At 63.5% G+C, this 55,288-nt stretch carries 57 protein-coding genes (2 of these 57 only partly in view); 35 read left to right on the top strand and 22 right to left on the bottom strand.

Annotation, left to right across the window (positions count from 1 at the left end; genetic code table 11):
• The 4 genes from QQL76_RS08880 to QQL76_RS08895 all read left to right on the top strand — a co-directional run.
• Positions 1-90, top strand: partial view of an adenylosuccinate synthetase gene (locus QQL76_RS08880; protein WP_499207318.1) — the final stretch only. 1,209 nt of this gene lie to the left of the window's left edge; the window shows 90 of its 1,299 coding nt (coding positions 1,210-1,299); the start codon falls outside the window, past its left edge; it ends in the stop codon at positions 88-90.
• 69 nt (positions 91-159) lie between these two features.
• Complete coding sequence (locus QQL76_RS08885; RefSeq protein WP_499207319.1) at positions 160-2,538, top strand: hypothetical protein; 2,379 nt, start codon at positions 160-162, stop codon at positions 2,536-2,538.
• A 67-nt stretch (positions 2,539-2,605) separates the two neighbouring features.
• Positions 2,606-3,184, top strand: coding sequence for a cytochrome b (locus QQL76_RS08890; protein WP_499207320.1), 579 nt, complete (start codon positions 2,606-2,608; stop codon positions 3,182-3,184).
• Between the two features lie 32 nt (positions 3,185-3,216).
• Positions 3,217-3,804, top strand: coding sequence for a YceI family protein (locus QQL76_RS08895; RefSeq protein WP_499207321.1), 588 nt, complete (start codon positions 3,217-3,219; stop codon positions 3,802-3,804).
• A gap of 24 nt (positions 3,805-3,828) precedes the next feature.
• Here QQL76_RS08895 and rpoH read toward each other — a convergent pair whose 3' ends face one another.
• Both rpoH and QQL76_RS08905 read right to left on the bottom strand, forming a co-directional pair.
• Positions 3,829-4,734, bottom strand: a complete 906-nt coding sequence (gene rpoH / locus QQL76_RS08900; RefSeq protein WP_499207322.1) for an RNA polymerase sigma factor RpoH — start codon at positions 4,732-4,734, stop codon at positions 3,829-3,831.
• A gap of 200 nt (positions 4,735-4,934) precedes the next feature.
• Positions 4,935-5,972: an RluA family pseudouridine synthase gene (locus QQL76_RS08905; RefSeq protein WP_499207323.1), complete on the bottom strand. Its 1,038-nt coding sequence runs from the start codon at positions 5,970-5,972 to the stop codon at positions 4,935-4,937.
• A gap of 42 nt (positions 5,973-6,014) precedes the next feature.
• Between QQL76_RS08905 and QQL76_RS08910 the strand changes: the two genes are divergently transcribed.
• A complete protein-coding gene (locus tag QQL76_RS08910) occupies positions 6,015-6,407 on the top strand; it encodes a hypothetical protein (RefSeq protein ID WP_499207324.1) in 393 nt (130 codons plus the stop codon).
• Positions 6,408-6,415: 8 nt separating this feature from the next.
• Positions 6,416-7,246 (top strand): TrmH family RNA methyltransferase, encoded by an 831-nt coding sequence (locus QQL76_RS08915; protein ID WP_499208340.1) that lies wholly within the window; start codon positions 6,416-6,418, stop codon positions 7,244-7,246.
• A 24-nt stretch (positions 7,247-7,270) separates the two neighbouring features.
• Here the strand turns inward: QQL76_RS08915 and QQL76_RS08920 are convergent, their stop codons facing one another.
• Positions 7,271-8,467: a coiled-coil domain-containing protein gene (locus tag QQL76_RS08920; protein WP_499207325.1), complete on the bottom strand. Its 1,197-nt coding sequence runs from the start codon at positions 8,465-8,467 to the stop codon at positions 7,271-7,273.
• 251 nt (positions 8,468-8,718) lie between these two features.
• The gene (locus QQL76_RS08925; protein WP_245451581.1) at positions 8,719-9,261 is read right to left on the bottom strand and encodes a DUF1134 domain-containing protein; all 543 of its coding nucleotides are present in this window, start codon (positions 9,259-9,261) and stop codon (positions 8,719-8,721) included.
• A gap of 241 nt (positions 9,262-9,502) precedes the next feature.
• Here QQL76_RS08925 and chpT point away from each other — a divergent pair, with 241 nt between their 5' ends.
• Both chpT and QQL76_RS08935 read left to right on the top strand, forming a co-directional pair.
• Entirely contained in the window at positions 9,503-10,144 is a 642-nt protein-coding gene (gene chpT / locus QQL76_RS08930; protein WP_126011700.1) for a histidine phosphotransferase ChpT, read from the top strand.
• Between the two features lie 142 nt (positions 10,145-10,286).
• Positions 10,287-10,652 (top strand): response regulator, encoded by a 366-nt coding sequence (locus QQL76_RS08935; protein WP_499207326.1) that lies wholly within the window; start codon positions 10,287-10,289, stop codon positions 10,650-10,652.
• 66 nt (positions 10,653-10,718) lie between these two features.
• On the opposite strand, the gene ctrA is transcribed toward QQL76_RS08935, so the two are convergent.
• Positions 10,719-11,420, bottom strand: coding sequence for a response regulator transcription factor CtrA (ctrA, locus tag QQL76_RS08940; protein WP_404862753.1), 702 nt, complete (start codon positions 11,418-11,420; stop codon positions 10,719-10,721).
• 474 nt (positions 11,421-11,894) lie between these two features.
• On the opposite strand from ctrA, the gene QQL76_RS08945 reads away from it, so the two are divergent.
• Entirely contained in the window at positions 11,895-12,251 is a 357-nt protein-coding gene (locus QQL76_RS08945) for a flagellar export protein FliJ (protein ID WP_126011694.1), read from the top strand.
• A gap of 97 nt (positions 12,252-12,348) precedes the next feature.
• Here the strand turns inward: QQL76_RS08945 and QQL76_RS08950 are convergent, their stop codons facing one another.
• Both QQL76_RS08950 and sciP read right to left on the bottom strand, forming a co-directional pair.
• On the bottom strand, positions 12,349-12,945 hold the full coding sequence (locus tag QQL76_RS08950) for an acyl-CoA synthetase family protein (protein ID WP_499207327.1): 597 nt from the start codon (positions 12,943-12,945) through the stop codon (positions 12,349-12,351).
• 208 nt (positions 12,946-13,153) lie between these two features.
• Positions 13,154-13,429 (bottom strand): CtrA inhibitor SciP, encoded by a 276-nt coding sequence (gene sciP, locus QQL76_RS08955; RefSeq protein WP_126011690.1) that lies wholly within the window; start codon positions 13,427-13,429, stop codon positions 13,154-13,156.
• 254 nt (positions 13,430-13,683) lie between these two features.
• Here sciP and mnmA point away from each other — a divergent pair, with 254 nt between their 5' ends.
• Positions 13,684-14,868 carry an MnmA/TRMU family protein gene (gene mnmA, locus QQL76_RS08960; protein WP_499207328.1) on the top strand — a complete coding sequence of 395 codons (1,185 nt, stop codon included), beginning with the start codon at positions 13,684-13,686 and terminating at the stop codon, positions 14,866-14,868.
• Between the two features lie 152 nt (positions 14,869-15,020).
• Here mnmA and QQL76_RS08965 read toward each other — a convergent pair whose 3' ends face one another.
• Together QQL76_RS08965 and QQL76_RS08970 are read right to left on the bottom strand one after the other, a co-directional pair.
• The gene (locus QQL76_RS08965; protein ID WP_499207329.1) at positions 15,021-15,719 is read right to left on the bottom strand and encodes a L,D-transpeptidase; all 699 of its coding nucleotides are present in this window, start codon (positions 15,717-15,719) and stop codon (positions 15,021-15,023) included.
• A gap of 102 nt (positions 15,720-15,821) precedes the next feature.
• Entirely contained in the window at positions 15,822-16,592 is a 771-nt protein-coding gene (locus tag QQL76_RS08970) for a L,D-transpeptidase (RefSeq protein ID WP_499207330.1), read from the bottom strand.
• 182 nt (positions 16,593-16,774) lie between these two features.
• On the opposite strand from QQL76_RS08970, the gene QQL76_RS08975 reads away from it, so the two are divergent.
• The gene (locus tag QQL76_RS08975) at positions 16,775-17,407 is read left to right on the top strand and encodes a DNA-3-methyladenine glycosylase I (protein ID WP_499208341.1); all 633 of its coding nucleotides are present in this window, start codon (positions 16,775-16,777) and stop codon (positions 17,405-17,407) included.
• Positions 17,408-17,414: 7 nt separating this feature from the next.
• Here the strand turns inward: QQL76_RS08975 and QQL76_RS08980 are convergent, their stop codons facing one another.
• Entirely contained in the window at positions 17,415-17,909 is a 495-nt protein-coding gene (locus tag QQL76_RS08980; RefSeq protein WP_499207331.1) for a hypothetical protein, read from the bottom strand.
• Entirely contained in the window at positions 17,906-18,061 is a 156-nt protein-coding gene (locus tag QQL76_RS08985) for a hypothetical protein (protein WP_499207332.1), read from the bottom strand. Before QQL76_RS08985 ends, QQL76_RS08980 begins: the two co-directional genes overlap by 4 nt.
• A 72-nt stretch (positions 18,062-18,133) precedes the next feature.
• Here QQL76_RS08985 and hisS point away from each other — a divergent pair, with 72 nt between their 5' ends.
• Genes hisS through hisG form a run of 3 tightly spaced genes read left to right on the top strand, consistent with a single transcriptional unit; the run spans position 18,134 to position 21,565 of the window.
• The gene (hisS, locus tag QQL76_RS08990; RefSeq protein WP_499207333.1) at positions 18,134-19,735 is read left to right on the top strand and encodes a histidine--tRNA ligase; all 1,602 of its coding nucleotides are present in this window, start codon (positions 18,134-18,136) and stop codon (positions 19,733-19,735) included.
• A 7-nt stretch (positions 19,736-19,742) separates the two neighbouring features.
• Positions 19,743-20,879 (top strand): ATP phosphoribosyltransferase regulatory subunit, encoded by a 1,137-nt coding sequence (locus tag QQL76_RS08995; RefSeq protein ID WP_499207334.1) that lies wholly within the window; start codon positions 19,743-19,745, stop codon positions 20,877-20,879.
• On the top strand, positions 20,876-21,565 hold the full coding sequence (gene hisG / locus QQL76_RS09000) for an ATP phosphoribosyltransferase (RefSeq protein WP_499207335.1): 690 nt from the start codon (positions 20,876-20,878) through the stop codon (positions 21,563-21,565). The genes QQL76_RS08995 and hisG overlap by 4 nt, the downstream gene beginning before the upstream one ends.
• Positions 21,566-21,755: 190 nt before the next feature.
• Here hisG and QQL76_RS09005 read toward each other — a convergent pair whose 3' ends face one another.
• From QQL76_RS09005 to QQL76_RS09015, 3 genes are all read right to left on the bottom strand, one after another.
• Entirely contained in the window at positions 21,756-22,142 is a 387-nt protein-coding gene (locus QQL76_RS09005; protein ID WP_126011669.1) for a DoxX family protein, read from the bottom strand.
• A 107-nt stretch (positions 22,143-22,249) separates the two neighbouring features.
• Entirely contained in the window at positions 22,250-23,641 is a 1,392-nt protein-coding gene (gene fumC / locus QQL76_RS09010) for a class II fumarate hydratase (protein ID WP_499207336.1), read from the bottom strand.
• Positions 23,642-23,730: 89 nt separating this feature from the next.
• Positions 23,731-24,507: a sulfite exporter TauE/SafE family protein gene (locus tag QQL76_RS09015; protein ID WP_499207337.1), complete on the bottom strand. Its 777-nt coding sequence runs from the start codon at positions 24,505-24,507 to the stop codon at positions 23,731-23,733.
• Positions 24,508-24,750: 243 nt separating this feature from the next.
• On the opposite strand from QQL76_RS09015, the gene QQL76_RS09020 reads away from it, so the two are divergent.
• Both QQL76_RS09020 and QQL76_RS09025 read left to right on the top strand, forming a co-directional pair.
• Entirely contained in the window at positions 24,751-25,455 is a 705-nt protein-coding gene (locus QQL76_RS09020; protein WP_499207338.1) for a glutathione S-transferase family protein, read from the top strand.
• Between the two features lie 127 nt (positions 25,456-25,582).
• Complete coding sequence (locus tag QQL76_RS09025; RefSeq protein ID WP_499207339.1) at positions 25,583-26,728, top strand: GGDEF domain-containing protein; 1,146 nt, start codon at positions 25,583-25,585, stop codon at positions 26,726-26,728.
• A 7-nt stretch (positions 26,729-26,735) separates the two neighbouring features.
• On the opposite strand, the gene QQL76_RS09030 is transcribed toward QQL76_RS09025, so the two are convergent.
• Both QQL76_RS09030 and QQL76_RS09035 read right to left on the bottom strand, forming a co-directional pair.
• A complete protein-coding gene (locus tag QQL76_RS09030) occupies positions 26,736-27,965 on the bottom strand; it encodes an NAD(P)/FAD-dependent oxidoreductase (RefSeq protein WP_499207340.1) in 1,230 nt (409 codons plus the stop codon).
• A 162-nt stretch (positions 27,966-28,127) separates the two neighbouring features.
• Positions 28,128-28,718, bottom strand: a complete 591-nt coding sequence (locus tag QQL76_RS09035) for an NADPH-dependent FMN reductase (protein WP_499207341.1) — start codon at positions 28,716-28,718, stop codon at positions 28,128-28,130.
• 86 nt (positions 28,719-28,804) lie between these two features.
• Between QQL76_RS09035 and QQL76_RS09040 the strand changes: the two genes are divergently transcribed.
• Entirely contained in the window at positions 28,805-29,230 is a 426-nt protein-coding gene (locus QQL76_RS09040; protein WP_499207342.1) for a winged helix-turn-helix transcriptional regulator, read from the top strand.
• A gap of 82 nt (positions 29,231-29,312) precedes the next feature.
• Here the strand turns inward: QQL76_RS09040 and groL are convergent, their stop codons facing one another.
• Together groL and groES are read right to left on the bottom strand one after the other, a co-directional pair.
• On the bottom strand, positions 29,313-30,959 hold the full coding sequence (gene groL / locus QQL76_RS09045; protein WP_499207343.1) for a chaperonin GroEL: 1,647 nt from the start codon (positions 30,957-30,959) through the stop codon (positions 29,313-29,315).
• A gap of 61 nt (positions 30,960-31,020) precedes the next feature.
• A complete protein-coding gene (groES, locus tag QQL76_RS09050; protein WP_499207344.1) occupies positions 31,021-31,317 on the bottom strand; it encodes a co-chaperone GroES in 297 nt (98 codons plus the stop codon).
• Positions 31,318-31,572: 255 nt separating this feature from the next.
• On the opposite strand from groES, the gene QQL76_RS09055 reads away from it, so the two are divergent.
• The 4 genes from QQL76_RS09055 to QQL76_RS09070 all read left to right on the top strand — a co-directional run bounded on the left by QQL76_RS09055 (position 31,573) and on the right by QQL76_RS09070 (position 37,526).
• The gene (locus QQL76_RS09055; RefSeq protein ID WP_499207345.1) at positions 31,573-32,421 is read left to right on the top strand and encodes an HAD family hydrolase; all 849 of its coding nucleotides are present in this window, start codon (positions 31,573-31,575) and stop codon (positions 32,419-32,421) included.
• 10 nt (positions 32,422-32,431) lie between these two features.
• On the top strand, positions 32,432-33,436 hold the full coding sequence (locus QQL76_RS09060; protein WP_499207346.1) for a bifunctional riboflavin kinase/FMN adenylyltransferase: 1,005 nt from the start codon (positions 32,432-32,434) through the stop codon (positions 33,434-33,436).
• 282 nt (positions 33,437-33,718) lie between these two features.
• A complete protein-coding gene (gene ileS, locus QQL76_RS09065) occupies positions 33,719-36,736 on the top strand; it encodes an isoleucine--tRNA ligase (protein ID WP_499208342.1) in 3,018 nt (1,005 codons plus the stop codon).
• Positions 36,737-36,896: 160 nt separating this feature from the next.
• Entirely contained in the window at positions 36,897-37,526 is a 630-nt protein-coding gene (locus QQL76_RS09070; protein ID WP_499207347.1) for a hypothetical protein, read from the top strand.
• Between the two features lie 13 nt (positions 37,527-37,539).
• Here QQL76_RS09070 and QQL76_RS09075 read toward each other — a convergent pair whose 3' ends face one another.
• Complete coding sequence (locus tag QQL76_RS09075; protein ID WP_499207348.1) at positions 37,540-37,995, bottom strand: nucleoside deaminase; 456 nt, start codon at positions 37,993-37,995, stop codon at positions 37,540-37,542.
• 63 nt (positions 37,996-38,058) lie between these two features.
• On the opposite strand from QQL76_RS09075, the gene QQL76_RS09080 reads away from it, so the two are divergent.
• Genes QQL76_RS09080 through QQL76_RS09090 form a run of 3 tightly spaced genes read left to right on the top strand, consistent with a single transcriptional unit; the run spans position 38,059 to position 41,385 of the window.
• Positions 38,059-39,930: a pseudouridine synthase gene (locus tag QQL76_RS09080; protein WP_499207349.1), complete on the top strand. Its 1,872-nt coding sequence runs from the start codon at positions 38,059-38,061 to the stop codon at positions 39,928-39,930.
• Positions 39,911-40,483 (top strand): RsmD family RNA methyltransferase, encoded by a 573-nt coding sequence (gene rsmD / locus QQL76_RS09085; RefSeq protein WP_499207350.1) that lies wholly within the window; start codon positions 39,911-39,913, stop codon positions 40,481-40,483. Before QQL76_RS09080 ends, rsmD begins: the two co-directional genes overlap by 20 nt.
• Positions 40,480-41,385: a patatin-like phospholipase family protein gene (locus QQL76_RS09090; protein WP_499207351.1), complete on the top strand. Its 906-nt coding sequence runs from the start codon at positions 40,480-40,482 to the stop codon at positions 41,383-41,385. The genes rsmD and QQL76_RS09090 overlap by 4 nt, the downstream gene beginning before the upstream one ends.
• 21 nt (positions 41,386-41,406) lie before the next feature.
• Here the strand turns inward: QQL76_RS09090 and QQL76_RS09095 are convergent, their stop codons facing one another.
• Positions 41,407-41,832: a VOC family protein gene (locus QQL76_RS09095; RefSeq protein ID WP_126011637.1), complete on the bottom strand. Its 426-nt coding sequence runs from the start codon at positions 41,830-41,832 to the stop codon at positions 41,407-41,409.
• Between the two features lie 193 nt (positions 41,833-42,025).
• On the opposite strand from QQL76_RS09095, the gene QQL76_RS09100 reads away from it, so the two are divergent.
• The 6 genes from QQL76_RS09100 to lpxK are packed head-to-tail and all read left to right on the top strand — an operon-like array spanning position 42,026 to position 47,657.
• Positions 42,026-43,363 carry a TldD/PmbA family protein gene (locus QQL76_RS09100; protein WP_499207352.1) on the top strand — a complete coding sequence of 446 codons (1,338 nt, stop codon included), beginning with the start codon at positions 42,026-42,028 and terminating at the stop codon, positions 43,361-43,363.
• Positions 43,350-44,180 (top strand): 3'(2'),5'-bisphosphate nucleotidase CysQ, encoded by an 831-nt coding sequence (locus QQL76_RS09105; RefSeq protein ID WP_499207353.1) that lies wholly within the window; start codon positions 43,350-43,352, stop codon positions 44,178-44,180. The genes QQL76_RS09100 and QQL76_RS09105 overlap by 14 nt, the downstream gene beginning before the upstream one ends.
• Positions 44,181-44,240: 60 nt before the next feature.
• Positions 44,241-44,501 carry a DUF4170 domain-containing protein gene (locus QQL76_RS09110; protein WP_126011633.1) on the top strand — a complete coding sequence of 87 codons (261 nt, stop codon included), beginning with the start codon at positions 44,241-44,243 and terminating at the stop codon, positions 44,499-44,501.
• 10 nt (positions 44,502-44,511) lie between these two features.
• Complete coding sequence (locus QQL76_RS09115) at positions 44,512-45,291, top strand: lysophospholipid acyltransferase family protein (RefSeq protein WP_499207354.1); 780 nt, start codon at positions 44,512-44,514, stop codon at positions 45,289-45,291.
• Positions 45,288-46,613, top strand: a complete 1,326-nt coding sequence (waaA, locus tag QQL76_RS09120) for a lipid IV(A) 3-deoxy-D-manno-octulosonic acid transferase (RefSeq protein WP_404862730.1) — start codon at positions 45,288-45,290, stop codon at positions 46,611-46,613. Before QQL76_RS09115 ends, waaA begins: the two co-directional genes overlap by 4 nt.
• 6 nt (positions 46,614-46,619) lie before the next feature.
• The gene (lpxK, locus tag QQL76_RS09125; RefSeq protein ID WP_126011629.1) at positions 46,620-47,657 is read left to right on the top strand and encodes a tetraacyldisaccharide 4'-kinase; all 1,038 of its coding nucleotides are present in this window, start codon (positions 46,620-46,622) and stop codon (positions 47,655-47,657) included.
• Between the two features lie 16 nt (positions 47,658-47,673).
• On the opposite strand, the gene QQL76_RS09130 is transcribed toward lpxK, so the two are convergent.
• Together QQL76_RS09130 and mutL are read right to left on the bottom strand one after the other, a co-directional pair.
• On the bottom strand, positions 47,674-47,895 hold the full coding sequence (locus QQL76_RS09130; protein ID WP_126011627.1) for a DUF2093 domain-containing protein: 222 nt from the start codon (positions 47,893-47,895) through the stop codon (positions 47,674-47,676).
• Positions 47,896-48,090: 195 nt separating this feature from the next.
• The gene (gene mutL, locus QQL76_RS09135) at positions 48,091-49,923 is read right to left on the bottom strand and encodes a DNA mismatch repair endonuclease MutL (protein WP_499207355.1); all 1,833 of its coding nucleotides are present in this window, start codon (positions 49,921-49,923) and stop codon (positions 48,091-48,093) included.
• Between the two features lie 149 nt (positions 49,924-50,072).
• On the opposite strand from mutL, the gene QQL76_RS09140 reads away from it, so the two are divergent.
• From QQL76_RS09140 to QQL76_RS09160, 5 genes are all read left to right on the top strand, one after another.
• On the top strand, positions 50,073-51,071 hold the full coding sequence (locus tag QQL76_RS09140; RefSeq protein WP_499207356.1) for a TroA family protein: 999 nt from the start codon (positions 50,073-50,075) through the stop codon (positions 51,069-51,071).
• 21 nt (positions 51,072-51,092) lie between these two features.
• Positions 51,093-51,872 carry a metal ABC transporter ATP-binding protein gene (locus tag QQL76_RS09145; RefSeq protein WP_499207357.1) on the top strand — a complete coding sequence of 260 codons (780 nt, stop codon included), beginning with the start codon at positions 51,093-51,095 and terminating at the stop codon, positions 51,870-51,872.
• Between the two features lie 5 nt (positions 51,873-51,877).
• Positions 51,878-53,107, top strand: coding sequence for a metal ABC transporter permease (locus QQL76_RS09150; protein ID WP_499207358.1), 1,230 nt, complete (start codon positions 51,878-51,880; stop codon positions 53,105-53,107).
• Complete coding sequence (locus QQL76_RS09155; RefSeq protein ID WP_499207359.1) at positions 53,107-54,018, top strand: metal ABC transporter permease; 912 nt, start codon at positions 53,107-53,109, stop codon at positions 54,016-54,018. The genes QQL76_RS09150 and QQL76_RS09155 overlap by 1 nt, the downstream gene beginning before the upstream one ends.
• An 85-nt stretch (positions 54,019-54,103) precedes the next feature.
• Positions 54,104-55,288 carry the 5' portion of a glycerate kinase type-2 family protein gene (locus QQL76_RS09160; RefSeq protein WP_499208343.1) on the top strand. 90 nt of this gene lie beyond the right edge of the window, so the window shows 1,185 of its 1,275 coding nt (coding positions 1-1,185); the start codon lies at positions 54,104-54,106; its stop codon lies beyond the right edge, outside the window.

Consider the following 55,288-nt stretch of genomic DNA (forward strand, 5'->3'; position numbering starts at 1 on the left):
GAAGAACTTATCGGTGCACCTGTCGCTCTTCTTTCCACCAGCCCGGAACGCGATGACACGATACTTGTGACCGATCCGTTTGAAGACTAGTTTGCGGACCAGGGACGCAGTGCGTCGCACGGATTTACCGGCGGCCGACAAGAAAGACAGAGCTTCCGAATGGCGGACTTCGTAGCAGTCATCAAACGTGCCGTTGACGGTCTGGCGGAAAAGTCGCCGGACATGCGCGCGCGTGTCTATGACAAGGCAAGAACCGCTGTTCGGCGGCAGCTCGAAAACATGTCGCCGCGGCCTTCCGATCAGGCGATCGAGAGCCAGCTTGCCAAGCTCGAAGATGCCGTCGCAAAGGTGGAAGCCGACTACGCCGAGCCGGTCCTGAACGAGGAAGATCTGGTCTTCACCGACGAGGACTGGAACGCGCCGCAGGAACCGCTTGCGGCGGGGCCAGCAGTGGAAGAGGTTCCCGAGCCCGAGCCCGAGCCCGAGCCCGAGCCCGAGCCCGAGCCCGAGCCCGAGCCCGAGCCCGAGCCCGTGGCTGCCGTCGAACCCGAACCAGTCGTCGTCGAACCGGAACCAGTCATCGTCGAGCAGGAGCATCAGCCGGTTTCGGTGCAAGAGCCGGCCGTGGTGGCTGAGGATGAATGGCATGCACCGGTTTCCGAGGCGCAAGACGAGCCCGTCGACGCCGTTCAGGAAGAGCCCGCGCAGCCCGCCCCGCAGGGTCCAGTCGAGGGCGAAAAGACGGCGAAAGCCGTGCAGCCCACGCCGGTTCCGTTTGGCAGCTACGCGATAGGGCGTGCGCCGACATTCCCGATGCCGCCGCGCGGTTCCGAGCCTGTCGCCGAAAAGCAAGCCAACGAAGGTGGTTTCCGTCCAAGCCGTTACCAGTCCGGCTTCCCGACGGCGCGCAAGGACGAGGAACAACCGGTCGAGGCACCGAGTGTCGCCGAAGCTGCACCTGAACCGATCGAAGAAACACCGCCAACACCGGAACATGTCGAGCCCGTCGCCATCGAGCCTGTGGACGAGGTGACAGCCGCGTCGACGGACGAAATCGCTGCGCCGCCGCCTGCCGAGCCAGTTTTCGAGACGGAGCTTGACGAACCCACCGAAGATGACAGATCGGACGCCCCGGCTCCGGCCATTCCGGTGGTGGCCGCAGCGGCAGCCGCAGCCTGGACGCCCGCCCAGTCACAGGACGATGTGCTGAACCAGTGGCTTGAAGCCGAGGCAGGCCGGCCGGACAACGCAGCGCCCAACACCGATCAGCCCGCCGAAGATCTGTTTGCTGCTGAATGGGAAGCGCAGGGGCGCGCCCAAGGCGAGGAGCCCGCCGGCGACGCCGCGCGATCGGGTGCAAAGCCCGAACTGCGCCCTGCTGCCAGGCTCGATGAGGAATTGACCGTCGCGGCAGGCGAGGAGCGGCCGTCGGCGACCCCGCCCGTCCAGCCGCGCCGCACCCATCGCGCCGTTCCGAAAAGCGGCAGCAAGCGACCGCTGATCATTGCCGTGGTCGCGCTTCTGATCGTCGCGAGCCTGGCCTTTGCCGGATATACCCAGCGCGACGCTCTCGTTGCGCTCTTCGACGGCGGCGATACCCAGACGACCGAGACCCCCGCAGAGCCGGAAATCGCCACCGATCCCGAGACCGAAGTGGCGCCCGCCGAGGAAGAAGTCGCGACCGCGCCTGCTCCAGTCCAGGAAGAGCCGGCGCAGGCGGTAGGCGTCGAGAAATTCACGCAGCGGCTGATGACGGATGGCAGCGAGCGGCAGGAAGGCCCCGGCGGCGAGCCTGAGGAAACGCCCGAAGGTCGGTCTGTTGCACTCCAGACCGAAGCGAGCACGCCGGAAAATCTCGAGTCGCTTGCCGACGAGATTTCACCCGAGGAGGTTGCCCAGAGCGATGCCGCTACCGATGCCGCCACACAGCCGAGCGATGCAGAGGAAGTGGCTCAGCAAAACGACGGTCAGCCAAGCGTCGGCCAGTCCATGTTCCTTTACGAGGAGCGCATCGGCCAACGCGGACCGACGGCGCTGGAGGGCAACGTCGTCTGGAGCATCGTGACGGAGTCACCTGGCGGCGACGCACAGCCGGAAGAAGCCATCCGCGGCGAGATTTCGGTTCCCGAAAAGGACCTGACCGCGCTCATCACCATTCGCCGCAATGCCGATCCTTCGCTGCCGGCGAGCCACCTGATCGAATTGGTCTTTTCGCTGCCTGCGACGTTCGAGGGCGGTGGCATCGAGTCGGTACAGCGCGTCGCCTTCAAGGAGTCCGAGCAGGACCGCGGCAACGAGCTGATCGCTGTTCCGGCGCGCATCACCGACGACTTCTTCATGGTGGCACTGAACGACTATGCAGAGGCCGTCGCGACCAATCTGCAGCTCATGCGTGAACGCGAATGGATCGACATTCCGGTCGTCTACGGCAATGGCCGCCGTGCGTTGCTAACGCTCGACAAGGGCACGGCCGGCGCCGACGTCTTCAATCGCGCCATCCAAATCTGGCAGCGCCGGTCCGGCAGCTCCGCCGGCTAAGACCGGTACCGCCTGGACATGGCCGGTCGCTGAACGAGATCAGTTCAGTGCTTGAAGGCTGTGCGTCATGCGGTTGCGGAACGACCGAGAGGGCTATGGCAGCGTGTCGATCGGCCTTCACTGGCTGATCGCAATCGTCTTCCTGGCGGAGATCCTGCTCGGCGTCGCCATGACACGCATTCTGCCGGAAACAGCTGTCGCGACCTTCTGGGCCTATCAGTGGCACAAGAGCTTCGGCCTTCTGCTTCTCTTCTTGAGCGCGCTGCGGCTGGTTTGGGTGCTGGTTGAAACTAGGCCAGTGGACCTGACCGGTCATGGTTCAGCGCTAGCGGCAGGCGTGGTGCATCGCTACCTGCTCTTTGCCCCAATCCTCATCGCGCTTGCCGGATGGATCATCGTGTCTGTTTCGCCGCTTGCCATCCCGACCTTCGCTTTCAATCTTGTCGTCGTGCCGCATCTGCCGCTCGTTCCCGGCGACGAGGCGGAAAGGCGGGCGATCGCTGTGCATCGCTGGCTCGCCTATGGCACGGCGATCATCGTCGCCATCCACATTGCTGCCGCCCTCATGCACCAATTCCTGTGGCGGGATGGCACGATGACGCGAATGCTGCCGCGGCGCCGCCAATCTGCCGGAAACGACCGGTAGAACAAAGGGATCAAGCTCTGGAGGATGTTGCCATGCGTGCGTGGGTAATCGGAGCAATGGCTGTCGCCGGTGCGACGCTATATGGCCCTACCGCCGTCTCACCATCATTCGCGATCACGTTGGAGGAGGCGGCGGGCAGCTACCGGGTGGCCGACAATTCGCAGATCCGGTTCTCGGTCGACCAGGTTGGCGGCGGCGGCATCGCCGGCCAGTTCGCGACATTCACCGGAACGCTGCAGCTGAATGCCGCCGATCCATCCCGCTCAGTCGTCGTCTTCGATCTCTATCCGGAGAGTGTGTCGACCGGCCAGCAGCGCATCGATGACTTTCTGCGCTCGGCTGCGGTGTTCGATACCGCACATTATGACGTCGTGAGTTTCCGATCGATCGACGTCAGGCTGACCGGGCCCGATACGGCGGTCGTCCACGGCATCGTCACGGCACGCGGCAAGAGCGCCGAAGCCGATTTCGACGTGGCACTGACAGGCGAGGGACCGGGGTCGCTGCAGTTTCGGGTAACGGGCGACATCATGCGGTCGCCCTTCGGCATGGAAGTCGGCACGCCTATTTACTCGAACGTCGTCCGCTTCGACATGCAACTGGAAACGATGCGCCGTTGATCGGCGCATCGCTGGCTTGGGATTTTAGGCGTCTTCGACGACGCGGAGAGCCTTGGCGCGCTCGGCGGCGGTCTTCTTCACCGCATCCTGCACCTTCTCGAAAGCACGGACTTCGATCTGCCGCACGCGCTCGCGGCTGATGTCGAACTCGCCTGAAAGGTCTTCCAGCGTGATCGGGTTCTCCGAAAGCCGGCGGGCCTCGAAGATACGACGCTCGCGGTCGTTCAACACATTGAGCGCTCCGGCAAGCATGGAGCGACGATCGTCGAGCTCGTCCTGCTCGATCAGCATGTCTTCCTGGCTTTCGCTGTCGTCGACGAGCCAATCCTGCCACTGGCCAGACTCGCCTTCCGTTGCGCGGATCGGTGCGTTGAGCGAAGCATCGCCGGAGAGACGGCGGTTCATCGACACGACCTCGTCCTCGGAGACGTTGAGGGTCGTGGCGATGTGCGAAACCTGGTCAGGCCGCAGATCGCCTTCTTCCAGCGCCTGCATCTTGCCCTTGAGCTTGCGCAGGTTGAAGAACAGCCGCTTTTGGTTGGCAGTCGTGCCCATCTTCACGAGCGACCACGAACGCAGGATGTACTCTTGAATCGACGCCTTGATCCACCACATGGCGTATGTCGCCAGGCGGAAGCCACGTTCCGGATCGAACTTCTTGACGGCCTGCATGAGGCCGACATTGCCTTCGGAAACGACTTCGCCGATCGGCAGACCATAACCGCGATAGCCCATCGCGATCTTGGCAACGAGACGAAGGTGACTGGTCACCAACCGGTGAGCAGCTTCGCGATCGCCATGCTCCTGATAGCGCTTGCCGAGCATGTACTCTTCCTGCGGCTGCAGCATCGGGAACTTGCGGATTTCTTCGAGGTAGCGGTTGAGGCCGCCTTCACCGGACGAAATTGATGGCAATGTATTGCGGGCCATGTGAGCACCCTTTCCAAATGGTTTTGGCCCCCCACATGCGCTCGGGCGGGCCAATCATGTCATGTCGTCTGTCGACCGACATGCTTTGAGTTTAGAGATAATTACGGCCGAAACGCGGATCAAGCGGTGTTACCGCGAACGCGAATGCGTGAACGCTCCGTCAATGGTTATGACGGTGACCGCCAATCGTGCCGTTTGTTTCAGCTGACCTTAGGAATTTCCCGAAACGCTTCGATCAGGCCGGCGAGATCCGCGGGCACGGGCGCTTCGAAACGCAAATCCTCACCCGTCACAGGGTGTTCGAACGCCAGGAGGAATGCGTGGAGCGCCTGGCGGGGAAAGCTATCGACCTTGGCCTTGAGATCGACTGGGAGCCGGTTTGACTTCGTCCGCATCGCAGCGCCGTAGTCCTGATCGCCGATCAGCGGATGGCCGATATGGGTCATGTGCACGCGGATCTGGTGGGTGCGGCCCGTTTCCAGGCGGCATTCGACAAGGCTTGCCAAGGCCGTGGCGTCATTGGCGGCGCCGAAGCGATCGGTGACGCGGAAATGGGTGATTGCTTCCTGGGCGTCGCCGCTCAGATCCTTGCGCACGGCGCGGCGTACCCGGTCATTGCTGCGCCCGAGCGGCGCGTCGATCGTCCCCGCCATCCGGTCCGGCTGGCCCCAGACGAGCGCAACATAGGCGCGCTCGAGACTGCCCGTACGGCCATGGTCCGCGAACTGCGCGGCGAGACCCTTGTGGGCGGCGTCGTTCTTGGCGACCACCATTACGCCGGTCGTGTCCTTGTCCAGCCGATGCACGATGCCCGGCCGGCGCACGCCACCAATGCCGGAAAGACTGTCGCCGCAATGATGGATCAGCGCGTTCACCAGCGTGCCCGTCCAGTTGCCGGCCGCCGGGTGTACCACAAGGCCTGCCGGCTTCATGATGACGATGAGATCGTCGTCCTCATAGAGAATGTCGAGCGGGATCGCTTCGCCCTGCGGCTCGGGATCTTCCGCCGGCGGAATGTCGACCACTACGGTGTCGCCTGGTTTGATCTTCTTGTGCGGATCGGTGGCGGGCGCGCCATTCAACGTCACCGCGCCTTCCTTGATCAGGGCCTTCAGGCGGCTGCGCGACAGGTCATCGCCGAACTCGGCGGCAAGCCACACATCCAGCCGGCCACTGGCCTCTTCGCCCGCCGTCAGCACTTTCTTATCGGATGTCGCTTCGTTAAAGGGTTCGGCCATGACACTGAATGAAAGGCGGCTTCGCCGCGTGAAGGGTTGACGATGTCGAAGATGGAAACGCCGCCGGAGCTTGAAGAACAGCCGCTCGATCCGGAGGTTGAAAAGGTTCGGCGCAAGATGGTGCGCCTCCTTGCCGTGTCCATCGGCATCATGTTCATCGGCGTTATGGCCGTGCTGGTCGCCATTGTCTATCGGATTTCCGAAACGGACGAGGCGGAGGTGGCGATGCCGTCGTCCGGAGACACGATCTTCCCTGCCGAAGGTGCGGTCGCAACAGCGGAAGCGACCTTGCCGGCTGGCTTCACGGTTTCCACGGTTTCGCTCGACGGAGGCCGCATTCTCTTCTTCGGCACGAGCGGGGAGGGCGCATCGATGGCCTACGTCTTCGACATCGTCGAGGATCGCATCGTAGCAGAGATCTCGATCGGTCAATGAACGCGTCGATCGGCCGGCGTCTGATCCGCATCGAGGACGCCGACGACCCTCGTGTCGCGCCGTTCCGCAATATCCGCGAGCGGGATCTGGTCGGGCGCGAGCAGCGCTTCGTGGCGGAAGGCACCGTGGTGCTCAACGTGCTGGCCGATGTCCACGGCAAGCCCGGAAGGCCATCGGCTGAAATGCTGCTCGTTCTGGAAAACCGGCTCGCCGGTATCGCGAGCCTGCTCGAGCGATTTCCAGACGACGTGCCGCTGATGGTCGTTCCGCGCACCGTGATGGATGAAATCACGGGATTTCCCATGCATCGCGGCGTCCTGGCACTGGGACGCGTACCTGATCCGGTGACGAGCGCGTCTCTCCTGTCCGCAATGCCGGAAAGCGCTCTGGTGCTGGTCGCGGTCGGGATTTCGAACCACGACAATATGGGTGCACTGTTCCGCAATGCTGCCGCCTTCGGCGCTGATGCGCTGCTCCTGGATGGGCAAAGCTGCGATCCGCTTTACCGCAAGGCGATCCGCGTCTCGGTTGGCCATGCGCTGCGTGTGCCTTTTGCGCGCGCGCAAACGGCCGAGGGCTTGCTGGAAAAACTGGCTGCGGAGGATTTCACGATCTTCACCCTGTCTCCTCGTGGCGAAACGACGATCGAGGCCGTCGTGCCGACCAAGCGCCTGGCGATCGTCGTCGGCACCGAGGGCGAGGGGCTACCGGCTGCGCTCCTAAGCCGCACATCGAGCGTCCGCATTCGCCAAGCGCCGGGCGTCGACAGCCTTAATCTGGCGACGGCAGCAGCGCTGGCGCTTCACGATCTCGCGCTGAAGATGGGACGGCTGGGTTAGCCAGCCGGCGAACGGCTCGAAAATCTAATCGTGCAGCTGCGCCGCGGCCCGCGTGCCAAGGCTTTGCCGTGCGGCGTCGAAATTGGCGCCCTGTTCTGCTTCGACATTGCTGAGGATCGCGTAGATCGGCGAGGAGGCGCCTTCGCGGGCGGCCGTCAGGCTGATCATGCTTGCAGCGATTTCCTTGATCTCGCTTCTCAGTTCCTGGTCGCCGTCGCTGTCGTTGGCAGCGACGAGCCGGTCGACGAGAGCGGTGTGGCGTGCACGCAGGCGTTCGACGCGCTGGCTGATGGCAATCTTGGAGGCCTGAGCGCTGTCTTCGCTGGAGGCGTCGTTCGACTGTCCGTTGATCTCCATCGGCAGGCCCTTTGATTGTTCGGTGCCGTTCAGCGCCACGCGGCTTTCCTCATTGAGCTTCTGGCCGGCTTTTTCGAGTGCACGCAGATCGGCCGTCGCAGTCTTGAGCCGGTCGCGCAGGCGCGCGATCTCGGCAGTGCGCCGCTCGATCGTGCTTTCCTGATCGACGATCTTCGCAAGGTTTTCGGTGAGACGAGCCTCGAGCGCTGCACTGCGGCCCTCTTCGCGCTCAAGGCGGAACTGCAGGTCCTTGCTGCGGCTTTCGGCAGCATTCGTAGCGTCGCGCAGGCGCCGACGCTCTTCGACAGCCATATCGAGCGAGGAGCGGAGGCTCTCCAATTCGGTCTCACGGGTGGCAAGGTCGATGCGCATTGCCTCCAGATCGCTTGAAAGGCGCCGTGTGCTGCTGCTGAGCGAGCGTCGCTCTTCTTCCACGCGTGAAAGCCGCTCTTCCGTCTCCGAAAGCGCGAGCCGCAGCGCATCCGCGCGCTCGCGCTCCTGACGGTTGGAAGACCGAAGATCGGCGGCGTCGATGCTCAAGGCGTTGATCTGCTGGGTGAGCTCGGAAATCTCGCCGCGCATAGCCCCCGCTTTGCTCGCCAGCTCGTCCGCTCTTTTAGATTCGCCCACGCGGCGATCGCGCTCGTTGCGAAGAGAAATGGAGACGCGGCTGTTCTCGACCGCAAACGCGGCGCGCTCCATGTCCCGGGCGGCCTTGAGTTCACGGCTGCTGATCGGGACGGTCGCGTAAACGCGTTTTTCGGTGTAGCGCACGACTCGGCCGAATACGGCCGGCGCCAGGACGAGGCCGAGCAGCAGGGCTGACAAGAAGCCCAATGCAAAGAGCAATACAAACTCGACCATGGTTGCGTCAGACCAATAAGAGGGTGTCCCTACCCGAAACTGGTCTATCGCAAAACGGTTTCAAAAGAAATCACCGAGAAAGGTGAGGGTCGGTTTAGGTTAATCCCCAACCCGGCAAGCGGCTTACCGCTACCGCACTGTTTTCAAGGCAATAATTGCAACGCCAACTGGCGCAGCTGCGAGCCCCACGCGGGCTCGCTCCGTCCCGCCATAACGCTTCCAATGGTAAGCGTCGGGTAAACAGCCAAGCCTTAGAACGGATTCCAGGTCGGCGACGATGTCAGTTTCAGGTAGCCGATGTTCAACCCGAGGCGCGCACCGACGCCGGTGCGGATCGGAACCAGCAGAACCTGGTCGCGGCGCATCACCTGCATGCCGACGCCCGCAACCACGAAAGCCGACCCACCGACGCCGGCAAAGCGGCCATAGACGCCGTTGATGCTCGGCAGGTCGTAGACGAGCATCATCGTGCGAGCGCCCTGGCCGCCGTAATCGAGACCGAGGGAAGGGCCCTGCCAGAAGAGATTGTGGCTGCCGGCGTTCTTGGTGTGCAGCTGGCCTTCGCCATAGGTCAGGCCGCCGATGAACGCGCCGCCGGCTTCCTCGCCAAGCACGTAGCCATTGGGCAGGCCATAGGACTGGAATGCCTGCTCGATGACCTTGGCGAGACCGCCGGAGGTCGAGCCGAAGAAATCGTGACCGGCGTCGACGATCTCCTGCATGCTGTATTCACCGGAATCTTGCTGCTGCTGTGCGTTGGCAGGCAAGGAATAAGCGAACGCGCCGGCGATCATCGCGATGGCGAACAGAACCCGGCGGGCGACGAGAAGCATCCTCGACATCAAACTCTCCTTCGATGGACCCGGAAAGGGACGAAGCGGCATTTTCGTCGCGTCAGATTAAGAAACGGTTTACCTAAAATCGGATCAAAGGGGGTGACGGGGAAGAGCCTCACGCGTCACCTTGGCACCAGCTTCGCGCACTAGGTTTCGGCCCCGCCCCGATCTGATCGTCGCCACGTCGCATGGAGAAGATATGTCCAGAAATCCGAATCTCACACTTGCCGGGCCGGATCTCGCCGCGCTTCTCTGCAGCCGGGTGTGCCATGATATCATCTCGCCCGTTGGTGCGATCAACAACGGCCTGGAGCTTCTCGATGAAGGCGGTGCCGATGTCGAGGCGATGGACCTCATTCGCCAGAGCGCGCTCAATGCGTCGGTTCGTCTGAAGTTCGCCCGTCTGGCCTTCGGTGCATCCGGTTCGGTCGGTGCCTCGATCGACACCGGCGAAGCGCAGAAGGCGACCGAAGACTATGTCGGCGCCGATGCCAAGACCACGATCACCTGGAACGGCCCGCGCGCGATCATCCCCAAGAACAAGGTCAAGCTGCTCTTGAACCTGTTCCTCGTGGCTTATGGCGCGATCCCGCGCGGTGGCAACATCGACATCCACCTGGAAGATCTTGAGACGACGCCGCGCTTCCGTCTGATCTCGAAGGGCCGCATGGTCCGCGTGCCGCCGAAGTTCCTGGAAATCCATTCCGGCGAACTGGACGAGCCGGTCGACGCCCATTCGATCCAGCCCTATTACACGGTTCTGCTCGCAGACGAGGCTGGCATGCGAATCAGCGCCTCGTCCGATGGTGAAGCGGTCACTTTCGTGGCCGAACCGGTCTGATTCCGGCCGGTTGCCTGCGTCGCTTCGGCAAGCAACCGTTAAGCCTGTACGTTGAGAGAATATTCGCAAGAGCGCGTTAAGGTACGATCCATCAAGAACGGCTGGACGTTTAGGTCCAAAGCCGACAGAAAGGGATCGTGCCATGCAGCGTCTCATGATCGTCGATGATTCGTCCGTCATCCGGAAAGTCGCCAAGCGCATTCTCTCCGGCCTCGACTTTCTCGTGTCCGAAGCTGATACGGGTCACCAGGCCCTGGTGCACTGCCAGGCGCAGCTGCCCCATATCCTGATCGTCGATGCAACCATGCCCGATGCGCTGGAAATCATCGGCGCAGTGCGTCAGCTGCCCGGCGGCGCCGCCGTTCGGATCTACTATTGCCTCGTCGAAGCCGATCTCAAGTCGATGATGCAGGGCAAGCGCGCCGGTGCCGACGACTTCCTGATCAAGCCTTTCGATCGCCGCATCCTGACCTCCGTTTTCGGACATCTGAGCAAGGCCGTCGCCTAAAACACCGCCCCCTCGACGCAAAAAGCCGCCCGAAGGCGGCTTCAATGCAGTGAGACGGCGGAGAAATCAGGCGATTTCGCGGACTTCCGCGTCATCCGGCTCGCGCAGCACATAGCCGCGGCCCCAGACAGTCTCGATATAGTTCTTGCCGCCGGCGGCCGTGGCGAGCTTCTTGCGAAGCTTGCAGATGAAGACGTCGATGATCTTCAGTTCAGGCTCGTCCATCCCACCGTAGAGGTGGTTGAGGAACATTTCCTTGGTGAGCGTCGTGCCTTTGCGGAGCGAAAGCAGCTCCAGCATCTGGTATTCCTTGCCCGTGAGGTGCACGCGCTGGGTGGCGACCTCGACGGTCTTGGCATCGAGATTGACGATCAGGTCGCCGGTCGTGATGACCGACTGCGCATGACCCTTGGAGCGACGCACGATAGCGTGGATACGGGCAACCAGCTCGTCCTTGTGGAACGGCTTGGTCATGTAGTCGTCAGCGCCGAAGCCGAGACCGCGAACCTTGTCTTCGATGCCGGCCATGCCGGAAAGGATCAGGATCGGCGTCTTGATCTTGGACAGACGCAGGGTGCGCAGCACCTCGTAACCGGACATGTCGGGCAGGTTCAGGTCAAGCAGGATGATGTCGTAATCATACAGCTTGCCGAGGTCGACGCCCTCTTCGCCGAGATCGGTCGTGTAAACATTGAAGCTCTCGGACTTCAGCATCAGTTCGATACTCTGCGCTGTCGCGCTGTCGTCCTCGATGAGTAGAACCCGCATATTTATCCCCTTTTCCGCCGCCCCGCAGCCCTGGCCAAGCCGAGACGGAACGGATCCAGTCGTTGCCTGTGTCCAAGATTGCCAGCGAATGGTTAACAAATTCCGATTCAGTCTGGCAACCGGTTTCCTGCCTGTTAAAATTCAGCATCAGAGCACTGAATTCTAATAGGAAATATTCCCGCGACCGCTCACCGTTCATGTGAGCGAATCGCGCTAAGTGACTCTACCGACTCGTCAATGACGAACTGGCGCTCATTCGCCGCCGCCATTTACCGAGCCTTAAATGGTCGTCCTTATGATTAACGATGCCCGTAAACGAAACGTTACCGAGGTCAGGTTTTTGTTAAGATTTCGGAGATTTCTTTCGGCGGCGGGCGATGTGGCATCGGGGGCGGTGGGGAATACCCGCACCGGCGCACTTTCGGCCGGTGGCGCCATTGGCGCAGAGGCCTCGTGTTCGGAGAGTATTGCGTCATGAAATCACGTGAGAGTCTTGTTCGTTTGAAGGCATTTCAATTGAACGAGAAACGCCGCCAACTGGCCCAGATTGGCACCATGATGGGGGAGCTGGAGCGCATGTGCGCGGAATTGGAGCAGCAGATCGTCGCTGAAGAGAAGAAGGCGGGTATTACCGACACCAACCATTTCGCCTATCCGACCTTCGCCAAGGCTGCGCGCAAGCGGGCGGACAATCTTCTCGGATCGCTGCGGGAATTGAAGGTCCAGCGAGATGCCGCTGAACTGGCCGTCGAGGAAGCCGACGCCGATTATGCCAAGGCTGCTGCGCTGGAAGAGCGCGACGCGGGGCAGCGTCTCGGCCGCGCCGGGTAACGGATAGACCGTTCGGCGACACGTAGTCGCCGATCAAAATGGAAAAGGCGCCCCAAGCCGGGGCGCCCATTGTCGTGTCGATCAGGCTTGTGCTTGATCAGTTGCCTCGCGCAAAGCCGGCAGCAGGCCCACCCTGGCGCTCAGCGCGTTCGCGCTCTGCCGGATCTTCGGGTGCCCATCCCCGTTCGGAACCGAATTTGGCAGGCTCATACTTCACCTTCGAGATCGCCCCGCTGAAATCGACGTGCAGTTCGGCCATCTCGTCATTGGCGCCGCGTGCCATGATCTCGTAGTGGCGCTTCTTGCGATCGACCAGCGCGACGAACTTGTAGCCCGCATCCTCGATCGACTGGCGCACTTCGCTTTCGCTGGCATAATTGCCGACGAATTTGGCGCGGCGCTCGAACTTGATCTCGACCTCGTCGACATTGCCGTAGCGATCGAGTTCGATCTTGGCACGGTTGCCCCGAGCGTCCTGGGTATAAGCCTCGAACTCGTCGTCATCGGCTTCGATGTAGGCGACCGGCTGCAGGTCGTAGCGCGCCGCGGCCTCGTTCATCTGCCGGGTGATCTGATCGCGATCGCCCGTGAACCAGCCGCTCTGGGCTAGCGCCGGCGTTGCGGCAGCAATGCTCGCACCGAGGGTGAGGGCGGTGCCGATGGCGATCAGGTTGCGCGTCTTCGAAACAGTCATGTCCATCTCCTTGGTTTCATCGTGTCGATGATCGGGAGATAGCAGAGCCACGCTGAATCGACCGCGAACGGTGCGGTTCAGGCTTCGTTCAGGATGTCAGGAAGAGACGTTGCGCCATGCCGCATCGGTTCGCTTTGGCTGCGAACGGTCGTCACGGCCACGCATGATTGGGCGGCCGTGATCGAGGAGCGGACGAGGCTGACTGGACTTAGTGGCGGTATTGCTGGATGCGGGTCGTGCGCAGGCCGGCAAGGCCATGATCGTTGATAGAAGCTTGCCAAGACAGGAATTCTTCGACCGTCAAGGTATAGCGCTCGCACGCTTCTTCCAGGCTGAGCAGGCCGCCGCGAACGGCAGCGACGACTTCAGCCTTGCGCCGTATCACCCACCGCCGCGTATTGGCGGGTGGAAGATCGGCAACCGTCAGCGGCGACCCGTCGGGGCCGATGACATACTTGACGCGGGGCCGTACCATATCGGTCATTCGGACTCTCTACACACACACGTGACCTGAAATTCAAATCTAGACCGCGACGTTTAAAAATTACCTAAGCGAAACGAAACAATTCGTTAGGAATTGTAAACGATTGGCGACCGGGGTGATTCGTGGCAGCCCGCCATTGCTTGTTTTGGGCCACTTTTGTGCCTATAGGACCGCTGAAGGCTGCTTGAACGCTTCTGCGGGCAGCCCGCATTGATCGGCGCCTTGAACGCCCTTGAACGCGAAAGATTGTGGATATGAACAGCCTCGACCTTCCAAAGGCGCCCGCCGATACGCGGGTCGTCGTCGCCATGTCCGGTGGCGTGGATTCCTCCGTGGTGGCCGGCCTTCTCAAGCGCGAGGGCTACGACGTCATCGGCATTACCTTGCAGCTCTATGATCACGGCGCCGCGGTAAAGCGCGCCGGTTCCTGCTGCGCCGGCCAGGACATTGCCGATGCGCGCCGCGTCGCCGATCGGCTCGGCATTCCCTATTACGTGCTCGACTATGAAAAGCGCTTCCGCGACGCGGTGATCAACCCGTTCATGGAAAGCTACGTGGCGGGCGAAACGCCGATCCCGTGCGTGGCCTGCAACCAGACGGTCAAGTTCGCCGACCTGCTGCAAACCGCGCGCGACCTCGGTGCCGATGCTCTGGCCACCGGGCACTATATCCGCTCGCGCCAGAACGGCGCGCATCGCGCGCTGCACCGTCCGGTCGATGCGGAGCGTGACCAGAGCTATTTCCTGTTTGCGACGACGCAGGAGCAGGTCGATTACCTGCGCTTCCCGTTGGGCGGCCTGTCCAAGCAGGAAACACGGGCGCTCGCGGCCGAAATGGGGCTCGAAATCGCCGCCAAGCCCGACAGCCAGGACATCTGCTTCGTGCCGCAGGGCAAGTATACGGATGTGATCGCGAAGCTGCGCCCGAATGCAGCGCTTGCCGGCGACATCGTGCACGTGGATGGGCGCGTGCTCGGCAGCCATGACGGGATCATCAACTACACGATCGGCCAGCGCCGGGGCTTGGGCGTGGCGACGGGAGAGCCGCTCTTCGTCGTTCACCTCGATGCCCGCTCGCGCCGCGTTGTGGTGGGCCCGCGCGAAGCGCTCGAAACGCGCCGCCTCATCCTGCGGGATATGAACTGGCTCGGCGACGGCGCGCTTGCCGAGATCCCGGCGGAAGGCCTCGAGTGCTTTGCCAAGGTGCGCTCGACCCGCCCGCCTGCGCCTGCACGGCTGACGCTGGAAAATGGCGGTGCAGTAGTGGAGCTGCTCGATGGTGAAACCGGCGTCGCCCCAGGGCAGGCCTGCGTGCTCTATTCGGCGCCGGGCAATGACGCCCGCGTTTACGGCGGCGGCTTCATCGAGCGCAGCGAACGCTCCCCCGCCGCCGAAGCGATGCTGAAGGCACTGATGCCAGGCGAGCACGCGCTCGCCTGACGCAAAAAGGGCGGCGAGCCTGCGCCGCCGCCCGATCAATCGATCCACGGAAATTCACGGCGCATTCTCGGCCTGTACCGAGATCTGCGGCCGTGCGCCTCGGCAAATGGTCGAGACACGCCCGACCACCATGTCGGAACAAGCGGGCTGGCTCAGCCGCCGAAGAAGCCGAAGCCCGTATTGCTGCTGGTCTGCGGCGTGCCGAGGTCGGAATAGAGGTTTCCGGCACCGGTTGCCGTCACGATGACCTTGGTGCCGACGCCGGCTCTTGCGTAGAGGTCGGTCACGTCTTCGTTCATCATGCGGATGCAGCCGGAGGACATGTTCTGGCCGATCGTCCAGGGCTGGTTGGTGCCGTGGATGCGGTAGATCGTGTCCTGTCCGCCGCGGTAGAGATACATGGCGCGTGCACCGAGCGGATTGTTCGGGCCACCTTCCATGTAGGCTGGAAGGATGTTGCCCTTGGCGCGCTCGCGTTCGCGCATGGCGGCCGGCGGCGTCCAGCCCGGCCACTCGGCCTTGCGGCCGATGCTGACGGTGCCGGACCAGCCGAAGCCGTCCTTGCCGACGCCGACGCCATAGCGCGTCGCCATGCCGTTGCCTTCGACGAAGTAGAGATATTTGGACGACGTATCGACGATGATCGTGCCCGGTCGCTCGCTGGTCTGGAACGCGACCTGGGTGCGCTGGAACTGCGGTGCGGGCATGTTCGGCTGGCTTGCGCGCGCCTGATAGGGCTGCGGTTCCGGAACCGCATGGGGGCTGCGCACGAACGCGCCGGCCGGAGCAGCAAGCGTCACGCCGATCGCCAATGCGACAACCGATTGGGTAAGCTTCATGGTGAACGACATTGGCGGTATCCCCAGCCTTTTGAGCAGCATCTGCACTTGAACGCACGATCTGCGTTCAAGTTGCATGACGCGCGAATATACCGCGTGATGGTTTATTTTCGGCTACAGAACCACCACGCGGGTGCCGACCGACACCCGCTCGTAGAGCTCCATGACATCCTCATTGCGCATGCGGATGCAGCCGGACGAGACGGCTTGGCCGATCGTGTAGGGCTGGTTCGTGCCATGGATGCGATAGAGCGTGGAGCCGAGATAGAGTGCGCGTGCGCCAAGCGGATTTTCCGGGCCGCCGGGCATGTGTGCCGGCAGGATGCGGCCCTTGGCACGTTCGCGCGCGATCATCTGCGCCGGCGGCGTCCAGCCCGGCCATTCCGCCTTGCGCGTCACCCTCTCGCTGCCGCGCCAGGAGAAACCTTCCTTGCCGACACCGACACCGTAGCGGCGCGCCTGGCCGCCTGCTTCCACATGATAGAGAAAGCGCTGGCTCGTATCGATGACGATGGTGCCGGGCGCGTGGCCGCCGGTATAAGCGACCGTCTGCGGCAGGAATTTCGGATCGAGCGTGCCGACCGGAGCCTGGACGGCCTGGCCTGCGGCCGACGCCTGCTGGACCTGGGGCTGGGCGCGCAAGCGGCGCGGCTCGGAGCGTTCCCGCGGAACCTGGACGGCAGCCGCATCGGGCAGGCGGCGGCGCTGGAACAGGCCGCGATTGGTGTGGACAGGTCCCGCACTGTGCAACTGCATGACCCAGGGGGCCGAAAGATCGGGGCTCAAGACCACGGGCGGCCGGGTGGCATAGCGGTCCTGCGCCTGGGTGGGCAGGCAGGCGGCAGCGCTGGCCAGCAGCGCGAACAGGCAGACGGTCGTCTTCATCGGTGATATCTCCAGCCGGAGGAAAAGTGCCTAAAACTGGAACGATCCTGGCACCGGCGTGATGACCAATGGTAAATCGGGTGGCGTTCGGGCGGGCTTCGCTCGATCGATCGCGCAAGACGGTTAGCGCCGGGTTGAGCGATGCGGTTAGCGGTGCGTTAAAGGGAGGAAGGCTGATGGAAATGGCGCGAGATGGACTGCTTGAGGGCGAGGACGGCCGCCCGCGCTGCTTTTGGCACGGCAATCTGCCGGACTACACCCATTACCACGATACGGAATGGGGCAGGCCGGTCGCCAACGACCAGCGCCTGTTCGAAAAGATCTGCCTGGAGGGGTTCCAGTCGGGCCTGTCCTGGCTGACGATCCTGCGCAAGCGCGAAAACTTCCGCAACGCGTTCGCCGGTTTCGATTTCGACAAAGTTGCCCGGTTCGATGACGAGGACATTGCGCGCCTCTTGGGCGATGCCGGCATTGTGCGCCATCGCGGAAAGATCGTCTCGACCATCAACAACGCCGCGCGCGCGATCGAGATGCGCGACGAGTTCGGATCGCTCGCCACCTATTTCTGGGCGCATGAGCCCGATGCGGCCAGCCGTCCGGCGCGGCTCGACCATGCGACGCTGATCGCCAACCCGACGACAGAGACCTCCAAGCGCCTTTCGAAGGACCTGAAGAAGCGCGGCTGGACCTTTGTCGGCCCGACCACCGTCTATGCCTTCATGCAGGCCATGGGCCTCGTCAACGACCACATCGAAGGCTGCTGCATGCGCGACGAGGTGGAGCGTGAACGGGCGGCGTTCGCCCGTCCGGCATAATCCAAATCTACGCCGGCAGCATCGGGTAGCGCTGCAGCGACCGAAAGCCCGCAAAGATGAAGAACACCAGGAGCAGGCCCTGCGCCAGCGCGAAAGGTTGTTCTGTGCCCGTCGGGGCCAGCGCGTTCAAGGCCGGCACCTTCTGGAAGGCCTGGACCACCAGCACGAAGCTGTTGAGGTAGAGCGCGATAAGCGCCGAGACGATGTAGGTCTCGCGCCAGTGCCCCGCTGCATGTTTCCAGTAACGGGCAATGATCGCCACCACGAGCACCACGGTGGATGCGATACCGACGCCAACGGCGGGTGTGATCGTGGCGATCGGAAACAGAAAGCCGGTAATCACGGTTGCGGCGGTCGAGATCAGGAACACTTCCGTCCAGTGCTCGCGGCGCCGTGCGGTCAGCCAGCCATGCAACACGACGAAGCCGGCGAGAATGCCGACCAGGCTCAGAACCAAATGAAAGAGGGTGAAAGGGGTCTTTCCGAATAGCGTGGAGATCACTCCTGTTCGATGACGCCGCGATCATACGCCTTCCCGTGGTAGTTGAGAAGCTGCTTAAGCACCGCCGCCCGCTCGAGCCACCAGCCTCGATTTGAGCCGTGCCAGCCGGTCATCCAGGCTTGCATCATGCGGGCGGCCTGAACTTGCGACAACCATTCCGATCCTTTAGGAACCGCGACTGAAAAGCTGAAGTCAAACGTGACGCATTCGTCGCCAGGTTCCCCATGTCCGATAAGAAGAAAAAGCCGCAGAAGCTGAAGGCCCGCTTGCCGCGCGGGTTCGGCGACCGTTCGCCCGCAGACATCCGCGCGACCGACGAGATGGTGGCGAAGATCAAGGCCGTCTATGAGCGCTACGGCTTCGACCCGGTCGAAACGCCGATGTTCGAATACACCGACGCGCTCGGCAAGTTCCTGCCCGACAGCGACCGGCCGAACGAGGGCGTGTTCTCGCTGACCGACGACGACGAGCAGTGGATGAGCCTGCGCTACGATCTGACTGCGCCGCTCGCCCGCCACGTCGCCGAGAACTTCAACGACATCCAGTTGCCCTACCGCACCTACCGTGCCGGCTGGGTGTTCCGCAACGAAAAGCCCGGCCCCGGCCGTTTCCGCCAGTTCATGCAGTTCGACGCCGACACGGTGGGCGCCCCGGGCGTCCAGGCCGACGCCGAGATGTGCATGATGATGGCCGACGTGATGGAAGCGCTGGGGATCAAGCGCGGTGACTACGTGATCCGCGTGAACAATCGCAAGGTGCTGGATGGCGTGCTGGAGGCCATCGGCCTCGGCGGCGACGAAAATGCCGAGCGCCGGCTGACGGTGCTGCGTGCGATCGACAAGCTGGACAAGTTCGGCGTCGAGGGTGTGCGGCAATTGCTGGGCGCAGGCCGCAAGGACGAGAGCGGAGATTTTACGAAGGGTGCTGGGCTGGATGAGGACAATATAGATCATTTGCTTTCGTTGTTTCGGATCGAAATTCAAACCGAAGCTTTCGCGCAGTATGTCGGTTCTAAAAATTCAGCCGCAGAAGGCAGGGTTGCTTTAAGGGAGAGAAATCGCGCCTCGATCAACTTGGCAGCGATGGAAAACGTTCTACGCAATGGTGAATCTGCTGGAATAGATGAGCTTCGTGATATGTGGGCGTTGTTTATTAGCTGCGGATACGACGACGGCCGCATCCGCATAGACCCATCCTGCGTCCGCGGTCTCGAATACTACACTGGCCCCGTCTTCGAAGCCGAATTGCTCGCCGAAATTCCCAACGAAAAGGGCGAGATCGTGCGTTTCGGCTCGGTTGGCGGCGGTGGGCGCTATGACGGGCTCGTCTCGCGCTTCATGGGTCAGCCGGTTCCGGCAACGGGCTTCTCCATCGGCGTGTCGCGCCTGATGACGGCGCTGAAGAACCTCGGCAAGCTCGGTCAGGATCAGGTGGCAGCCCCCGTGCTCGTCACCGTCATGGACCGCGACATCGAGGCGCTCGGCCGCTACCAGCGCTTTACGCAGGAACTGCGCAATGCAGGCATCCGGGCCGAGATGTTTCAGGGCAACCCGAAGAATTTCGGCAACCAGCTGAAATATGCCGACCGCCGCGATTGCCCCATCGCGATCATCCAGGGTGGAGACGAGCGCGCGCAGGGCGTCGTCCAGATCAAGGACCTGATCGAAGGCAAGCGCGCCTCGCAAGCGATCGAGGACAACGCCGCGTGGCGGGAAGCCCGCGTCGCGCAGGTCACTGTGCCGGAAAGCGAGCTGGTGGCCAAGGTGCGCGAAATGTTGGCGGTTCAAGCTGAAGACCAAGCTAAAGACCGGACGGGCGGCGCATGAGGGTTTCATGCCGCTCCTGAACCTGCCGGATTTTACCGATGCGCTGCTCAAGGATCTGGCCGGGCGTCGCACCGAATTGGTGACGATCCCGGTGATCCAGCCGGCAGCGCCCTTTCTCGATATGGCGGGGGAGGATCTGCGGCGGCGCATCTTCACGACGGAAAGCGAGACGGGCGAAGCGCTGTGCCTGCGGCCTGAATTCACGATCCCCGTCTGCATGGGCCACATTGAGGGCAATGCCGGCACGCCGAAGCGCTATGCCTATCTCGGCGAGGTCTTCCGGCAGCGCCGCGAAGGTCCGAACGAATTCTATCAGGCGGGCATCGAGGATCTCGGCGATCACGACGTGGCCGCAGCCGATGCGCGCGCCGTGTCGGATGCGCTGGAGGTGCTGCGGGCACTTCTCGCCAAAGATTCCGGCCTTGCGGTGACGATCGGCGATCAGACGGTGTTCGAGGCCGTGCTCGCCGCGCTCGGTCTGCCTGAGGGCTGGAAGCGGCGTCTCGTCCGCGCATTCGGCGATCGTTCCGCTCTCGACGCGATGCTGTCGTCCCTGTCGCGTGGAGAGGCGGGCAATGGATCGAGCGAGGCAAGCCGTCTCGTGGAAGCCAACGACCGGGCAGGGCTCGTCGCCCATATCGCCGACCTCATGGACGCGACCGGCTATTCCTCCAATGCCAGCCGCACGCCGGAAGAAATCGCCGACCGGCTTCTGGAAAAGCACCAATTGTCGGAAGCGCGGCTCGAAGCTCACGCCTTCTCCGTTCTGACGGAATTTTTGGCGCTCGACGTTGAACTTGCGGAAGCGCCTGCAGCCCTTGCCAGCTTCGCCGATGCCGCGGGGCTGGATCTGCGCGCCGCACTGTCGCGCTTCGACCACCGGGTGGCGGCGATCCGCAACCGAAGTGGCGACGTTTCGGCCATGCGCTATCGCGCCGCCTTTGGACGGCCGCTCGATTACTATACGGGCCTCATCTTCGAAATTGGCGCTGCGGGTCAGGTGCTTGCCGGCGGTGGGCGCTATGACCGCATGCTGACGCTTCTTGGCGCGGCGAAGCCCATTCCGGCCGTGGGCTTCTCGCTTTGGCTCGATCGGATCACTGCGGTGCGCCAGGCCGACGGCAAAGCCGGGGGTACGGCATGACGATCACGCTTGCGTTGCCCTCCAAGGGCCGGATGAAAGACGATGCCCTGGCGGCCTGCGCCAAGGCTGGCCTTGCCATCGAGATGGTGGGCAACGAGCGCTCTTATCGCGGCCGGGTCGTCGGCGATGACAGCATCGATGTCGCCTTTCTTTCCGCATCCGAGATCGCGCGCGAGCTGGGCAATGGCGGTGTCGATCTCGGCATCACCGGCGAAGATCTCGTGCGCGAAACGATCCCGGACGTCGCGCGGCGCGTGGCGATCGGGCCACGTCTCGGCTTCGGCCATGCGGATGTCATCGTTGCGGTGCCGGACATTTGGCTCGATGTGCAGACGATGGCCGATCTCGGCGACGTCGCCGCCGATTTCCGCCAGCGCCACAACCGAAGGCTGGCGATCGCCACGAAATACTGGCGCCTGACGCGCGATTTCTTTTCCGCCAAGCACGGCATCCAATTGTATCGGATCGTCGAAAGCCTGGGCGCTACCGAAGGGGCGCCGGCAGCCGGATCGGCCGACATCATCGTCGACATCACGTCCACTGGCTCGACGCTGAAGGCCAACCATCTGAAGGTGCTGGAAGACGGCGTCATCCTGCGATCCGAAGCCTGCCTCGTGCGCGCCCTGACCACCGAACCTGACCGCCGCGAAGCCGCCGAGGCTCTCGCCCGGCGCTTCGAACACTGACGCCGTTCCAAGCCTTGATCCCATAGAAAAGGCCGCTCTCCCGGGAGGGGGAGGCGGCCTTTTGGTGTGCCGGTCTGTCGGGGAAACGACCGGCAGGAGGGAACGGCTGGAGATCGGGGGAGGATGGCTGCCGTTCTGATGATCAATACGCGGCCTGATCGGAGCGGATCACTGACCCGCCCCGAAAAAATCATCGGCGACGGCCGTCGACCGAAAGGGTGCCGGGGCCGGTTGCAGCGAGCAGCAGGAAGCCGCCAGCAAGACCGAGATTCTTGAGGAACTGCGTCATCTGGTTCTGATCGGCGAAGTCGAAATGCGCGACGACGGCCGAGGCGACGCAGAATGCAGCCAGGGCGTAGGCAGCAAGGCGTGTCTGAAAACCGACGAGAACGAAGATGCCGCCGATCAGTTCAACGGCGATCGTTGCCCAGGCGAACAAGAGCGGTGCCGGGAAACCGAGCGAACCAAGATATCCGGCAAATCCGGCCGGGCCACCAGCAAGCTTGCCATAGCCGCCGGCGATGAAAAGAAGCGCGAGGAAAACGCGCGCGACGAGTACGAGAGTGCTGTTGGGCATGGGAGGTCCTTGAGATGCGGTTCAGCCTCCAATGACAGAAGTTCAGATCCTAACATAGATGAACGAACAACGACAGATCGTATCCCTGAAGTGAACACTGGGTCGCGCTAGCCGGGGCGCACCATGTCAGCGGGCTGAACCAAGCGGTCGTAATCTTCTGCCGCGACCTTGCCGCTCTTGATGGCTTCTTCTTTCAGCGTCGTCCCGTTCTTGTGCGCAGCTTTGGCGATCGCGGCAGCAGCGTCATAGCCGACGGTCGGTGCGAGCGCCGTGACCAGCATGAGAGAGCGCCCGACGAGATCGGCGATGTGATCGCGGTTGGCGGTGATGCCGGCAACGCAATTGTCGGCGAAGGAACGCATCGCATCCGTCAAAAGCCGGATCGAGCGCAGAACGTTGAAGGCGATGACGGGCTTGAACACGTTAAGCTCGAAATGGCCCTGGCTCGCGGCAAAACCGACAGCCGCATTGTTGCCGTGGATCTCAACCGCCACCATGGTCAGCGCTTCGGCCTGGGTGGGGTTGACCTTGCCCGGCATGATCGACGAGCCCGGCTCGTTCTCCGGCAGGGAGAGTTCGCCAAGACCGGACCGCGGGCCGGATCCCAAAAAGCGGATATCGTTTGCGATCTTGAAGAGATCGCCGGCCAGCGCGGCCAGCGAACCGTGGAAGTGGGCGAGCGCGCCGTGGGATGCGAGCGCCTCGAACTTGTTCGGCGCAGTCCGGAACGGAAGGCCGGTCAATTTTTCGACCTCGGCGGCAAAACGGGTGTCGAACCCTTCCGGTGCATTGAGACCGGTGCCGACGGCGGTGCCGCCTTGCGCCAGAAGCATCACGTCATTGAGCGATGTCTCGATCTGGTGGCGGGCACGCACGAGTGCCGCATGGTAGCCGGAAAATTCCTGGCCCAGCGTCAGCGGCGTCGCATCCTGCGTGTGGGTGCGGCCGATCTTCACGATATCGTCGAACTCGGCGGCCTTTGCACCGATCGCCCCTGCCAGATGGTCGAGAGCTGGGATGAGCGCCTTGCGCGTTTCTACAGCGGCGGCGATGTGCATGGCTGTCGGAAACGTGTCGTTCGACGACTGGCTCATATTGACGTGGTCGTTCGGGTGAACCGGCGTCTTCGAGCCAAGCGTCCCGCCAAGCAATTCGATCGCCCGGTTCGAGATCACCTCATTGGCGTTCATGTTGGACTGCGTGCCGGAACCGGTCTGCCAGACCACCAGGGGAAACTCGTCGTCGAACTTGCCGGCGGCAACTTCGGCGGCGGCGCGCACGATCGTCTTGCCAATCGCCGGATCAAGCCGGCCAAGCGCCATATTCGTCTCCGCCGCGGCCTGCTTGACGGTGCCGAGCGCGTGTACGAGAGGCGCAGGCATCCGCTCCCCGCCGATCTTGAAGTTCATGAGCGAGCGTTCGGTCTGCGCGCCCCAGTAACGGTCATTGGCAACGTCGATGGCGCCAAACGTGTCGGTTTCCGTGCGGGTGGCGGTCATGCCGTCTCCTTATTGCTCATGGCGTGGGCTTGTCTGGAAATGGGGGCAGGCGACCGGCATGACAACCGGAGAGGCTCCGCCACGCCGCTTCAACTGCCGAACAGCTGCTGGATCGTCTGGGTTATGGCGAGTGTGCAGATGACGACACCGACCGCGCGCAGAAGGACCTTCTCCGGGATGTGGCGGACCATCCAGCCGGCAAGCGGCGCTGCCATCAGGCCACCGACGATCAGTCCGGCGATGGAGGCAAGATGGTTGGAAAGATCGCCCGCATCCTCCCAATGGCCGGTGATGAGCGCGATGAGGAAGGCCAGCGACACCGAAAGGGTGATCAGGAACTCGCTCGCATTCACGGTGCCGATCACATAGCGCGGCGCGCCGCCGGCTCCCAGAAGGCCGGTCGTCACGATCGGCCCCCAGCCGCCACCGCCCGAGGCATCGAGAAAGCCGCCCGTGAGGCCGAGCGGCGCCACCAGCTTGCCGCTGACCGGCTTGCTCGGAAGCTTGCGGAAGGAGCGAACGAAGATCCAGACGCCCAGGGCGGCCAGATAGGTGGTGATGAAGGGCTTGATCGCCGATCCGTCGATCGAGGTCAGCACATAGGCTCCGGTCACGCCGCCGAGAATGCCGAAGGGAGCGAGCCGGGCAAAAAGTTTCCAGTCGATGTTGCGGTGATAGAGGTGTGCGCTGCCAGACGCAGCGGTGGTGAAGAGTTCTGCAGCGTGGACGGATGCGGAAACCTGGGCAGGCGGCAGGCCGACGCCGAGCAGCACGGTGGAGGAGATGACACCATAAGCCATGCCAAGCGCGCCATCGACTGCCTGTGCGAGGAAGCCGACGAGAGCGAAAGTGAAAAAGTCGAGCACCTGGTATCTCCAGCCTGAGGTCGCCGGACATTAGGGCTGCCGACCGCTTCCCGAAAGCACCACAATTGCGTCGTCGCGGCATCGCGGCGAACAGCTTTGCGCCATGAACCCTTCCCGCGCAATCGCGGCTCGCGCTTCGCCATGAACGGTGCGTTATCGTTGCCGGGTCTGGCAATGCCTCAAGGAGAGACCACCTATTGCCTGACAGTTCGTCGATAAAAAACAAGCAAGGAGCTTCACCTGATGCGGCAGCTTTCAGATTTTCCGATCACCGAGCGGTGGCCGGCCACGAAACCGGATGCGATCCAACTCTATTCCTTCGCCACGCCCAACGGCGTCAAAGTGTCGATCGCATTGGAGGAACTGGGGCTTTCTTACGAGGCGCATCTGGTTCGCATCGGAAAGGATGATCAAAAGACGGACGCATTCCTGTCGCTCAACCCCAACGGCAAGATCCCCGCGATCATCGACCCGAACGGCCCTGGCGGCGAGCCGATCGGCCTCTTTGAATCGGGTGCAATCCTTCAGTATCTTGCAGAAAAAACCGGAAGGCTCCTGCCGCAGGATCCCGCAAGGCGCATCGAGACGCTGCAATGGGTCTATTTCCAGATGGGCGGCGTTGGGCCGATGTTCGGCCAGTTCGGGCATTTCTACAAATTCGCCGCCGACAAGGTGAAGGATCCTTATCCGGTCGAGCGCTACGGCAACGAAGCGCGGCGCCTGTTGTCGGTGCTGGAAACCCGGCTTAAGTCCCGCACCTTCGTGATGGGCGACGATTACACCATCGCCGACATCGCACTCTTTCCCTGGGTCCGCACGCTCGACCTCTTCTACGGGGCGAAGGACCATCTGAAGCTCGCGGAATTTCCGGCCGTGATGGCGTGGCTCGATCGCTGCATGAGCCGCCCCGCCAGCCAAACGGGCTTCAAGATCCCGGCTGCCGACTGATGCAGAGTTGTGCGTCTGCGCTCGGTTTATACTGCCGCAGTAACACAATCGTAGGTAAGCGCAGGCCAGATAGCTGAGAGAGGGCAGGTGGGGCTGCCCTCCCATGGCTTCTGGGGGCCGAAAGCTTATGATTGAGTTGATCGCCAAGGTCATCTTCGGTGTTAACGCGACGATGCTGTTGGTGCTCGCCGCCGTCTATTTCGTAGCGGGCTTCAGGCGACAGGAGCGCTACTGGACGTCCTGGTGGCTGTCGAGCCTCATTCTCGGCATCGGTCTTGCGGCCTTTATCGTTCAGGATCTTCTGCCGCGAAGCATCGGGGTTCTGCTTCCCAACCTCATGCTCATTCTCGGCTTTGGCCTGCGCTGGCGGGCGGCGCGGGAATTCTCCGGTCGCGCCGTCTCCAATCTCGTCGTGATCGGACCTGCTGCAGTTTTCTTGCTGCTTTGCCTGCTGCCGCCTTTCGTCAATGCGTACGGCATCGTCTACACGCTGGTGAACATCGCACTGACGATGCTTGCGGTCCTCACCGCCTGGGAATTCTTTCGCGATCATCAGGACCGGCTGTGGTCCCGTTATGGTCTCGCATTCGCCTATTGTCTGATCAGCCTGTCCTTCACTCTGCGAGTCGTGCAAGGCCTCGTCGAGGGCAGTTCGATGCTCAACACAGTGCCGCGGGATCTGGCACTTCTCGCCCACCTTATCGTTTCCACGGTCTACATCACCGCATCCGGCACCTTCGCGCTGTCGCTGGCCTATGAGCGCAATGCCGCCGAACTGAAGAAAGCGGCTTCCCACGATTTCCTGACCGGGCTTCTCAACCGCGGCGCCTTTGAGCAGAAATTGCGGGCCCGTTGCGCCGCTGGTGGCGCGAAGCCCTTTGCGCTTGCGCTTCTGGACATCGACCATTTCAAGGCGATCAACGACCAGCACGGCCATGCCGCCGGCGATGCGGTACTGCGCACCTGTGCCAGAATATTCCGGGACCACGCGCGCGAAGGCGATCTCGTTGCCCGCGTCGGGGGCGAGGAGTTCGCGCTGTTCTTCGAAGCGTCGAACAGAAGTGACGCCGAGCGGCGCCTCTCACGCCTGATCGAAGCGATCGCCCAATGCACGATGGGCTACGGCGGGCGCGCGATCCGGGTCACCATCTCGGCCGGCATGCTCCATTGTGACGATGCCGCCGACTTCGACACGGTCGTCGCTCAAGCCGACCGACTGCTCTACAAGGCCAAGAGCAACGGTCGCAATCGGGCCGAGACGCTCGCCGCCTGACGGCCGATCAACGGCTGAACGCGAAGAGCTTGGCGTCGGGATCCGGTTGACCGGCGATTTCTGCGGAGACGATTTCGGCGGCGATCTTCGAAAATGTGATCCCGTTGCCACCGAACCCCATAACCGCGAATGTGTGCTTCATCTCCGGCACGAGCCCGATGAGCGGCAAGCCGTCGCTCGTCGTGCCGAATGCCGCCGCCCAAGCAGCATCATGTGCCCCGATCTTCATGCCGAGCAAGGCTTCAACCTTCCTGGTGATCGTGGTGGCCTTGGCCTTCAGTTTCTTGGGATCGGCAAAGGCCTCGCCGTCGTCTTCGTCCTCTCCGCCCACGATCAGTCGCCGGTCCCGGGTCGAGCGGAAGTAGAGATAGGGGTCGGAGCCCTCCCAAACGAGATGGTCCGGCAGCCAGTCCGGCAGCGTCAGTCCGGGGGCGGAAGCGAGGGCCCAGGTCGACACGACATCGTGGTTCTGGCTGGCGAGCGTTTCGAGGAATTCATATCCCGTGCAGAAGATGGCGTGGCGGGCTTCGATCAGGCTGCCGTCGCTGGTGGCGAGCACCACGCCATCGCTCGTTTCGCGCAGATCGGTGATCTCGATGCCTTCGACGAGCCCGGCGCCTCGCTTGAAGGCCTCGCGCAAAAAGCCCGCAGCCATCTGTGCGGGATTGCCCGATGCGGATGCATCGCTGACGATGCCAGCCTCGCGATCCAGACCGAATTGTGCCGCGACCTCGTCGCGGTCGAGCAACTCCGCGCCGAGGCCGGCTTTCTTGCGTGCATCGTATTCCTTGGCGAGCGCATCGGCGTCGAACTCGTCACCCGACAGATAGAGCGTCTTCTTGCGCTTCATGCTGCAGGAGATGCCGCGTTTCTCGACCCGATCGGCCAGCGCATCCACCGATGACGCCGAGCGACGCCATACACGGTTCGCTTTCGCCGCACCGATCATGCCGGACAGCTTGTGCAGCGGAACGTCGATCTCGTGCTGGATCATGGCGGTGGAGGCCATCGTGCTGCCGTGGACGGCGCGTCTGCGATCGACCACCAAAACCGACCGCTTGCCGTCTGCGAGTGCGTCGGCCATCAGCGCGCCGCTGATGCCTGCCCCGATGATGACAACATCGAAGTGACGCACCGGCACCGCCTTGCGAGACAAGAGCTTGATGCGCGGTGACTGCGCCCACAGGGGTTCCGCCTCGCGCAGATCGCGTTGGCGCGTCAGAGTGTCGTCGGCCATGAAAAGGTTGCCAGGGAGAATGAGGAAGTATCGCCCACAATGGCCCGAGCCGCGTTTGGTTCCGCAGGATTTTTGCAGCAAGACGGGGCGAGTTTGCGCCCCGGAAATGTTCATCGCGGCGCCCACAATCCGGTGCCGCGATGAACGGGATCACAAGTGGAATCAGGAGGCTTTGGCAAGCGGGGCGCTGGCTTCCTCGTCACGGGCTGCCTTCAGGGCCTGGCCCCACCAGGCGAGTTGACCGAGCATCGTCTTGGCCGCATCGACGAGGTGCGCGAAATCCGAGATCTGCTTCTCGCCTTTGACGATGGCGAGATATTCCGGGAAGAGAATATGCGTGCCGGTCTTGACCGACGCCATTTCCATTTCGACCGCGATCTGGCGAAGCTGCTCGACCGCGCGCGCACCGCCAACGCCACCATAACCGACGAATGCGACGGGCTTGCGGACCCACGCGCCGTGGTCGATTGCGTTCTTCAGAACCGCGGTCGGAGCATGGTTGTACTCGGCAGCGGTGAAGATGTAGGCGTCGAATTCCTGAACCTTCGCCTTGAACTTGGCGGCCGTTTCGCTCTGTTCCGTGGTCGCTGCCGGATCACCGTAGAAGGCCATCGGATAATCCTTCAGGTCGATGACTTCCACCTCGAAAGCACCGTCCGCCTTGGCGAGGTCGGCGACCCAGTGCGCCGGCTTTTCGGCAAAGCGGCCTTCGCGTGTGCTGCCGATGACGACGGCGAGTTTGAGCTTGCTCATTTCCAGTATCCTTAAGTGCGCTGGTAACCAATGGTGACTGGCTCTATATCTGTCACCTGAGGTCCATTCTTCAAGGAGGCACTTTGATGAAACCTGCTCACCCCGACGTAACCTGCGGGCAAGCCGCAGCGCCCTTTGAAGTATCGGACGCCTGCCGGCCGGTGAACGCGATCCTGGCCCGCATCGGCGACAAATGGTCCGTGCTCGTCGTCAGCTATCTGGGCAACGGCACGATGCGGTTTTCCGAATTGCGGCGGGCGATCGATGGCATTTCGCAGAAGATGCTGACGACGACGCTGCGTGGCCTCGAACGCGATGGCTATGTGACCCGTGCGGTGACGCCGACCATCCCTCCCCGCGTGGATTACGCACTCACCGATCTCGGCCGCGAACTGCTCGTGCCGCTGCGCGCGCTGGGGGAATGGGCGGTTGCGAACCGGGAACGTGTCGAGGCAGCCCAGGCGCGCTTTGACGCCGAGAATGGCGAAACCTCCAAAATCCGGTTCGGCTGAAACATCTCTAACGAAAAAGGGCGACCCGAAGGCCGCCCTCGTCAATTATCGGCAGGTGATGCCGACACGCCTCTGGCGTGTCTTACATCATGCCCATGCCGCCCATGCCACCCATGTCCGGCATGCCGCCGCCACCGCCAGCAGACTCCTTCTTCGGAGCTTCGGCGATCATGGCTTCGGTCGTGACGAGCAGGCCGGCAACCGAGGCTGCGTCCTGAAGTGCGGTGCGAACGACCTTGACCGGGTCGACGATACCCATGGCGATCATGTCGCCATATTCGCCGGTCTGGGCGTTGTAGCCGAAGTTGTCGTCGTTCTTGTCGAGGATCTTGCCGACAACGATGGAAGCTTCTTCACCAGCGTTCTCGACGATCTGGCGGGCCGGAGCCTGCAGAGCGCGACGCACGATGTTGACGCCAGCTTCCTGGTCGGAGTTCTCGCCCTTGACGGAGAGGTTCGACGATGCGCGCAGGAGAGCGACGCCACCGCCAGGCACGATGCCTTCCTGGACAGCTGCACGCGTTGCGTTCAGCGCGTCGTCGATGCGGTCCTTGCGCTCCTTGACTTCGACTTCCGTCGAGCCGCCGACGCGGATGACAGCAACACCACCGGCGAGCTTGGCCAGGCGCTCCTGGAGCTTCTCGCGGTCGTAGTCCGAAGAGGTTTCTTCGATCTGCTGCTTGATCTGGGCAACACGGCCTTCGATTTCGGCCTTCTGGCCGGCACCGTCGACAACCGTCGTGTTTTCCTTGGTGATCGAGACCTTCTTGGCGCGGCCGAGCATGTCGAGGGTAACATTCTCGAGCTTGATGCCGATGTCTTCGGAGATCACCTGGCCACCAGTCAGGATCGCGATGTCTTCGAGCATGGCCTTGCGGCGGTCGCCGAAGCCAGGTGCCTTGACGGCAGCGATCTTGAGGCCGCCACGCAGCTTGTTGACGACGAGCGTTGCAAGAGCTTCGCCTTCGACGTCTTCAGCGATGATGACGAGCGGCTTGCCCGACTGAACGACGGCTTCCAGAACCGGGAGCATCGCCTGCAGGTTGGACAGCTTCTTTTCGTGGAGAAGGATGTAGGCGTCGTCGAGTTCGGCGACCATCTTTTCCGGGTTGGTCACGAAGTAGGGCGACAGGTAGCCGCGGTCGAACTGCATGCCTTCGACGACTTCGAGTTCGGTTTCGGCGGTCTTGGCTTCTTCGACGGTGATGACGCCTTCGTTGCCGACGCGCTGCATGGCTTCTGCGATGTCTTCGCCAACCTGCTTGTCGCCATTGGCGGAGATGGTGCCGACCTGTGCGACTTCAGCCGAAGTGTTGATCGGCTTGGCAGCAGCTGCCAGCTTCTCGACGACTTCCTTGACGGCGAGATCGATGCCGCGCTTCAGGTCCATCGGGTTCATGCCGGCGGCAACGGCCTTGTTGCCTTCCTTGACGATGGCGGCAGCGAGAACGGTTGCAGTCGTGGTGCCGTCGCCGGCGACGTCGTTGGTCTTCGAAGCAACTTCGCGGACCATCTGGGCGCCCATGTTCTCGAACTTGTCTTCAAGTTCGATTTCCTTGGCAACCGATACGCCGTCCTTCGTGATGCGCGGTGCGCCGAAGGACTTTTCGATGACGACGTTGCGGCCCTTGGGACCGAGCGTGACCTTGACGGCATCAGCGAGGATGTCGACGCCGCGCAGCATGCGCTCACGCGCGCTGCGGCCAAATTTTACTTCCTTAGCAGCCATTGTAGAACTCCCGGGCTATGCCCTGATTGGATGCATTGAATGGGGTCGAATGGACGTCGGCTCAGCCGATGATGCCCATGATGTCGGCTTCCTTCATGATCAGAAGGTCTTCGCCGCCGATCTTGACTTCCGTGCCCGACCACTTGCCGAAGAGCACGCGATCGCCAACCTTGACGTCGAGCTCGACGAGCTTGCCGCTCTCGTCACGAGCGCCGGAGCCGACGGCGACGATTTCGCCTTCCTGCGGCTTTTCCTTGGCGGTGTCCGGAATGATGATTCCGCCTGCAGTCTTCTGTTCGGATTCGACGCGCTTGACGACGACGCGGTCGTGCAGCGGACGGAAATTGGTGCTTGTCATTGTCTTACCCTCGGTCGAATGACATGAGATTGCGCAGCCTCGGTGAAGCCGCGCTGGGGAGTTAGCACTCACACTGGGGGAGTGCTAACTGGGGGCGGAGATAGGCGTGGCCCGACGGACTGTCAAGGCATTTGCCAAGGCACGACGTTTGAACCCGGCGCCCTCGATCCCCCTTGTTTTCCCGTGCGGTCTGCGCGATGTCACCCGCGAGCCCATCGTTTCTCAGAGTTCACAGTGCGGAGCATCAGCGCCCCTATGGTTCAGCAAATCGAAAATCTCGCGAGCCTTCATCCGGCCTACGATGCGGTTTTGTCGGATGTGTGGGGCGTGCTGCACAATGGCGTCGTGGCATGGCCCGATGCCTGCGAGGCACTTAGCCGGGCGCGCGCGGATGGGCTTTCGGTCGTGCTGATCACCAACTCGCCGCGCCCGCACAAGGAAGTCATCCTGCAGCTGGACGGCATCGGCGTGCCGCGGGGCGCCTATGATCGCATCGTAACGTCCGGCGATGTCACGCGAAAGCTCATCGAAGCCGGTCCGAAGAAGGTCTTCTTTCTCGGCCTCGACCGCGACCTGACGCTGCTCGAGGGCCTCGGTGTCGAAGTCGTTGACAGGGACGAGGCGCAGGCCGTGGTCTGCACCGGCCCCTATGACGACGAGAACGACAAGCCCGACGACTATCGCGACATGTTCGCGCCCTGGGTCGAGCGCGGCGTCCCGTTCATCTGCGCCAACCCCGACCTCATCGTGGAACGCGGCGACAGGCTCGTTCTCTGTGCCGGCGCGCTCGCTGCCGTCTACGCGGAGATGGGCGGCGAAACGCGCATCACCGGCAAGCCCTATCCCGCCATGTACGATGCCGCGCTGGCATTCGTTTCGGAACTCAAGCCCGATGTGGCCGCGCCGCGCGCGATCGCCATCGGCGATGGGCTGCCGACCGATGTGAAGGGCGCCCAGGATTACGGCCTCGACCTGCTCTATATCGCCAACGGCATCCACGCGCGGGATTATGCGGATGGTGGACGCATCGATGCGGGCCGGCTCGCTTCCTTCCTGGAAGACAATTCCGCACGGCCGCACTACTGGATGCCCGCGCTCGGATGAGGTGGGGCGGATGAACCCGAGCGGTCACGAACGAGCCTTCGTCACGGCGGTGCTGCGGCCGGGCGAGCCCGTCGCATCCGCGCTGCATGGCGCGGTGGTTGCGATCGGTAATTTCGATGGCGTCCATCGGGGTCATCAGGCGGTGCTGTGCGAAGCGCTCGAAAAGGGCGTAGAATTGGGATGTGCGACAATCGTGCTGACCTTCGAGCCGCATCCCCGCAGTTTCTTCAAGCCGGCAGAACCGGTGTTTCGACTGACGCCATCGCCGCTGCGCGCGAAACTGCTGGAACTTTCCGGCTGCGACGGCGTGGTGGAATGCACCTTCGACAAAGACTTCGCAGCACAGACGGCGCAGGAATTCGTCGAGACAATCCTCGTCGATCAACTCGGCGCCCGCCATGTGGTCACCGGTCACGACTTCCATTTCGGCAAGGGCCGCCAGGGCGGACCGGCCTTTCTCGCAAGCGCCGGCGACAAGGCGGGCTTCGGTGTCACGCTCGTCGAGGCCTTTGCGGATGAAAACGGCGACATCGTTTCATCAAGCCGCATCCGATCTGCTTTGGCCGAGGGCGACGTGGCATTGGCTGCAGGCCTGCTCGGCTACCGGTTCCAGGTGCAGGGGACGGTCATCGGCGGCAAGCAGCTTGGCCGCACGCTCGGCTATCCGACCGCCAATATGGTCTTGCCGCCGGAGGCGACGCTTGCGCCCGGCATCTATGCGGTGCGGTTCAGGCGAGCCGACGGGACGCTTTACGATGGCGTTGCAAGCTACGGGTACCGGCCAACGGTCACGTCGACGGGCGAGCCGCTGCTGGAAACCTACGTTTTCGATTTCTCGGGCGATCTCTATGGCGAGCTCTGCTCGGTGACCCTGTTCGGCTATCTCCGTCCGGAATTGAAATTCGACGGTCTCGACGAACTGGTCGTGCAGATGCGCCGCGACGAGGAAGAGGCGCGGGCGCTTCTTTCATCGGTGCGACCGCTCGGGATCATCGACAAAGCTCTGAATTTTTGAGCCGGTAACCCTCTTTCAGAAAGCGCTTTATTCGCTGGGCGTCGCTTGATAGAAGCGGCGCCATGTCGAGCGATAATGCGCACAGATTGCTGCGAATTACGGGCCCGGCTTTTCGCGCGCACGCTTGAAAGGCGAAGCGCCGAAGGGCCGGGTAGCGCGGCATGCGTCTCTGCCTGAAGGGAAGCACCCTTCACCATGGCGGCAGGCGTCGATCTTCCCAGTCTCGATCGAAAGACGGACAGCCGGATCCAGGCGACCGGCAACGCACGAAAAGCGGACATCATGAACGACCAGGCGACGACTAGCGCAGAAGCGATGGACTATTCCACGACGCTCTATCTGCCGCAGACCGAATTTCCCATGCGCGCGGGCCTTCCCCAGAAGGAGCCCGAACTCGTCAAGCGCTGGCAGGAGATGCAGCTTTACCGCAAGCTTCGCGAAGCGGGCGCAGGGCGTGACAAATTCGTGCTGCATGACGGCCCGCCCTATGCCAACGGCAACATCCATATCGGCCATGCGCTGAACAAGATCCTGAAGGACGTGATCACGCGTTCGTTTCAGATGCGCGGGCGCGACGCCAACTACGTGCCCGGCTGGGACTGCCATGGCTTGCCGATCGAATGGAAGATCGAGGAGCAGTATCGCGCCAAGGGCCTCGACAAGGACAAGGTGCCGGTCAACGAGTTCCGCCAGGAATGCCGCGACTTCGCCGCCCACTGGATCGCGGTTCAGACAGAAGAGTTCAAGCGCCTCGGCATCGAGGGCGATTTCGATCAGCCCTATACGACGATGAACTTCCACGCCGAAGCGCGCATCGCCGGCGAGCTGATGAAGATCGCGAAGTCGGGCCAGCTCTACCGAGGCTCCAAGCCGATCATGTGGTCGGTGGTCGAGCGAACCGCGCTGGCCGAGGCCGAAGTGGAATATCAGGACTACGAAAGCGATACGGTCTGGGTGAAATTCCCGATCGTACAGGCCGCAGCACCGGCCCGCACGGCGGTCGACGTCGGGGCTGACGGTCATCTGAAGGGCCCGTCCGAGGCCGAGATCGCCGACCGCGCGTCGGACTCGTCGGATCTTCTGGGCGCTGCTATCGTCATCTGGACCACCACGCCCTGGACCATGCCCGGCAACCGGGCGATCTCGTATTCGTCGCGCGTTGCCTATGCGCTTTACGAAGTGTCGGCAGCCGAGAACGATTTCGGACCGCAGCCTGGCGACAAGGTCGTCTTCGCCGAAACGCTGGCCGAAGATTGCGCCGCCAAGGCAAAGATCACCCTGAGCAAGCTGCGCCCGGTCTCCGCCGCCGAGCTTGAAGGCACGGTCTGCGCACACCCTCTGAAGGGCTTCGGCGGTGGTTATGAATTCGCCGTGCCGCTTCTCGCCGGCGATCACGTCACCGACGATGCGGGTACGGGCTTCGTTCACACCGCGCCCGGCCACGGGCGCGAAGACTTTGACGTGTGGATGGACTACGCCCGCGAACTCGAAGCGCGCGGCATTTCCTCGAAAATCCCGTTCACCGTGGACGATGGCGGCTTCTACACGGCTGACGCACCGGGCTTCGGGCCCGAAGCGGAAGGCGGCGCTGCCCGCGTCATTGACGACAAGGGCAAGAAGGGCGATGCCAACAAGCGCGTGATCGAGGCGCTGATCGCCGCGAACAACTTGTTTGCGCGCGGCCGGCTGAAGCACACCTATCCGCATTCGTGGCGCTCCAAGAAGCCGGTGATCTTCCGCAACACGCCGCAATGGTTCGTCCATATGGACAAGGCGTTCGAGGATGGTTCGACGCTGCGCACCCGCGCCGTCACCGCCATCGACCAGACCCGCTTCGTGCCGGGTGCCGGTCAGAACCGTCTGCGCGCCATGATCGAGGATCGTCCGGACTGGGTGCTGTCCCGTCAGCGCGCCTGGGGCGTACCGATAGCGATCTTCGCCGACGACCAGGGCGAAATCCTTGTCGACGATGAGGTCAACGCCCGCATCCTCGAAGCCTTCGAGGCGGAAGGTGCCGATGCCTGGTTCGCCCAAGGCGCCAAGGAACGCTTCCTCGGCAACGATCACGATCATGACCGCTGGCACCTCGTGAAAGATATTCTCGACGTGTGGTTCGATTCCGGATCGACCCACAGCTTCACGCTCGAGGATCGCCCGGATCTGAAATGGCCGGCCGACGTCTATCTCGAAGGCTCCGACCAGCATCGGGGCTGGTTCCATTCCTCGCTGCTCGAAAGCTGCGCCACGCGTGGTCGCGCCCCCTACGACACCGTCGTCACCCATGGTTTCACCATGGACGAGAAGGGCGAGAAGATGTCGAAGTCGAAGGGCAACACCGTCACACCGCAGGAAGTGATGAGCCAGTCGGGCGCCGATATTCTCCGGCTTTGGGTGATGACCACGGATTACGGCGAGGACCAGCGTCTCGGCAAGGCGATCATCCAGACCAACATCGACGCCTACCGCAAGCTGCGCAATTCCATTCGCTGGATGCTCGGCACGCTCGCCCATGACGAGGGCGAGGATGTCGCGCTGCACGACATGCCCGAACTGGAGCGGCTGATGCTGCACCGGCTGACGGAGCTCGATCGCGTGGTGCGCAAGGGCTACGACGATTTCGATTTCAAGCGCATCTCGCGCGCCCTGATCGATTTCGCCAATGTGGAACTGTCGGCCTTCTATTTCGACATCCGCAAGGACGCGCTCTATTGCGACGCGCCGTCGAGCCTGCGCCGCAAGGCATCGCTGCACGTCATCCGCCAGATCTTTGACTGCCTGGTCACCTGGATGGCGCCGATGCTGCCCTTCACGATGGAAGAGGCGTGGCTGTCGCGCGATCCGTCCAAGACATCGGTGCATCTGGAGCAGTTCCCGCGGCTTGCCGTCGACTGGGAAAACGAGGTGCTTGCCGCCAAGTGGAAGAAGATCCGCACCGTCCGCCGCGTCGTCACCGGCGCGCTGGAAGTGGAGCGCCGCGAAAAGCGCATCGGCTCGTCGCTCGAAGCCGCACCGGTCGTCTATGTCGACGATCCGGCGCTCTTGAACGCGCTGGACGGCCTCGATTTCTCCGAGATCTGCATCACGTCGGGCATCGAGCTCGTTGCCGGCAAGGGACCGGACGACGCGTTCCGCCTGGATGATGTGGCGAGCGTCGCGGTCGTGCCACGTGAAGCGAGCGGGCGCAAATGCGCGCGCTCCTGGCGCATCACCAACGATGTCGGTTCCGATCCTGCCTATCCGGATGTGTCGGCGCGCGATGCGGCGGCGCTGAAGGAACTGGCGCAACTCGGCCGCCTCTAGGGGCGGTCGGATTGCTCAAGCATTAACTATTCGCTATGACCGTGCCCGGAAATGGTCGGATTCTTGACGCATGGGCGAGCTTTGAGTTTCACGGCCGATAAGGCGGGGAAAGATCCTGATGACAATGGGAATGCATGTGCGATTGGCCATGAGGGCCGCGATGCTGGGCGGTGTGGCCATGGCGCTTGCGGGCTGTCTCGGCAGCCCGACCTACGGCACCGGCACGGATGCGACGACGCAGCTTCTCAACGACATCGGCGACGTCGCATCCATTCGCCCTCAGCAGGGTGGTGACATCGCCTATCAGCCAAGGCCGGATCTGGTGCGCCCGACCGACACGTCAGCGCTGCCAGCGCCGCAGACCGCGCTGTCGCGGACCCAGGCTTGGCCGGAATCGCCCGAGGAAACCCGTGCGCGCCTGCGTGCCGAAGCCGATCTGTCGGGAGGAACCGGCAGCTTCAGTTCGCCGCTTGCTCAGCGCGAAGCCGGTGGCGGACGTGGGCGCGAGGCGCCCAATCCTCGCCGTGGTCCCGTGGGTGGACCCATCGGGCTTCCCAGTGGCCTTTCCGGTGCGGAAGCACAGGCAGACTACCGCGCCCGTCAGGAGATCGCGCGCGCAGCCGATCCCACAACGCGCAACTTCCTGTCGGAGCCGCCACTCGAATATCGTCAGCCGGTAGCGACTGCTCCGGTCGGTGACATGGGCGAATCGGAGCGGACCAAGGAACGCCGGCGTTTGCAGGAAGCGCAGCGCGGACAGTCCCTGCGCCAGAAGTGGCTCCCGTTCTAAACGATTGCTGCAACTACCGCTTGAGCGCGAAGAAGTCCTTGAGGATGCGTGCGGCGCTGGCTTCGCCGATCCCGGCATAAACGTCGGGAGCGTGGTGGCAGGTCGGCTGGTCGAAGAAGCGGCCGCCGCTGATCACGGCGCCCCCTTTCGGATCTGAAGCGCCGAAATAGAGCCGTCTGATGCGCGCGAAGGAAATCGCCGCTGCGCACATGGCGCAAGGCTCGAGCGTCACGTAAAGATCGCAGTCTGAAAGCCGTTCGCTGTCGAGGACACGGGCTGCGGCGCGAATGGCGGCGATTTCGGCATGGGCCGTCACGTCGCGCAATTCGCGCGTGCGATTGCCCTCCTGAGCGACGATGGTGCCTTCATGCACGATAACGGCGCCGACCGGCACTTCGCCGCGCAGACCGGCCGCTTCCGCAGCGGCCAGCGCGTGGTCCATGAATGTCGGGCGCTCTTGTCCAGCCATTTTTCTCTTAATCCAGATCGGGCAACCTGATAGGAAAGCGCCCGACAAAAGGCAAATCTCACAATGAGCTTCAAAGACAAGCCCAAGGGCAAGGGCGGCGCGGCCCCCCGTTCAAAGCCGCCGGTTCGCGACAGGAAAGCGAAGCCCGCAGCGGCAAGCGTGGCCGAAACAGGTGCAGCGAATGCGCCGGCTGAACCCGAGCGCATCTCCAAGCTTCTCGCCCGCGCCGGCATCGCCTCTCGGCGTGATGTGGAGCGCATGATTGCCGAGGGGCGCGTTCGGCTGAACGGCAAGGTCCTCGACACGCCGGCGATCAACGCCACCTTCGCCGATGCGATCGAAGTCGATGGCGAAGCCGTCAATGGCATCGAGCGCACGCGGCTTTGGCTCTACCACAAGCCTGCCGGCCTCGTGACGACCAATCGCGATCCGGAAGGCCGTGCGACCGTTTTCGAACGGCTCCCGAAGGCGCTGCCGCGGGTCATGTCCATCGGGCGTCTCGACATCAACACCGAAGGCCTGCTGCTGCTCACCAATGACGGCGGACTTGCCCGCGTTCTGGAGTTGCCGACGACAGGCTGGCTACGCCGCTACCGGGTGCGCGCCCATGGCGACATCAGCCAGGAAAAGCTCGACACGCTGAAGGACGGGATCGCGGTGGAAGGCGTGCTCTACGGCGGGATCGAGGCGACGCTCGACCGCCAGCAAGGGGCCAATGTCTGGATCACGATGGGGCTGCGCGAAGGCAAAAATCGCGAAATTAAGAACGTGCTCGGCGCGCTCGGGCTCGACGTGAACCGCCTGATCCGCATCTCTTACGGCCCGTTCCAGTTGCAGGATCTGCCGGAAGGCCAAGTGGTGGAAGTGCGTGGCCGCATGCTGCGCGATCAGCTCGGACCGCGCCTCATCGAAGAAGCCGGTGCGGATTTCGATGCACCCATTGTGCACCAGACCGATGGTGCCGATGAAGCCGATGATAGCAGGCAGAAAGCAGGCGCGAAGCCGAAGCCCTTCGGCGAGAAGCCGGCGGAACGGAACGAGCGGCTGCGCGGCCGTCTCGACACCAAGCGCGAGGCGCCCGCCTGGAGCAAGGACGAAACGCGGAGCAAGGATAGTCCCCGCAGTAAAGACGGGCCCCGTGGGAAAGATGGGCCCCGCAGCAAGGACGGTCCCCGTGGCAAGGATGCTGCTGGCAAGGATGGGCCGCGCAAGCCTGTGACGCCGCAGGTGCGTCGGTCGAGCAATGTCTGGATCGCGCCTGGTGCGCGGCCGATCGGCCCGAAGCGCGCCGCAGAGAAGGAAGATGCCGATCGCCGCCAGGCCGAGCGCGACGCCAAGCGGGAGTCGCGTGGCGACAGGGCAGGCGGTCGTCCCCGTCGCGAAGGTGGCGATGCAGGTGCGCGTCCCACGCGAGGCGCGAAGCCCGCATTCGCCGGATCCGATCGCGCACGCAGCGATGCGCCGCGCGACGGCGAACGTCCGCGCCGGGATGAACGCCCCCGCAGGGATGAAAACCCGCGCCGCTCGGATCGTCCGGGAGGGTCAGGGGCTGCAAGAGGCCCTGGCGCCAGAGGCGCAGGCGCGCGGGCGGAAGGAAACAGGCCTGCATCGGGTGGCGAAGGCCGGCCGAGAAGCCAGGATCGACCCGCGCCTGGTGGTGCATTGGAAAGACCAGCCGGGCGCGGCCCGCGTCCTGCAGGCGGTCCCGGCAAGCCGGGTGGCGCTGGACGAAGCCTCGGTGACAAGCCGGGTGCCGGTGGTCGCCCTTCAGGCGGCAGACCTACTGGGGCCGGTAAGCCCCGAGATGGGAAGCCAAGCGGCGGCAAGCCATCTGGAAGGCCCGGTGGCGGCAAGCCGAGAGATGGCAAGCCGGGTGGCGGCCCACGCGGTGCGGGCGGATCGAAAGGACCTGGCAATGCGGATCGTCGGCGGTGAATTCCGCGGTCGGTCTCTGAAGGCGCCCCGTACCGACGCCATTCGCCCGACCAGCGACCGTACCCGTGAAAGCCTGTTCAACATTCTCGCCCACGCCTATCCGGGCGCGGTCGAAGGCGCGCGCGTGCTGGAACTCTTCGCAGGCACCGGCGCCGTCGGACTCGAAGCCCTGTCGCGCGGGGCGTCATCGGCAATCTTCGTGGAGCAATCCGTCGAGGGGCGCGCCCTGATCCAGGCCAATATCGAGGCCTTCGGCCTGATGGGCCGCACCAAGATTTTCCGGCGCAATGCCACGGCGCTCGGCCCTTGCCGGAACCTTGAGCCCTACAGCTTCATCTTCGCCGATCCGCCCTACGGCAAGGGGCTCGGGGAGGCCGCGTTAAACGGCGCAGCGGCCGACGGATGGATCGCCGACGGTGCGCTCGTGCTGCTCGAGGAGCGGACCGATCAGAGCCCCGAGCTGGCTCGTTCATTTTTTCCTCTTGAATCCCGTGTATTCGGTGAAACGAGCATCCATTTCTATCGTTACGAGCCGGGACGAAACGGATCATGAGCATCGTCAACGAGCCATCAGCGATGACGCTGGACATGCGGCGTCGGACCTCCGAGCCGACGGTTGCCGTCGCGTTTGGCGGAGGCGGCGCGCGTGGCATTGCGCACATCCATGTCGTCCAGGCCCTCAACGATCTCGACATCCAGCCCGTCGCGATTTCCGGTGCATCCATCGGCGCGATCATCGGTTCGGCCATGGCAGCCGGCATGCGTGGCCGCGAAATCAGCGAATTCGCGCTCGCCACCGTCGGCAATTGGTCGGAAGTGGCAAGCCGCTTGTGGAAAATGCGCCCGCAGACGATTGCCGAAATGTTCCGTCGCAGGCGCGGGCAGTTCGGCCAGTTCGATATCGAGCGCATCCTGCATGGCTTCCTGCCGCAGGCGATCCCGCAGGATTTCGCCGACCTGCAGATACCGACGAAGATCGTCGTCACAGACTACTACGCCCAGTGCGAGCGGATCTGCGACACCGGTGATCTCTACAATGCCATCGGTGCCTCGGCTGCCATTCCCGCCGTCTTTCGTCCTGTCGTGCGCGGCGGCCGCGTGCTGATCGACGGAGGCATCTACAACCCCGTGCCCTACGACCATTTGTTGGGTCTGGCCGACATCGTCATCGCGATCGATGTCGCGGGCGGCCCTTGCGGCAACGAGACACGGATCCCGTCGCGCATCGACGCGATCTTCGGCGCAAATCAGCTGATGATGCAGTCGATCATCTCGATGAAGCTAAAGGCCTGTCCGCCGGACATTTTCCTGCGGCCCGACGTCAGCCGTTTCCGCGTGCTCGATTTCCCTAAAGTCGGGGAAATCCTCGCCGCTGCGGCACCGGTGCGCGATCAGCTGAAGTTTGCTCTCGACGAGGCTTTCGAGAGCCATGCCAAGGCCCACCGCGGCCATTGATCGCGGCAGGCCCTGATCACCTCAGGCCGCGAACACGGCGTCCATATCGGCGAAGCCCTTAAATTCGAGCGCGTTGCCCGACGGGTCACGAATGAAGAGCGTCGCCTGTTCTCCTGGCTGGCCCTCGAAACGGATCTGCGGCTCCAGGAGCCAGTCGATGCCGTCCGCGCCCTTCAGCCTCTCGGCGAGCGCCCGCCATTCGTCCATGGTCAGCACGGCTCCGAAATGCGGGATGGGCACAGCCTTGCCGTCGACCGTGCCACTGCCTTCGGCACCGGTGTCGCGCGCCGACGGACGCACATGGCCCGACATCTGATGGCCGAAGAGATCGAAATCGATCCAGGTCTCCGATTCCCGGCCGATCGCGCAACCGAGCACGTCGCGATAGAAGCTGCGCGTCTCTTCGATGTCGCGGATCGGAAAGGCGAGATGAAAGGGCCCGGCCATGAATGCTCTCCTCGAGATGAAAAACCGACGGCCTGTCTATGCGGTTCGTGGCGCGTTGAACAGGGAGCTGGCGCCTTGATGCGTTGCAGCAGGCGCAATACATGAGAGAGGCGGTTCGACGTACCGCCATTTCCGCCCGCCAAGTCCTGCCGCACACAAGCTGCCGGGATCGCACAACGCTTCAGGAGTTCCGATGATCGATACCAGCGCGCTGGAAAGAGAAGCCGCAAGGCTCGTCGACCTGGCCAAGAGCGCCGGTGCGGACGCGGCAGACGCGGTCGTGGCGCGCGGACGCTCCAAGTCGGTGTCGGTGAGGCTGGGCAAGGTCGAAGGCACGAACGCTGCCGAAAGCGACGATTTCTCGCTTCGGGTCTTCGTCGGCAAGAAGGTCGCGAGCGTCTCCGCAGGCCCCGGTGCGGATCTGGCAGAACTTGCCGAACGCGCGGTGGCCATGGCCCGTGTGTCGCCGGAAGATGCCTATGCGGGTCTCGCCGATCCTGAAGGCCTCGCCCAAGAGATCCTCGATCTCGACCGCTTCGATCCGACGGAAGTCTCGGCGAGCGAACTGACCGAAGCGGCCCTGGCCGCGGAGGCGGCAGCACTTGCCGTTGACGGCGTCAGCAACTCGTCCGGCGCCGGCGCATCGGCCGGCATGGGCGGCATGGTGCTCGTCACCTCGCACGGGTTCTCGGGTTCCTTCATGGCGACGCGCTTCGGCCGCTCAGTCAGCGTCATCGCCGGCGAAGGCACCAAGATGGAGCGCGATTACGATTTCGACAGCCGGCTCTTCGCCGCAGAACTCGATAGCCCCGAGACCATCGGCAAGCGGGCCGGCGAGCGGACTGTTCGCCGCGTGGGACCGCGCCAGGCCGAGACCGGTCGCAACATCACCGTCGTCTTCGATCCGCGCGTGGCACGAGGCTTCGTTGGTCATGTGGCCAGCGCCATCAATGGCGCATCCGTCGCGCGCAAGACGAGCTTCCTGCGCGACAAGATGGGCCAGCAGGTGATGAAGGCCGGGACCGTGATCACGGACGATCCGCTGATCCATCGTGGTCCCGCGTCCCAGCCATTCGACGGCGAGGGCGTGCGTGGTCAACGGATGACGATGATCGACGATGGCGTGCTGGCAAACTGGTTTCTCTCCAGCTCGACGGCACGCGAACTCGGCCTTAAGACCAACGGGCGCGGCGTGCGCAGCGGCAGCATCGTCAGCCCGGGCTCCACCAACCTCGCGCTGGAGCCAGGAGACATGTCGCCGGAGGACATGATCCGCCAGATCGGCACCGGCTTCTACGTCACCGAACTCATCGGCCACGGCGTCGACATGCTGACCGGCGAATATAGCCGCGGCGCCAGCGGCTTCTGGATCGAGAATGGCGAGATCGCCTATCCGGTCGCGGAAGTCACCATTGCCTCGAACCTGAAGGACATGTTCATGCGGTTGACGCCCGCCAATGACATCGACCGCAAGTTCGGGACCGCCGCTCCCACGATCGCAATCGAAGGAATTACGCTTGCCGGCCGATGATGCCCGCAACGCCGCCACCTGGACGGCCGATCTCGACCTGATCTTCGGTGCGGCCGAGGAGGCGGGGCGCATCGCCATGCGCCATTTCCGCAATGCGCCGGACGTCTGGTACAAGAATGGCGGAACCTCGCCGGTCTCGGCCGCAGACATGGCGGTGGACAGCTTCCTGAAGGACGCGCTGCTCGGAGCACGACCCGACTATGGCTGGCTGTCGGAAGAAACGGTGGATGCCGCCGATCGGCTCACGCATCGCAACGTCTTCGTCGTCGATCCGATCGATGGCACGCGCGCTTTCATCGAGGGCATGGATACCTGGTGCGTCTCCATAGCGATCGTGTCCGACGGCACTCCGGTCGCCGGCGTTCTGGTCGCACCGGCGCTGGCCGAGACCTACTCCGCATCGCAGGCGGGCCAGGCGCGCAAGAACGGTCAGGTGATGGTCGGCACTGCAGTGGATGCAACCCAACCCTTGCGGTTCGCTGCGCCCAAGCCGCTGGTCGAGGGCCTGTCCGAGCGCCTCGGGCGCAGCGTTTCGCGCATGCCGCACATCCCCTCGCTCGCTTATCGTCTGGCCATGGTGGCAGATGGCCGGCTCGATGCGACGCTCGTCAGCGCAAAGGCGCGTGATTGGGATATCGCTGCGGCCGATCTCATTCTGTCGCGTGTCGGCGGCCAGGTGATGACGCTTTCGGCCGAAACGATCGCCTATAACCGCGCCGAGACCGACCATGGCATCCTCGTCGCAGGGCAGGCAGCGCTGATGCCGGGCCTTGCGCATGCTGTGGCTGCACTCCACGCGCCGGTCGCCGAGCATTGACCTTTACGGCGAATTGTTCGAAACCGCTTTGGATTTCCGATCTATCGAAGGAACCGCCTAATGTCTGAAGCAGGACAGAAACAGCTTCTCCACCTGGTTTTCGGCGGCGAACTCGCCACGTTGAAGGAAGTGAAGTTCCGCGATCTCGACAAGCTCGACATCGTCGGCATCTTCCCCGACTACCAGTCGGCGCTGGCTGCCTGGAAGTCGAAGGCACAGCTGACGGTCGACAACGCCCACATGCGCTATTTCATCGTGCACATGCACAGGCTGCTCGATCCGGAGACCGACATCGTCACCGCAGTCAAATCGACGATCTGAAGCCGTCACCTTGCCGGTTCCCGACAATCAGCGCGTGGACCCTGCCGTCTCCTCCGGGAACGGCAGGCGGGTAACGCCGCCTGAACGAAGGCTCGGTCGCCGGATCCTGTCCTCGCCGGTTTTCCAGGCGGTCGCCGCGCGCGTTCTGCACGGCGTCTTGTGGTTCATCTACAAGACCAACCGTCCCGTGGCGTCGTCCGAAGATCTCGCGACGATCGCCAAAAGCGACGGTCCGCTGATCATCGCACTTTGGCACGGACAGCAATCGCTCGTGCAGTTCACGCGTCCTGAAAACGAGAAGGTCGCGAGTCTCGTTTCCCGTAGCGTCGATGCCGAAATCAACGCGCGGGTCATCCTGCTTGCCGGCAACGAAGTTGTGCGCGGTTCAGGCGGACGCGAGCGCGAAGCAGCAAGCCGCAAGGGCGGGGCGCAGGCGTTGATCGCGCTACGCAACGCGCTGCGGCGAGGGCGGCACGTGGTGATGATCGCCGATATCTCGAAGGGCGCGCCGCGCCAGGCGGGCGAGGGCGTCGTGCGGCTCGCCAAGGTCAGCGGTCGGCCGATCGTTCCGCTGGCGCTGGCAACGAGCCGCTATCATGTGGTCGAGAAGGCCTGGGACAAGATGACCATAAATCTGCCGTTCGGACGGCGTTGTCTGCGAATCGGCGCGCCCATCCATGTGGGGCCGGATGCAGGTCCGGACGAGTTGGAGGCCGCGCGCCAGAAAGTGACGGCCGAATTGAACCGGGTGACGGCGGCGGCGTACGAAGCGGCGGAGGCAGGCAGATGAGCGGAGGCTGGGCACGTGTCGTGCTGACCGGCTATCGCCTTGCCGGTGCAGCCGTTTATCCCTTCATCGGCGGCTATATCTCCATGCGCGCCGCGCGCGGCAAGGAAGAGCGTTCGCGCCGCCGGGAACGCTATGGCTACGCCAGCGCGCCCCGTCCAGAAGGCCCACTTGTCTGGTTCCATGCGGCGAGCGTCGGCGAAACCATGGCGGTCATTCCGCTCATCGAAGCGGTCGCCGAACGCGGCATCTCAATTGTCCTTACGACGGGCACGGTTACGTCTGCGACCATCGCGCGCGACCGGCTCGATCCGGCGATCCATCACCAATATGTGCCGCTCGACCTCCGCCCGGCCATCCGCCGGTTCCTCGATCACTGGCGACCGGACGTGGCGATCTTCGCCGAGTCGGAGATCTGGCCCATGACGATCCTGGAGCTTGGCGCGCGCCGGATTCCGCAGATCCTCGTCAATGGTCGGTTGTCCGACAAATCCTTCGAGCGCTGGAAGCGCCGCAGTTCGCTGGCCGAAGCGCTGTTCGAGCACTTCTCTCATGTGATCGCGCGCACAGACATCGATGCCGAACGGTTTCGCCAGCTCGGCGCCCGGCCCGTCACCATCTCGGGCAATCTGAAGGTCGATACGAACGCGCCACCTTATGATCCGGATGAACTTGCCGAGGTTCAGGCGCAGGTCGGCGATCGGGCGACCTGGGCGGCTATTTCGACATTCGATGGCGAGGAGGCGCTTGCCGCCGATGCCCATGAGTTTGTGCGTCCTCACGTCAATGCGTTGACGATCATCGTCCCGCGGCACCCGGAGCGCGGCGACGCGGTGGAGGCGATGCTGGTTCAACGCGGCCTCAAGGTGGCGCGTCGGTCGAGGGGCGATGTTATCGACGCGACGACGGATGTGTTCCTCGGCGACACCATCGGCGAGATGGGGCTCTATCTCCGCCTGACGGAGGTCGTGTTCGTCGGCCGTTCCTTGACCGGCGAAGGCGGGCAGAACCCGCTTGAACCGGCGATGCTTGGCGCGGCGGTGCTGTCGGGCCGCAATGTGCAGAATTTCCGCGAGACCTATCAGAAGCTTCTGAAGAATGGTGGCGGGCGTATCGTGCGCGATGGTGAGATGCTGTCCAAGGCCGTGCATTATCTTCTGACCAACGACAAGGTCCGCCAGGACATGATCAAGGCCGGCCAGCGCACGGTCCATGACATGCGCGGCGCGCTTGCGCTCACGATCCGGGCACTGGAACCCTATATCAGCCCGCTTGCGGTCAAGGCGCGGCTGCAGACCTACGAGATGGAACGACAAGAGGAGTGACGGACCATGGTCAGCGAGGCACCTCCTTTCTGGTGGAATGACGCGGATTGGCGCGCCAAGGGCCTCGCTCCCGTCGCCTGGGCCTACGGCTCGATCGCGCGGCGCATCATGGACCGCCGCCAGCGTCTGCGGCTGCCCGTCCCCGTCATCTGCGTCGGCAATTTCACTGTGGGCGGTGCGGGCAAGACGCCGACGGCCATGGCGCTGGCAAAGGCCGCCGTCGCCAAGGGTCGAAAGCCCGGTATCCTGTCGCGTGGCTATGGCGGCTCGATGGACGGCCCGGTTCTGGTCGATCCGCACCACCACCGCGCCAAGGATGTCGGTGACGAGCCGATGCTACTCGCAACGCACGCGCCGACCGTGATTTCGCGAGACCGCCGCCGCGGCGCCGAGATGCTGATCGCGAGCGGCGTCGACATGATCATCATGGATGATGGCTTTCAAAGCGCGCAGATCGAAAACGACTATGCGCTGCTGGTGATCGATGCGGGCCGCGGCCTCGGCAACGGCCATGTCATCCCGGCCGGCCCCGTGCGCGCGCCCGTGATCGATCAGTTGCGCCATGCGACCGCGTTGCTGACGGTTGGGTCAGGTGCCGCCGCCTCCGACATGGTGCGGCGCGCATCACGCGCGGGCAAGCCGATCCATCAGGCGCGCATCGTTCCGCGCGATCCGGGCCGGTTCAGCAGCCAGCGCGTCTTCGCCTATGCCGGCATCGGCGATCCGCATCGCTTTTTCCGCTCGCTGGAAGAGGCTGGGGCCGAGATCGTGCGCAAGCGCTCCTTCGGCGACCACCACCCCTTCACCGACGAAGAGATGCGTGACCTTATCGCCGATGCCGCCAAGGACGATCTGCAACTGGTGGCGACGGAAAAGGACGTGACGCGGCTCAAGGGCCACCATGGTCTCGCGGAAGAGCTTCTTGCCAAGACCGACGCGCTTCTGATCGACATGGTGTTCGATCAGCCGAGCATCCCCACGTCCATCGTGGAAAAGGCGATCGCGACCTTCAAGGACAAGCGGCTGTCGGCGCCGTTCGGCTAAAAAGCCAATGGCCGGATCAGGCGGGCAGCGTGCCGGCCCGCTTTTCGGCTTCGACGGACGCGATGACGTCCACATAGGCTTCCTGGCGCGCGACGCTCCAGTATTTCAGTTCGTCGATCGGAATCTGCTGGCCCGTGATGGCGCACAGCACATAGGTGCCGGGCACGACGACCTGAAAGTCGCCATCGAGATAGCGGAGCTTTGCGGGCCTGGCGCCCGCGCCCTCGAAGCGGTTCATCACGTTCTGGCTTCCTGCTTTGGACCTGTCGATGACGGGATATAGCAAGCCAGAGGAGCGGCGCACAACCGTCCTTTGCCCGCGTCCCGGTCTTCCACGCCTCGTGATGGCTGGCTCCTCGCTTCGAAATGTCGAATTGCGATCAGTTTCGCGCCTCCGGACGGTGAACCGACATCCGCCTCACCGGGAAACGCTTCAGCTTCGCCCGAACAGCCGCTCGATGTCGGCGAGCTTCAGTTCGATATAGGTCGGCCGGCCGTGGTTGCACTGGCCCGATCCTGGCGTCGCTTCCATCTGCCGGAGCAACGCGTTCATCTCCTCGGGGCGCAGGACGCGGCCGGATCTGACCGAGCCATAGCAGGCCATCGTCGCCGCCACATGATCGAGACGTGCTGCAAGTCCGCTCGCGTCGTCCCACTCCGCCATTTCGTCAGCAAGGTCGCGGACAAGCGCCACGGCATCGATCTCGCCAAGCATCGCTGGGGTTTCACGAATGGCGATCGCCCCTGGTCCGAAGCGCTCGATGCCGAGGCCGAGCTTCGCCAGTTCGTCGGCGTGCTGGAGCAACCGGTCGCAATCCTCTTCGGGAAGGTCGACGATCTCGGGAATGAGCAGGCCCTGGGAAGCCAGTGGTTGGTCGCCCGCAAGCAGCGTCTTGCGGAAGGCCTCGAAAACCAGCCGTTCATGCGCGGCATGCTGGTCGACAATGACGAGGCCGTCAGAGGTCTGCGATACGATGTAATTGGCATGCACCTGCGCCCGCGCCGCGCCAAGCCGATGGTCCGCCCCATTGAGTGCAGCCGGCATGGGTGCCGATGGCCGCGCGGAAGGCATGGAAATGGTGTCGAAAGGCGCTTGCTCGCCCTCGGAGAACCCCTGGGACGGCGCGCCGTCGAGCGGCCGAAAAGGCGAGTTCGCGACATCATAGCTGGCGGCAGCCGCCGCCGGTCGATAGGCGTAGGCCCCAGAATGCCCATTTGTCGAACGCGCTCCCATCGAAAAAGAGGCTGCCATCGAGCGTGCCGCGACGGTGGAGGCGCGGTCGCCTTCCATGGCAAGCGCTTCGCGGATGGCGCCGACGATCAGTCCGCGCACGAGGCCCGGATCGCGGAAGCGCACATCGGATTTCGCCGGATGAACATTGACGTCGACGAGCGCCGGATCGAGCGCGATCGACAGCACCGCAACCGGATGACGGCCCCGCGGGACGGTTTCGGCATAGGCGCCGCGCAGGGCCGATGCGAGCAGCCGGTCCTGCACGGGTCGTCCGTTCACGAACGCATATTGGTGCAGCGCGTTGCCGCGATTGAAGGTCGGCACGCCCGCATGGCCGGTCAGTTCCACGCCTTCGCGCCAGGCGTCGAGCGAGATCGCGTTTTCGGTGAAATCCTTGCCCAGGATCTGAGCGATGCGCGCCAATCGGTCTTCGCCGGTCGCGGGAAAGTCGAGCGTGGTTCGATCGGTGCCGCTCAAGAGAAAGCGGACATGTGGGAAGGCGAGCGCCATGCGGCGGACGATCTCGGTGATCGCGCTCGCTTCGGCGCGTTCCGACTTCATGAATTTCAGCCGCGCCGGTGTCGCGAAGAAGAGGTCGCGCACTTCCACGATGGTGCCACGGTTTGCGGCAGCGGGCCGAGCTTCGCAGTGGCGCCCGCCCTCGACGACGATCTCGTAACCCATGTCGGCATCGGCCATCCGGCTCGTGATCTTCAGCCTCGCGACCGAGCCGATGGAGGGCAGGGCCTCGCCGCGAAAACCAAGCGTGCGGATGTCCAGGAGATCGTCCGTGATCTTCGAGGTGCAATGCCGGCGCACGGCCAGCGCCAGATCGTCCGGCGCCATGCCGGAGCCATTGTCGGTCACGCGGATCAGCGTCTTACCGCCGCCTGACGTCGCGATCTCGATGCGGGTCGCGCCGGCATCGACCGCATTCTCGATCAGCTCCTTCACCACGCTGGCGGGACGCTCGACGACTTCGCCGGCGGCGATCTGGTTGATCAGCGTTTCGGATAGTTGGTGGATGGCCATGGCCCATTCTCGCGGATTCGCCTGCACGGCGGAAGATCAGACCGGAAGCTATCCCGCCCGATCATCGCTATTGCAAATCATTCGCAATTGACAGCGACGGGTTGAGCTCCTACCTTAAAATGAGAATGAGTTGCAATTGAAGGTGCGACATGTCGGGTGCTTCCCGCGTGACACTTGTATCCAGGGGGCTGCTCCAATTCTGCGCGATGGTCGCGGTGGCGATCCTCGCGCTGTCTCCAGGCGCCAATGCCCAGAACGCTGAGCGCGAGAAGCTCCAGGTCGTCGCCACGGTGTCGATGATCGGAGATGCCGTACGCTCCGTCGCCGGCGATCGCGCCGATGTCCAGACGCTGATGGGTGAGGGGGTCGATCCGCATCTCTACCGCCAGACCCAAGCGGATGTGGCCGCTATGGCCCGCGCAGACGCCGTCTTCTGGAACGGGCTCTATCTCGAGGCACAGCTTGAGGAATTTCTTGGGCAACTGTCCCGGCATCGACCGGTCTTCGCGCTCGGCGAAAACGTGCCCGCCGAAAAGCGCATCGCCAACGCCGATTACGCCGACCGCTATGATCCCCATATCTGGATGGATCCTTCGCTCTGGCGCTATGTGGTCGAAGGCGCCCGCGATGCGCTGATCGAACTCGATCCCGAAGGTGCGGAGATTTACGAGGCCAATGCCGAGCAAAGCCTCGCCGATCTGGCCGAACTGGAGGCCTACGCCAAAGCCAGCCTTGCAACCGTGCCCGAAGACAAACGCATGCTGATAACCGCGCATGACGCCTTCAGCTATTTCGGTCGTGCCTATGGCTTCGAAGTGCTGGGCATCCAGGGTTTGTCGACCGAGAGCGAGGCGGGCCTGCGGCAGGTCGATCAATTGGTCTTCCTCATTGTCGAGCACGATATCAACGCGATCTTCGTCGAAACATCCGTGTCGGAACGCAACGTGCGCGCCCTCATCGAGGGTGCCGCTGCCCGCGGCCAGGAAGTCACCATCGGCGGTCGGCTCTATTCCGATGCCATGGGTCCTGCCGGAACCTATGCCGGCACTTATATCGGCATGATCGATGCCAATGTGACCACCATCACGCGCAGTCTCGGCGGCGATGCGCCCGCTGGCGGAATGGCCGGCCAACTGGGCGAAAGCTGAGAAGAGGCCGAACCGAACGCCATGCTGAACCGCGTCGATCAACCGCCGGCCCTGTCGATCTCCGGTCTTTCGGTCGCCTATGGCGACAAGCCGGCTCTTTCCGCCGTCAATGCCGTGTTCCACCAGGGCCGGATGAGCGCGGTGATCGGCCCGAACGGTGCCGGCAAGTCCACGCTTTTGAAAGCTGCCATGGGCATGGTGCCCCTGATCACCGGCAAGGTGGAGTTTTTCGGCCTGCCGCTAGCGGCTGCCCGCAATCGCGTCGCCTATGTGCCGCAGCGCGCGAGCGTCGATTGGGATTTCCCGGCATCGGTCATCGATGTCGTGATGATGGGTCTTTACGGCGAACTCGGCCCGTTCCGTTTCGCCGGGAAAAAGCACAGGGACAAGGCGCGCGAATGTCTGCGCGAGGTTGATCTGGAGCCCTTGGCCGATCGCCAGATCGGACAGCTCTCGGGCGGCCAGCAGCAACGCGTGTTCATCGCCCGTGCACTCGCCCAGAAGGCCGATCTCCTGATCCTCGACGAGCCGCTGGCCGGCGTCGACGCCGCGACGGAACGCACGATCGTAACGCTTCTGAAGAAGCTCGCCCGCGAAGGCGCGGCAATCATCACGGTTCACCACGATCTCTCGACGGTGCGCGACTATTACGACGACGTCCTGATCATGAATGTCCGAACCGTTGCCAACGGCACGGTGGCGGACACCTTCACCGAGCAAAAGCTCGCCGATGCCTATGGCGGGCGCCTCGTCGGAGCTGGCCTGCCGGCTCCGGTACCTGGCGCCAAGGTCGAGGCGTAAGACCGATGGACGTCGAGGCATTTCTTTCCGCGTTGACGTTCCAGGCCGGCTACAACACCACGATCGTCACGATCGGCGCGATCCTTCTCGGATGGGCAGGCGGCATGGTCGGCACGTTCCTGCTCTTGCGCCGCCGCTCGCTCGTCTCCGATGCCCTCAGCCACGCGACTTTGCCCGGCGTCGGCATCGCATTTCTCGTCATGGCGTCGCTCGGCGGCACGGGGCGCTTTCTTCCGGGCCTTCTTCTCGGCGCTGCCTTGAGCGCGCTTGCCGGCTTGGCGACCGTCGAATGGATCACGCGGCGCACGCGGCTCCAGGCCGATGCCGCGATCGGTGCGGTGCTCTCGGTCTTCTTCGGCTTCGGCATCGTGCTTCTGACGGTCATTCAGTCCGTCCAGATCGGCCAGCAGGCGGGGATCGGCAGCTTTCTGCTCGGTTCCACCTCGGGCATGCTGCGCTCGGAAGCGATCACGCTTGCCGTTCTCGCCGGCGGCACGGCGCTGGCCGTCTTCTTCCTGCGCCGGACGCTGACGCTCGTCGCTTTCGACGAAACCTTTGCGCGCGCCCGCGGCATCTCCATCCGCCGCAGCGATCTCCTCCTGATGCTGCTGGTGCTGGCTGTCACGGTCACGGGGCTTCGGATCGTCGGGCTGGTGCTGATCATCGCGCTCGTCATCATCCCGCCCGTCGCCGCTCGGTTTTGGACGGAGCGTGTCGACCACATGCTCCTGATCTCGGCAGGAATCGGTGCGGTGTCTGGCTATCTCGGAACGGCGCTGTCCGCTTCGATCGACGATCTGCCGACGGGACCGATCATCGTCCTCGTCGCGACCGGACTGTTCGCAGTATCGCTGCTTTTTGCACCCGTTCGCGGCGTTTTCTCCGGGCTCTACCGCGCCCGCGCCTTCTCCTGGAAGGTGCATCGCCGTCAGGGCCTGCTCGCACTCAATCGCGGCGAAGCGATCTATGACAAGAAGACCATCTTCGTGCTGCTTGCCGAAGGCTTCATGCGACGCGACGGTTCGATCACCCCACCGGGTGTCGTCGCTGCGAAGCTGGCAGCAGAAGAAGAGGCACTCTGGTCGCTCTATCTGCGCGAAAATCCGGATTCCCTGCACCGCGCCCACGGCATGCTGCTCGATCCGATCGAGGAGCGGCTGGGCGCAGGCGAGATCAACGCCCTGCGGTTGAGGCACTACGCTGCGACCAGGCAGACGGTGGAGGCGATGGCTTGATGGCGGTCTATCTCGGGCTGACGATCGTCCCCATTCTGATCGGACTGCTGGCAGCGGTCGCGGCAGCCTTGCTTGGCAACTTCCTCGTGCTCAAGCGCCAGAGCCTGATGGGCGATGCCGTCAGCCATGTGGTGCTTCCCGGCATTATCGTCGCCTTCGTCACGACCGGCTCGATGGACGCCGGTCCGATGCTGGTCGGCGCCGCCATCGCCGCGCTCGTGGCGGCAGTGCTGATCGAGATCATCCGCGTGCTCGGCAAAGTCGAACCGGGCGCCGCGATGGGGGTGGTGTTCACGGCACTGTTCGCCTTCGGCATCGTGCTTCTGGAGCAGACCGACACCGGTGCCATCCACTTCGACGTGGAGCATGCGCTCTACGGCAATCTGGAAAGCCTCGTCTGGCTTGCAGGCCTCGAATGGAGTGCGCTCACCGATCCCGCGGCTCTGGCCGAATTGCCACCGCAACTGCCGCGCGTTGCCGCCGCGCTGGTGGTCGTCATCGCTTTTTTCTGCGTCGCGTGGCGTCCGCTCGTGATCGCGACCTTCGATCCGGTTTTTGCTGCGGCAAGCGGCGTACCGGTCCGCCTGGTGGATGGTGCGCTCATCGCGCTCGTCGCCATCGTTGCCGTCACCGCCTTCGAAGCGGTGGGGGCGATCATCACCATCGCGATGCTGATCTGCCCGCCAGCCGCCGCACGGCTGATGACGGACAATCTGGTGCGGCAACTGCTGTTGAGCGTCGTCTTCGCAGCGATAGCCGCAAGCTTCGGATACCTTGCCGCCGGTGCCGGCGTGGCGCTCTTCGTCTCCGGTGTCGCAGTCTCTGCTGCCGGCATGATCGCGACGGTATCCGGCTTGATCCTCGCCCTCGCTGCGCTTTTCGGGCCACGGCGGCTCGGCGCACGCGCCTGAACCGCTTGAGGGAAGCCAGGTGCTTCCCATGCTGCATCGGAGCCTCTAGGGTCCGCATCCAACCACCGATTGACCTTGATGGATGATGCGCGTGCTCGGCGAAAGACGTTTTCTGATCGATCTGTTTCACGCCGGCGTGCGAAGTGCCGATCCCGCTGAATGCGTGCCGCCCCTGCTGCCTGAACCGCCCAAGGGGCGCACGATCCTCGTTGCCGCCGGCAAGGCGGCTGCGTCGATGGCGCGCGCGGTCGAGGAAAACTGGTCGGGCCCGCTCGAGGGAATAGCCGTGACCCGCTACGGGCATGGCCTCGAAGCGGGCAGGATCGAAGTAATCGAGGCGGCCCATCCGGTTCCGGACGATCGGGGAGAGCAGGCTGCCGCGCGGCTGATGGACACCGTCCGTGGCCTGGGCCCTGACGATCTCGTGCTGTGCCTGATTTCGGGGGGTGGCTCGGCGCTGCTCGCACTTGCCGCCGAGGGGCTGACCCTTGATGACAAGAAGGCCGTCAACAAGAGCTTGCTGGCATCCGGCGCACCGATCGGCGCCATGAACACCGTGCGTAAGCACCTCTCTGCGATCAAGGGCGGCAGGCTTGCCGAAGCGGCCTATCCGGCACGCGTGGTCACGATCGGCATTTCGGACGTGCCGGGCGACGATCCGTCGGTGATCGCGTCCGGTCCGACGGTTCCCGATGCAACGACGCTTGCCGACGCCAAGGCCGTTCTTGAGCGCTACAACATCACCGCGGGAGCGCATGTTCTGGCGCACCTTGAGAAGAGCAGCTCCGAAACGCCAAAGCCCGGCGATGCGATCTTCGCCAACACGGAATTCCGCATGGCATCGCGGCCCGCCGACATGGTCGAGGCGGTCGTCGCCGAAGCGAAGCGCCATGGCATCGAGGTGATGTCGCTGGGTGCCGATATCGAAGGCGAGGCACGTGACATCGGCAGGGAGCATGCGCGCCTGGCACTGCAGATGGCCGAGGAACACCGCGACACACCGCTGCTGATCGTCTCCGGCGGCGAGACCACGGTGACAGTGCGCGGCGACGGGTCGGGGCGCGGCGGCCGCAACGGTGAATATCTCCTGTCACTTGCGCTGGAACTCGACGGACATCTGCGCACCCACGCGCTTGCGGCAGACACGGACGGCATCGATGGCAGCGAGGACAATGCCGGTGCGGTGATCGATCCGGACAGTCTCGCGCGGGCCGGCGCTTCCGGGCTCGACCCGGCGCAATGTCTGGAGCGCAACGATGCCTACAGCGTC

The sequence above is a fragment of the Rhizobium albus genome, from assembly GCA_030160035.1.
In the GTDB taxonomy this organism is placed as follows: Bacteria; Pseudomonadota; Alphaproteobacteria; order Rhizobiales; family Rhizobiaceae; genus Georhizobium; species Georhizobium albus.

Excerpts from the sequence above, each read along its gene's own strand:
- QQL76_RS08950 (WP_499207327.1), bottom strand. The coding sequence starts at position 12,945 with ATGACTGTTTCGAAGACGCGCAACCTGATCGCCATCGGCACCGCCCTC.
- fumC (WP_499207336.1), bottom strand. The coding sequence starts at position 23,641 with ATGACCGCCACCCGCACGGAAACCGACACGTTTGGCGCCATCGACGTT.
- QQL76_RS08975 (WP_499208341.1), top strand. The coding sequence starts at position 16,775 with ATGGCGCGAGATGGACTGCTTGAGGGCGAGGACGGCCGCCCGCGCTGC.
- QQL76_RS09130 (WP_126011627.1), bottom strand. The coding sequence starts at position 47,895 with ATGAACCGCTTCGAGGGCGCGGGCGCCAGGCCCGCAAAGCTCCGCTAT.
- QQL76_RS08895 (WP_499207321.1), top strand. The coding sequence starts at position 3,217 with ATGCGTGCGTGGGTAATCGGAGCAATGGCTGTCGCCGGTGCGACGCTA.
- QQL76_RS09110 (WP_126011633.1), top strand. The coding sequence starts at position 44,241 with ATGTCTGAAGCAGGACAGAAACAGCTTCTCCACCTGGTTTTCGGCGGC.
- QQL76_RS09020 (WP_499207338.1), top strand. The coding sequence starts at position 24,751 with ATGCGGCAGCTTTCAGATTTTCCGATCACCGAGCGGTGGCCGGCCACG.
- groES (WP_499207344.1), bottom strand. The coding sequence starts at position 31,317 with ATGACAAGCACCAATTTCCGTCCGCTGCACGACCGCGTCGTCGTCAAG.
- QQL76_RS09080 (WP_499207349.1), top strand. The coding sequence starts at position 38,059 with ATGAGCTTCAAAGACAAGCCCAAGGGCAAGGGCGGCGCGGCCCCCCGT.
- mutL (WP_499207355.1), bottom strand. The coding sequence starts at position 49,923 with ATGGCCATCCACCAACTATCCGAAACGCTGATCAACCAGATCGCCGCC.
- ileS (WP_499208342.1), top strand. The coding sequence starts at position 33,719 with ATGAACGACCAGGCGACGACTAGCGCAGAAGCGATGGACTATTCCACG.
- QQL76_RS09035 (WP_499207341.1), bottom strand. The coding sequence starts at position 28,718 with ATGAGCAAGCTCAAACTCGCCGTCGTCATCGGCAGCACACGCGAAGGC.
- QQL76_RS08905 (WP_499207323.1), bottom strand. The coding sequence starts at position 5,972 with ATGGCCGAACCCTTTAACGAAGCGACATCCGATAAGAAAGTGCTGACG.
- QQL76_RS08945 (WP_126011694.1), top strand. The coding sequence starts at position 11,895 with ATGAAATCACGTGAGAGTCTTGTTCGTTTGAAGGCATTTCAATTGAAC.
- QQL76_RS08920 (WP_499207325.1), bottom strand. The coding sequence starts at position 8,467 with ATGGTCGAGTTTGTATTGCTCTTTGCATTGGGCTTCTTGTCAGCCCTG.
- QQL76_RS09070 (WP_499207347.1), top strand. The coding sequence starts at position 36,897 with ATGCTGGGCGGTGTGGCCATGGCGCTTGCGGGCTGTCTCGGCAGCCCG.
- rpoH (WP_499207322.1), bottom strand. The coding sequence starts at position 4,734 with ATGGCCCGCAATACATTGCCATCAATTTCGTCCGGTGAAGGCGGCCTC.
- chpT (WP_126011700.1), top strand. The coding sequence starts at position 9,503 with ATGTCCAGAAATCCGAATCTCACACTTGCCGGGCCGGATCTCGCCGCG.
- QQL76_RS09150 (WP_499207358.1), top strand. The coding sequence starts at position 51,878 with ATGGACGTCGAGGCATTTCTTTCCGCGTTGACGTTCCAGGCCGGCTAC.
- QQL76_RS08890 (WP_499207320.1), top strand. The coding sequence starts at position 2,606 with ATGCGGTTGCGGAACGACCGAGAGGGCTATGGCAGCGTGTCGATCGGC.
- QQL76_RS09155 (WP_499207359.1), top strand. The coding sequence starts at position 53,107 with ATGGCGGTCTATCTCGGGCTGACGATCGTCCCCATTCTGATCGGACTG.
- QQL76_RS09140 (WP_499207356.1), top strand. The coding sequence starts at position 50,073 with ATGTCGGGTGCTTCCCGCGTGACACTTGTATCCAGGGGGCTGCTCCAA.
- QQL76_RS09040 (WP_499207342.1), top strand. The coding sequence starts at position 28,805 with ATGAAACCTGCTCACCCCGACGTAACCTGCGGGCAAGCCGCAGCGCCC.
- QQL76_RS09100 (WP_499207352.1), top strand. The coding sequence starts at position 42,026 with ATGATCGATACCAGCGCGCTGGAAAGAGAAGCCGCAAGGCTCGTCGAC.
- rsmD (WP_499207350.1), top strand. The coding sequence starts at position 39,911 with ATGCGGATCGTCGGCGGTGAATTCCGCGGTCGGTCTCTGAAGGCGCCC.
- QQL76_RS09075 (WP_499207348.1), bottom strand. The coding sequence starts at position 37,995 with ATGGCTGGACAAGAGCGCCCGACATTCATGGACCACGCGCTGGCCGCT.
- QQL76_RS08965 (WP_499207329.1), bottom strand. The coding sequence starts at position 15,719 with ATGTCGTTCACCATGAAGCTTACCCAATCGGTTGTCGCATTGGCGATC.
- lpxK (WP_126011629.1), top strand. The coding sequence starts at position 46,620 with ATGGTCAGCGAGGCACCTCCTTTCTGGTGGAATGACGCGGATTGGCGC.
- QQL76_RS08925 (WP_245451581.1), bottom strand. The coding sequence starts at position 9,261 with ATGATCGCCGGCGCGTTCGCTTATTCCTTGCCTGCCAACGCACAGCAG.
- sciP (WP_126011690.1), bottom strand. The coding sequence starts at position 13,429 with ATGACCGATATGGTACGGCCCCGCGTCAAGTATGTCATCGGCCCCGAC.
- QQL76_RS08995 (WP_499207334.1), top strand. The coding sequence starts at position 19,743 with ATGCCGCTCCTGAACCTGCCGGATTTTACCGATGCGCTGCTCAAGGAT.
- ctrA (WP_404862753.1), bottom strand. The coding sequence starts at position 11,420 with ATGCGGGTTCTACTCATCGAGGACGACAGCGCGACAGCGCAGAGTATC.
- QQL76_RS08885 (WP_499207319.1), top strand. The coding sequence starts at position 160 with ATGGCGGACTTCGTAGCAGTCATCAAACGTGCCGTTGACGGTCTGGCG.
- hisG (WP_499207335.1), top strand. The coding sequence starts at position 20,876 with ATGACGATCACGCTTGCGTTGCCCTCCAAGGGCCGGATGAAAGACGAT.
- QQL76_RS09055 (WP_499207345.1), top strand. The coding sequence starts at position 31,573 with ATGGTTCAGCAAATCGAAAATCTCGCGAGCCTTCATCCGGCCTACGAT.
- QQL76_RS09145 (WP_499207357.1), top strand. The coding sequence starts at position 51,093 with ATGCTGAACCGCGTCGATCAACCGCCGGCCCTGTCGATCTCCGGTCTT.
- QQL76_RS08935 (WP_499207326.1), top strand. The coding sequence starts at position 10,287 with ATGCAGCGTCTCATGATCGTCGATGATTCGTCCGTCATCCGGAAAGTC.
- QQL76_RS09060 (WP_499207346.1), top strand. The coding sequence starts at position 32,432 with ATGAACCCGAGCGGTCACGAACGAGCCTTCGTCACGGCGGTGCTGCGG.
- hisS (WP_499207333.1), top strand. The coding sequence starts at position 18,134 with ATGTCCGATAAGAAGAAAAAGCCGCAGAAGCTGAAGGCCCGCTTGCCG.
- QQL76_RS09090 (WP_499207351.1), top strand. The coding sequence starts at position 40,480 with ATGAGCATCGTCAACGAGCCATCAGCGATGACGCTGGACATGCGGCGT.
- QQL76_RS09025 (WP_499207339.1), top strand. The coding sequence starts at position 25,583 with ATGATTGAGTTGATCGCCAAGGTCATCTTCGGTGTTAACGCGACGATG.
- QQL76_RS09095 (WP_126011637.1), bottom strand. The coding sequence starts at position 41,832 with ATGGCCGGGCCCTTTCATCTCGCCTTTCCGATCCGCGACATCGAAGAG.
- groL (WP_499207343.1), bottom strand. The coding sequence starts at position 30,959 with ATGGCTGCTAAGGAAGTAAAATTTGGCCGCAGCGCGCGTGAGCGCATG.
- QQL76_RS08970 (WP_499207330.1), bottom strand. The coding sequence starts at position 16,592 with ATGAAGACGACCGTCTGCCTGTTCGCGCTGCTGGCCAGCGCTGCCGCC.
- QQL76_RS08910 (WP_499207324.1), top strand. The coding sequence starts at position 6,015 with ATGTCGAAGATGGAAACGCCGCCGGAGCTTGAAGAACAGCCGCTCGAT.
- QQL76_RS09005 (WP_126011669.1), bottom strand. The coding sequence starts at position 22,142 with ATGCCCAACAGCACTCTCGTACTCGTCGCGCGCGTTTTCCTCGCGCTT.
- mnmA (WP_499207328.1), top strand. The coding sequence starts at position 13,684 with ATGAACAGCCTCGACCTTCCAAAGGCGCCCGCCGATACGCGGGTCGTC.
- QQL76_RS09030 (WP_499207340.1), bottom strand. The coding sequence starts at position 27,965 with ATGGCCGACGACACTCTGACGCGCCAACGCGATCTGCGCGAGGCGGAA.
- waaA (WP_404862730.1), top strand. The coding sequence starts at position 45,288 with ATGAGCGGAGGCTGGGCACGTGTCGTGCTGACCGGCTATCGCCTTGCC.